The sequence below is a fragment of the Paraburkholderia sp. JHI869 genome (assembly GCF_038900775.1).
GTDB lineage: Bacteria > Pseudomonadota > Gammaproteobacteria > Burkholderiales > Burkholderiaceae > Paraburkholderia.
The window spans coordinates 1-48,317 of sequence record NZ_JAYMSC010000052.1; the positions used below are offsets into that span (position 1 = coordinate 1).

36 protein-coding genes and 1 pseudogene are annotated in these 48,317 nt (G+C 65.0%); 18 read left to right on the plus strand and 19 right to left on the minus strand.

What is annotated here, in order from left to right:
• Positions 1–187: 187 nt before the first annotated feature.
• From VSR72_RS41635 to VSR72_RS41685, 11 genes are all read right to left on the minus strand, one after another.
• Entirely contained in the window at positions 188–523 is a 336-nt protein-coding gene (locus VSR72_RS41635; RefSeq protein WP_342958009.1) for a Rieske 2Fe-2S domain-containing protein, read from the minus strand.
• A gap of 3 nt (positions 524–526) precedes the next feature.
• The gene (locus VSR72_RS41640; protein WP_342958010.1) at positions 527–847 is read right to left on the minus strand and encodes a YciI family protein; all 321 of its coding nucleotides are present in this window, start codon (positions 845–847) and stop codon (positions 527–529) included.
• On the minus strand, positions 844–1,716 hold the full coding sequence (locus VSR72_RS41645) for an intradiol ring-cleavage dioxygenase (protein WP_342958011.1): 873 nt from the start codon (positions 1,714–1,716) through the stop codon (positions 844–846). The genes VSR72_RS41640 and VSR72_RS41645 overlap by 4 nt, the downstream gene beginning before the upstream one ends.
• A gap of 45 nt (positions 1,717–1,761) precedes the next feature.
• Entirely contained in the window at positions 1,762–2,829 is a 1,068-nt protein-coding gene (locus tag VSR72_RS41650) for a maleylacetate reductase (protein WP_342958012.1), read from the minus strand.
• A gap of 7 nt (positions 2,830–2,836) precedes the next feature.
• Complete coding sequence (locus VSR72_RS41655; RefSeq protein ID WP_342958013.1) at positions 2,837–4,303, minus strand: aldehyde dehydrogenase family protein; 1,467 nt, start codon at positions 4,301–4,303, stop codon at positions 2,837–2,839.
• A gap of 51 nt (positions 4,304–4,354) precedes the next feature.
• Positions 4,355–5,374 carry a hydroxyquinol 1,2-dioxygenase gene (locus tag VSR72_RS41660; protein WP_342958014.1) on the minus strand — a complete coding sequence of 340 codons (1,020 nt, stop codon included), beginning with the start codon at positions 5,372–5,374 and terminating at the stop codon, positions 4,355–4,357.
• A gap of 41 nt (positions 5,375–5,415) precedes the next feature.
• Positions 5,416–5,910: a hydroxyquinol 1,2-dioxygenase gene (locus VSR72_RS41665; protein ID WP_342958015.1), complete on the minus strand. Its 495-nt coding sequence runs from the start codon at positions 5,908–5,910 to the stop codon at positions 5,416–5,418.
• Between the two features lie 119 nt (positions 5,911–6,029).
• Positions 6,030–6,959 carry a LysR family transcriptional regulator gene (locus VSR72_RS41670; RefSeq protein ID WP_342958016.1) on the minus strand — a complete coding sequence of 310 codons (930 nt, stop codon included), beginning with the start codon at positions 6,957–6,959 and terminating at the stop codon, positions 6,030–6,032.
• Between the two features lie 91 nt (positions 6,960–7,050).
• Positions 7,051–8,328 (minus strand): MFS transporter, encoded by a 1,278-nt coding sequence (locus tag VSR72_RS41675; protein ID WP_342958017.1) that lies wholly within the window; start codon positions 8,326–8,328, stop codon positions 7,051–7,053.
• A gap of 373 nt (positions 8,329–8,701) precedes the next feature.
• Positions 8,702–9,787, minus strand: coding sequence for an FUSC family protein (locus tag VSR72_RS41680; protein ID WP_342958018.1), 1,086 nt, complete (start codon positions 9,785–9,787; stop codon positions 8,702–8,704).
• 65 nt (positions 9,788–9,852) lie between these two features.
• On the minus strand, positions 9,853–10,026 hold the full coding sequence (locus VSR72_RS41685; protein WP_342958019.1) for a hypothetical protein: 174 nt from the start codon (positions 10,024–10,026) through the stop codon (positions 9,853–9,855).
• An 86-nt stretch (positions 10,027–10,112) separates the two neighbouring features.
• On the opposite strand from VSR72_RS41685, the gene VSR72_RS41690 reads away from it, so the two are divergent.
• The gene (locus tag VSR72_RS41690) at positions 10,113–11,123 is read left to right on the plus strand and encodes a glycosyltransferase family 2 protein (RefSeq protein WP_342958020.1); all 1,011 of its coding nucleotides are present in this window, start codon (positions 10,113–10,115) and stop codon (positions 11,121–11,123) included.
• Positions 11,124–11,131: 8 nt separating this feature from the next.
• On the opposite strand, the gene VSR72_RS41695 is transcribed toward VSR72_RS41690, so the two are convergent.
• The 4 genes from VSR72_RS41695 to VSR72_RS41710 form a co-directional block, all read right to left on the minus strand.
• Positions 11,132–12,550 carry an MmgE/PrpD family protein gene (locus tag VSR72_RS41695; RefSeq protein ID WP_342958021.1) on the minus strand — a complete coding sequence of 473 codons (1,419 nt, stop codon included), beginning with the start codon at positions 12,548–12,550 and terminating at the stop codon, positions 11,132–11,134.
• A gap of 107 nt (positions 12,551–12,657) precedes the next feature.
• Positions 12,658–13,341 (minus strand): MmgE/PrpD family protein, encoded by a 684-nt coding sequence (locus VSR72_RS41700; protein ID WP_342958022.1) that lies wholly within the window; start codon positions 13,339–13,341, stop codon positions 12,658–12,660.
• A complete protein-coding gene (locus VSR72_RS41705; protein ID WP_342958023.1) occupies positions 13,334–14,692 on the minus strand; it encodes an MmgE/PrpD family protein in 1,359 nt (452 codons plus the stop codon). The genes VSR72_RS41700 and VSR72_RS41705 overlap by 8 nt, the downstream gene beginning before the upstream one ends.
• Positions 14,689–16,101: an MFS transporter gene (locus VSR72_RS41710; RefSeq protein WP_342958024.1), complete on the minus strand. Its 1,413-nt coding sequence runs from the start codon at positions 16,099–16,101 to the stop codon at positions 14,689–14,691. The genes VSR72_RS41705 and VSR72_RS41710 overlap by 4 nt, the downstream gene beginning before the upstream one ends.
• Positions 16,102–16,314: 213 nt before the next feature.
• On the opposite strand from VSR72_RS41710, the gene VSR72_RS41715 reads away from it, so the two are divergent.
• Both VSR72_RS41715 and argG read left to right on the plus strand, forming a co-directional pair.
• On the plus strand, positions 16,315–16,998 hold the full coding sequence (locus VSR72_RS41715) for a GntR family transcriptional regulator (protein ID WP_342958025.1): 684 nt from the start codon (positions 16,315–16,317) through the stop codon (positions 16,996–16,998).
• 163 nt (positions 16,999–17,161) lie between these two features.
• A complete protein-coding gene (argG, locus tag VSR72_RS41720; RefSeq protein WP_342958026.1) occupies positions 17,162–18,496 on the plus strand; it encodes an argininosuccinate synthase in 1,335 nt (444 codons plus the stop codon).
• A gap of 256 nt (positions 18,497–18,752) precedes the next feature.
• Here argG and VSR72_RS41725 read toward each other — a convergent pair whose 3' ends face one another.
• Positions 18,753–20,135, minus strand: a complete 1,383-nt coding sequence (locus tag VSR72_RS41725) for a replication initiation protein (protein WP_342958027.1) — start codon at positions 20,133–20,135, stop codon at positions 18,753–18,755.
• A gap of 1,354 nt (positions 20,136–21,489) precedes the next feature.
• Here VSR72_RS41725 and VSR72_RS41730 point away from each other — a divergent pair.
• The 6 genes from VSR72_RS41730 to VSR72_RS41755 all read left to right on the plus strand — a co-directional run bounded on the left by VSR72_RS41730 (position 21,490) and on the right by VSR72_RS41755 (position 33,022).
• The gene (locus tag VSR72_RS41730; protein WP_342958028.1) at positions 21,490–22,698 is read left to right on the plus strand and encodes an AAA family ATPase; all 1,209 of its coding nucleotides are present in this window, start codon (positions 21,490–21,492) and stop codon (positions 22,696–22,698) included.
• Positions 22,695–23,690, plus strand: a complete 996-nt coding sequence (locus tag VSR72_RS41735; RefSeq protein ID WP_342958029.1) for a ParB/RepB/Spo0J family partition protein — start codon at positions 22,695–22,697, stop codon at positions 23,688–23,690. Before VSR72_RS41730 ends, VSR72_RS41735 begins: the two co-directional genes overlap by 4 nt.
• A 2,905-nt stretch (positions 23,691–26,595) precedes the next feature.
• Positions 26,596–27,846 (plus strand): DNA repair exonuclease, encoded by a 1,251-nt coding sequence (locus VSR72_RS41740; protein WP_342958030.1) that lies wholly within the window; start codon positions 26,596–26,598, stop codon positions 27,844–27,846.
• 3 nt (positions 27,847–27,849) lie between these two features.
• Positions 27,850–31,320, plus strand: coding sequence for an AAA family ATPase (locus VSR72_RS41745; protein WP_342958031.1), 3,471 nt, complete (start codon positions 27,850–27,852; stop codon positions 31,318–31,320).
• Positions 31,321–31,553: 233 nt separating this feature from the next.
• Entirely contained in the window at positions 31,554–32,075 is a 522-nt protein-coding gene (locus VSR72_RS41750; protein ID WP_342958032.1) for an H-NS histone family protein, read from the plus strand.
• 149 nt (positions 32,076–32,224) lie between these two features.
• The gene (locus VSR72_RS41755; RefSeq protein WP_342958033.1) at positions 32,225–33,022 is read left to right on the plus strand and encodes a sulfite exporter TauE/SafE family protein; all 798 of its coding nucleotides are present in this window, start codon (positions 32,225–32,227) and stop codon (positions 33,020–33,022) included.
• Between the two features lie 12 nt (positions 33,023–33,034).
• Here VSR72_RS41755 and VSR72_RS41760 read toward each other — a convergent pair whose 3' ends face one another.
• Positions 33,035–34,360, minus strand: coding sequence for an MFS transporter (locus VSR72_RS41760; protein ID WP_342958044.1), 1,326 nt, complete (start codon positions 34,358–34,360; stop codon positions 33,035–33,037).
• 64 nt (positions 34,361–34,424) lie between these two features.
• On the opposite strand from VSR72_RS41760, the gene VSR72_RS41765 reads away from it, so the two are divergent.
• Positions 34,425–34,619, plus strand: coding sequence for a hypothetical protein (locus VSR72_RS41765; protein WP_342958034.1), 195 nt, complete (start codon positions 34,425–34,427; stop codon positions 34,617–34,619).
• Positions 34,620–34,666: 47 nt separating this feature from the next.
• Here VSR72_RS41765 and VSR72_RS41770 read toward each other — a convergent pair whose 3' ends face one another.
• Positions 34,667–36,070, minus strand: a complete 1,404-nt coding sequence (locus VSR72_RS41770; RefSeq protein ID WP_342958035.1) for a GGDEF domain-containing protein — start codon at positions 36,068–36,070, stop codon at positions 34,667–34,669.
• 267 nt (positions 36,071–36,337) lie between these two features.
• Between VSR72_RS41770 and VSR72_RS41775 the strand changes: the two genes are divergently transcribed.
• Genes VSR72_RS41775 through VSR72_RS41790 form a run of 4 tightly spaced genes read left to right on the plus strand, consistent with a single transcriptional unit; the run spans position 36,338 to position 42,335 of the window.
• The gene (locus tag VSR72_RS41775; protein ID WP_342958036.1) at positions 36,338–38,233 is read left to right on the plus strand and encodes an SPFH domain-containing protein; all 1,896 of its coding nucleotides are present in this window, start codon (positions 36,338–36,340) and stop codon (positions 38,231–38,233) included.
• Between the two features lie 39 nt (positions 38,234–38,272).
• On the plus strand, positions 38,273–39,331 hold the full coding sequence (locus VSR72_RS41780; RefSeq protein WP_342958037.1) for a protease modulator HflC: 1,059 nt from the start codon (positions 38,273–38,275) through the stop codon (positions 39,329–39,331).
• Positions 39,328–40,362: a protease modulator HflK gene (locus VSR72_RS41785; protein ID WP_342958038.1), complete on the plus strand. Its 1,035-nt coding sequence runs from the start codon at positions 39,328–39,330 to the stop codon at positions 40,360–40,362. Before VSR72_RS41780 ends, VSR72_RS41785 begins: the two co-directional genes overlap by 4 nt.
• Positions 40,359–42,335, plus strand: coding sequence for a cation-translocating P-type ATPase (locus tag VSR72_RS41790; RefSeq protein ID WP_342958039.1), 1,977 nt, complete (start codon positions 40,359–40,361; stop codon positions 42,333–42,335). The genes VSR72_RS41785 and VSR72_RS41790 overlap by 4 nt, the downstream gene beginning before the upstream one ends.
• A gap of 9 nt (positions 42,336–42,344) precedes the next feature.
• Here VSR72_RS41790 and VSR72_RS41795 read toward each other — a convergent pair whose 3' ends face one another.
• Complete coding sequence (locus VSR72_RS41795) at positions 42,345–43,253, minus strand: LysR family transcriptional regulator (RefSeq protein ID WP_342958040.1); 909 nt, start codon at positions 43,251–43,253, stop codon at positions 42,345–42,347.
• 106 nt (positions 43,254–43,359) lie between these two features.
• On the opposite strand from VSR72_RS41795, the gene mdlC reads away from it, so the two are divergent.
• From mdlC to VSR72_RS41815, 4 genes and pseudogenes are all read left to right on the plus strand, one after another.
• Positions 43,360–45,009: a benzoylformate decarboxylase gene (gene mdlC / locus VSR72_RS41800; protein ID WP_342958041.1), complete on the plus strand. Its 1,650-nt coding sequence runs from the start codon at positions 43,360–43,362 to the stop codon at positions 45,007–45,009.
• Positions 45,010–45,071: 62 nt separating this feature from the next.
• A complete protein-coding gene (locus VSR72_RS41805) occupies positions 45,072–46,523 on the plus strand; it encodes an aldehyde dehydrogenase (RefSeq protein ID WP_342958042.1) in 1,452 nt (483 codons plus the stop codon).
• Between the two features lie 9 nt (positions 46,524–46,532).
• Positions 46,533–47,456, plus strand: coding sequence for a 2-dehydropantoate 2-reductase (locus tag VSR72_RS41810; protein WP_342958043.1), 924 nt, complete (start codon positions 46,533–46,535; stop codon positions 47,454–47,456).
• Positions 47,457–47,530: 74 nt separating this feature from the next.
• Positions 47,531–48,196: pseudogene (locus tag VSR72_RS41815) on the plus strand (MFS transporter); the annotation flags it as partial.
• Positions 48,197–48,317: the final 121 nt, after the last annotated feature.

Genomic DNA, 48,317 nt, shown 5'->3' on the forward strand with positions numbered 1-48,317 from the left:
TGGCCTCCGTGTCGGAAATCGCCGGGTGCGGCCCTGTCCGCACCGTGCGGCTCTGGCAGACATGCTAACCCGCGTTTGATGCCGCGCGGCAGGCCAGCCTCTACCTCACGGGAGTCATACTGACTTACGCAACTCGGGCTCATCAAGCGGGTCTGATTGCGCGGCTAACCGGGCGTAAAGGAGCGCCTCACGCGCAATGCGCCACGACGTTGGACTGAGCGTCGAGCCACACGGGAATCGCATCGAGCTTCGCGCCTGCGCACGGGCCTTCGATGCACTGCCCGTCCTCGAAGCGAAACAATGCGCTGTGGTGCGCGCACATGATCACTTGCGCGCGATACGTCGGCACACGGCCCGGCTCGTAGTCGAGCGGCACCGAGAAGTGCGGGCAGCGGTTTGCGTACGCCCATACTTCGCCGGCACGCCGCACGACGACGACCGGCCGCCCTGCCAGCGCGGCGTCGATCACGCGTGCGCCGCCGTCGGGCACATCGTCGAGGCAACACAGGCTAACAGTCTGCATGGCTCACACCCTTTGCTCAGGATTGCCAAGATTCCAGTCCCATGGACGGATCTCGACGCGTTCGAACAAGCCTGCCAGCGTATAAGGATCGTCGCGCATGAAGCGCATCACGTCGTCGTATCCTTCCGCCTCGATCACGAGCAGCGTGCCGTTGAGCGCGTCGCAATGCGGCGCGAGCGTCGAACCGCCCAGCCGCACGAACACCCCGTGCTGCGCGGCCGAGCGCAGATACGTGCGATGCACCGCGCGCACGCGCTCGCGCACATCGCGCATGCCGGGCTTGTCGGTGGCGAATACGGCGTAGTAGCGCGTGTGCGGTCTCATGCGCGCTCCAGCACGAAGTCGTAGCGCGCCTCGCGAAAGTCGCCCTCGAAGCCGAACTGCTGCGCGGCCGCATCGCCTGTCGCATGCTCGCGATAATCCACGAGCAGCGAGGGCTTCACGCCGAACACCGCGTCCGAATCCAGATACGGGTCGTTCTGATTGAACAGATGCGTCACGAGCGCGCTATGGCCCGGCGCGGTGATCATGAAGTGCAGATGCGCGGGCCGCCACGGATGCCGCCCCGTAGCGTTGAGCATACGGCCCACCGGGCCGTCGGTTGGAATCAGATAGCACACGGGCACGATGGTGCGGATCGCGTAGCGGCCTTCGGCGTCGGTGCGGTAGCGCCCGCGCAGGTTGCCATGCGGCTGTTCAGTGTCCTGCCCCGAGTACATGCCGTTGTCCGCCGTCTGCCACACGTCGAGCAGCGCGTTCTCCACGGGCTTGCCGTCGGTCGTCAGCACGCGGCCATGCACGAGCGCGGGCGTGCCCGGCGTGAACGCCATGTTCTCGCCGTAGGCGCGCTCGGGCATGCCTTCGATATAGAACGGGCCGAACACGGTCGTATCGGTCGCGCCTGAAGCGTAGCGGTGATTGATCGCATCGACGAGCATCGACACGCCCAGCGTATCGGAAAGCAGGATGAATTCCTGGCGCACGACGTCGTCGCACATCTGGCCCGTCTCGGTCAGGAAGCGGATCGCGGCAAACCACTCCGCCTCGGTAGGCTCGACTTCGCGAACGTAGGCGTGCAAATGCCGCACGAGGCTTTGCATCAGCGTGCGCAGGCGCGCGTCGGGTGTGTTCGCGAAGCGCCCCACCACCTGTTCGGTCAAGGCGCGTTCGGCCTCGATGCCATGCATCGACATGGTTGTCTCCTTTCCTATGTTTTGTGCGCCACGCACGCGGCGTGGCTAGCGCGGCGGCGCGCCTTCCCACGCCCGTTGCAGCAATGCGCGAATCGCCGCGCGCTCCAACGGTCGCGGATTCGGATACGCATTCGTGCACGCGAGATCGGCCGCTTCGTCGAGGCCCGCTTCGGACATGCCGATTGCCTTGAGCGAAAGCTCAATGCCAAGCGACTCGTTCAACGCGTAAAGCCGTGGCCCGGCTTCATGCGCATGCGCGCCGCCGAGCGCACGCGCCACGCGCTCGAGCGCTTGCGGCGCAGCGGCGTGGTTGTAGTGCGCCGTATGCGGGAGCATGACCGCATGCGTTTGCGCATGCGGCAGGTTGAAGGTGCCGCCGAGCGTGTGGCAGAGCTTGTGATGCAGCGCCATGCCCACGGCGCCGAGGCAACTGCCCGCGAGCCACGCGCCGTAGAGTGCACGGCTGCGCATCGCCGCGTCGTCCGGGCGGCGCACGACAACCGGTAGCGCTTCGCCCAACGCGCGAATCGATTCTTCAGCCATGAGGCTGATCACCGGGTTCGCGTCTTCGGCGTAGAGCGCCTCCACCGCATGCGCCATGGCGTTCACGCCCGAAGCCGCGGAAATGCCGGCGGGCAGCGAGACGGTAAGCGACGGGTCGTAGACCACGGTGCGCGGCAGCACGCGCTGGTCGCGCCCGGTCTTCTTCAGGCGCCCTTCGGTGAGACCGTAGATGGGCGTCATCTCCGAGCCCGCATAGGTCGTGGGCACGGCGACGATGGGCAGCGACGATTCGAGCGCGATGGCCTTGCCAAGGCCGATGGTCGAGCCGCCGCCCACGGCCACGCAGCACTGCGCGTCCAGCGCCGCGGCCTTCGCGCGCGCGGCCCGCGCGACTTCCACTGGCACGTGCATGACCGCTTCGGCGTGGATACCCGCCGCGCGCTCGCCGAGCAGACGCGCGACTTCTTCCGCGAGCGGACGCTGCTCGGGCGTCGAGAGGATCAGCGCGCGGCGCGCGCCTAGCCGGTCAACTTCCTCGGGCAACCGGGCGAGGTTGCCCCAGCCGAACACCACGCGCGACGGCAAGCCCTGATAAACGAAGCGATCCATACGTGCCTCAACGCTTGAAGTGCGGCGGGACCTGGGCGTCCACGTTGACCCACACCGAGCGGGCCTCCGTGTAGTCGTGCATCGCCTCGAAGCCCATTTCGCGGCCGTAGCCCGATTGACCGACGCCGCCGAACGGGCTGCCCGGATTCACGCGCTTGTAGCAGTTCACCCAGCACATGCCCGCGTGAATCTTGCCCGCGATGTTGTGCGCACGCGAGAGGTCGCGCGTCCACAGGCCGCTGCCGAGACCGTAGTCGGTGCCGTTGGCAATGGCGAGCGCCTCTTCGTCGGACTTGAAACGCAGCACGGTCACGAACGGGCCGAACACTTCTTCCTGCGCGATGCGATCGTCCGGCGTCTTCGCTTCGATCACCGTGGGGCGCACGTAGTAGCCGTTGGCGAGCGTGGGGTCCTGCGGCGCTGTGCCGCCCGCGAGCACACGCCCGCCCTGCTCGCGCGCGACGTCCACAAAAGCCTTCACGCGCTCCAGATGTTGCAGCGAGGTGAGCGGCCCCATTTCTGTTTCGGGGTCCAAAGGATTGCCGACACGAATCGAAGCAGCGAGGCTGACGAAGCGTTCGAGAAATTCGTCGGCGATGCGCTCGTGCAGCACCAGACGCGAACCCGCGATGCACGCCTGCCCCTGGTTATGGAAGATGGCCCAGGCCGCGCCGTTGATCGCGGCATCGAGATTGGCGTCGTCGAACACGATATTGGCGCCCTTGCCGCCCAGTTCGAGCTGCACGCGCTTGAGGTTGCCCTTCGAGGCTTCGACGATGCGCCGCCCGGTAGCCGTCGACCCGGTGAAGGCGATCTTTCCCACGCCCTCGTGCTCCGCAAGCCGCTGCCCCGCCGTATGGCCATAGCCCGGCACGATATTGACCACGCCCGCGGGAAAGCCCACTTCCGCCATCAGCTCGACGATGCGCAGCGTAGAAAGCGGCGTGATTTCCGAAGGCTTCAGCACGACCGTGTTGCCGGCCGCGAGCGCCGGGCCCATCTTCCAGCTCGTGAACATGAGCGGGAAATTCCACGGCACGATCTGCCCGACTACGCCAATGGGCGCGCGCTGCACGTAGTTGAGAAAGCCGGTTTCGACGGGAATGACCGAGCCTTGCAGCTTGTCGGCCATGCCGCCGAAGTAGCGGAAGCACGCAGCCGTGCGCGGCACGTCGAGTGCACGCGAATCGCGGATCGGGTGTCCAGTGTCGAGCGATTCCAGTTGCGCGAGTTCTTCGCCGTTCGCTTCGATGGCGTCGGCCAGACGCAGCAGCAGGCGGCCGCGCTCGGCGGCCGGCATCGCGGCCCACTGCGGGAAGGCGCGCGTGGCGGCGGCCACGGCCAGATCGATGTCGGCGGCGGTGGCGGCGGCGATCTTCGTGATCAGCGAGCCGTCGTGCGGATTGAGCACGTCGATGGTGCCGCCCTCGACGGCGTCAACGAAGCGGCCGTCGATGAACAATTGCGTTTGCATGAGTAAATCCTCGATTAATGCTTAGGCATGCTGCATAACTGCAAATCTCGCTCAGAACTCGACCGGATACGGCTTGAGTTCGCCGCTCTCGTAGCGCTTGGGCAAGCCGGCGGTCGCGTTCTCCCACACGAGCAGCATCGAGCGCTTGGTCGAATAGCCCTGGTGGCGGATATCGGCAGGCATCGCGCAGATGTCGCCCGCGCGCATGGTGATGCGTGCGCGCGGCGACCCGGTGTTCTTGTCGCCGATGTCCCAGACGATTTCGTCCGAAAGCTGCAGGAACCATTCCACGCGGTCGTTGCCGTGGAAAACCGGCAGGATGTACTCCTCCGTGGTCGGGCAGAAGAGACTCTGGCCGCACACCGAAGTGACCGAGGGATTCCACGTCACGTCCGAGCGCGAGAGGTACTTGAAGAGGTTGAACGCGTGCAGTTCGCCTTCGAAACCCGGCTCGCAGTGCACTTCGGGACTGTCCTGGGGCACGTCGGTGAAGGCGCGGTTTACCGGCAGGTCGTCGCGCAGCGGCGAGTCGCCTTCGAGGCCCGGCATGCGGCGCGTGGCGATACGCGTGCGCTCGATCGCAGCGTCGTTCTCGCCATGCTTGCGGCCGAATGCGGTGCCAGTTTCCTCGGGCGCGGCGAACGGGTCGAAGCCTTCGTTGGTCCAGTCGTGCAGGATCGCCTTGAAGGTTGCCATGATGGTCGGCGTCTCGAAGGTCTCGATATAGTCCACGCCGGCGTCCTTCATGATGCCGTTGAACGAGCCTGCATACACATCGACCTTGCCGTAGTGATTGCGCGTGCCGAACACGTGATCGAAATTCACCCAGCCGTAGAAGAAGCCCCAGGCCACGTCGCGCATCATCGCGCGCAGGAAGGCGTCGGCGGGAATGGCGTGCGTGCGGGTCTGCCCCTTCGCGGGCCACAGCACTTTCACGAAGTATTCGTCGCGCGTGAATTCAAAGGCGCCGAGCGTGTAGCGGCGATAGCCGGTCACGGCGTCGGGCTCGCTCGCGCGTACGGTGTCGGCGGCAAAGCCTGCGGAGTGATCGAGGGATTCGAGGGTGGCCATTTGGTGTCTCCAGTAGTCGGGTATCGGGTTAGCGTGTGCGTTCAGTGCAGGCAGATATCGGCCCACTTCTGCACGGACAGCTCACCGGCCATGGTCTGCACGAGCGCCACGCCAGCCTTCTGTGCGCTGAAGCGGTACGCGCAGCCTGCCGGCAGCAGCGCTTGATGCCCGCGGCGCAGCACCACGTGGCCCATCTTGCGGCCTGCGGGTTGCTCGCCCGCGTCGACCGTACCTGTACCGCCCTTGAGCGGCGTATCGAGCTTGATGAAGTCGATGCGCACATCGCCATCCATCAGGATCACGAACTCATCGTGTGCGCAGGCGAACCAGCGCGACTGCCCTTCCGTGCGCAGCACTTCGATCACGTATTCGAGGTTCTTGCCGACCACGACCTTCTCGTAGGGCGCCGAGTTTGCGGCGACTTCGAAGACGTTCGAGAAAACATAGTGGCGGGCGTCGCCGCTCGTGATTTCGATCTCGCCCTTGCGATACTGCTCGAGCGAGCCGAAGACGGTGTGAAACGACGAATCGGTCATGGCGTGTCTCCTGTTTTGGAAGGTGTCGTTGGAATCAACTTTAGGAGCGCTGCGCACGCGCCACAACCGGCGGCCTGGCGACTACGGTATTCGCGTTTCGCAAATAATCGCGGCAGGCGCTAGCGCACCCAGCCACGCTCGATCAGCGGCACGTCCCACGCAGGCTCGGGGCCCAGATACTCAGCCAGAAACTCCACGAGCGCCTTCACTTTCAAGGCCTGGCGCTGCGTGGAGGGATACACGGCAGCAAAGCTCAGCGCCGAGAGGTGATAGTCGGTGAGGATCGGCACGAGCGAGCCGTTGAGGAGCGCCTCGCTCGCCACGAGCGTAGGCAGGCACACCACGCCGCCGCCCGTGAGCGCGTAGTCGCGCAGCAAATGCACCGAGTTCGAGCGGATCATGCCGGGCAACTCCATCTCCACAACTTCGTCGCCGCGTGTCATCGTCCAGCGATTGCGCGAGGGATAGCCCGAATAGAGCGCCGTGGTGTGCTGCAGCAATTCGCGTGGATGTTGCGGCGCGCCATGCTCTTGCACATAGGCGGGCGTGGCGACAAAGAGCCGCCGCACCGAAAAGAGCCGCCGCTCGATCAGCGAATCGGAAATAGGCGGGAATATCTGGAAGGCAACGTCGAAGCCCTCTTCGATCGGATCGACCACGCGGTCGTTGACGATCACATCGAGCTGGATGCCGGGATAGCGGCGGTTGAACTCGGCGAGCGGCGCGCCGAAATGGCCCAGCGCGAAGCCCGGCAAGATCTGGATGCGCAGCCTGCCCGTGGGCGTGGCACGCAGTTCGCGCATCTGGTCGGTCAGCTCGTTCACGCGCCCCACCACCTCCGCGCATTCACGATAAAACGCCTCCCCGACTTCGGAGAGGCGCACGTGCCGCGTGCTGCGATGAAAGAGCGGTGCGTTGACGAACTTCTCCAGTTGCTGGATGCGGTTCGTCACGACCGAACTGGTCACGCCGAGTTGCCGGGCCGCTTCTGCGAAACTGCTCGTTTCCGCCACGCGCACGAAGGCTTCGATGCTCAGGAATCGGTCCATGCTGCTCTCTTATTCACGGGTTCGGGCCATCCAAGTATAGGGCCCGGCACCCGTCGCCCGCGCCGCTCCTTCACGCAGCGGCACGCGCAGGCTACTCGGCCTGCCCCGCTGCAGGCAGGGGCGCGGCCGCGGCGACCGCCTCGCTGCGCCGCAGCTTCGCAGGCGCGGTTTCCTTGAGGAAGAGGCTCACTAGCACGCCGAGGAAAACGGCACCAATCGGCAGCCACAAAATGTTCTGGATACCGAAATGCGCCGCAACGAATCCCGCGAGCGCGGGCGCCACGCCGCCGCCGAAGATTTCGCCCGCGCCCACCACGAGCCCGATCGAAGTCGAGACCATGCCAACTGGCGCGGCCTCAGTGGCAACCGGTCCCGAGAGCAGCGAAACGAGGCCCAGCGTGAAGAACGAAGCTGCGAAAAGCACCGCGAAAAGTTCGAGCGGCTGCGCGCCGAGACCGCGAAACACGATCAGCATGACAGCGGTGCCCACGAAACCGAGGACGCTCGCCACGCGCCGGCCCAGCAGATCCGAAAGCCCCGGCAAGCCGAACTGTCCGACGAAACCGCCAAAGCCGATGGCCGAGGCCACCACGCCCATGCGCTGCGTGTCGAGAGAAAGGTACTGCGTGAGATAGAGCGGCAGCATGGCGCCGAGCACGAACACGCCCGTCATGGCGCAGAAGAGCGCGACCATCGCGACGGGAATGTTGCGGCTGCGGAGCACGTCGCGCCAGTGGCCGCTTTCGGCCTTTGCCGAGGCGGCGGCACCCGCTTCACGCGTAAGCGCGCCTTGCGGCTCCCGGATCACGCGGTACATCAGCAGGCCGAGAATAAGGCCCGGCACCGAGACGAGTGCGAACACCCATCGCCAGGTCATCACGCCCAGCAACTGCGTGGCGATGATCGGCGCAAGCGCAAGCCCGAACAGCGCGAAGCCGCTCTGTTGCAGCCCGAGATTGAAGCCGCGGCGCTTGGGGTGCGAGGCATCGGCCGTGGCGGCAAAGCTGGTCGGGCAGAACGAGCCTTCGGCCACGCCCATCAGCGCGCGCACAGCCAGCAGGCTCGCAAAACCGCCCGCGAGGCCCGAGAAGCCCGAGAGCAACGAGAACGCGATGATCGCCGGAATCAGCACCTTGCGCCGCCCCACCTTGTCGGACAGGCCGCCCATGACCGCCGCGAACACGCCCCACGAAAGGCCGAGTATGCCGATGCAGTTGCCGACATCCTGCGCATTGAGGTTGAGGTCTTTCATGATCGACGGGAATAGCGGCGCGATCAGCCAGCGGTCGAGGCCCACGAGGCCGAAGCCCAGCGCCAGCAGCGTCACGGCCTTCCATTCGTAGGCCGTGTCCCATGTGTTCGGTTTCATCTCTGTCTCCTTGGGCCGGCCGGGTGCCGCGCCACACGCTCATGTTCGAAAATGGTGTGCGACGCGATGTGCACCACTGCTCGCCTGCAGGACGCCATCGACATCGACGAGGCAAAGATAGTCGCAAGCGTGGCGTAATCAGTACCGGATAACGCCCGAATACGTCATTCGCGGATCGCGAATAATCGGGCGCACAAGGCCGGGGGGCACGGCAGTTGGGACGCTGCGAAGGGTGAGCGCAGCACGGGGTGGTGCGATGCACTCACCCCAGGATAATTACGGGTAGACGCGCGCATCTGCGCCGGGCGGTATGCCGGCGCGTGCGGTCAATCCATCGGCGGCGTGTGTGCGCTCACGGCGCCGCGCGCAGCGCTCACGCCTTGCGCAGGTGCTCGGTATGCATGTCGCTCAACCGCCTCAGCAGGATGCCGTAGCCGGTCAGGTGCCCGAGATAGACGCTCGTGAACACGCCTGTAGCAGGCAGCGCTTCGACAAGCGCATGCAGTTCCTCGCGAGTCAGCGGCTCCACGAGAAGACCGGGGCGTTCCACGCGAAGGTCGGCCTGCGAGGCCAGTTGCCGGTGCACGTCCACGAGGCGAGCGAGTCCGCTCCGATAGGCTTCTTTCCACTGGGCGTCCAGCGCCTCGTATTGCGCGTTGAACGTGTCGAGCGTTTCCAGGAAACCGACGATCGAATCGAATAGCTCGTGGTAGCACGAAAAGAGCGGCAGGCGGTCGCGGTTGCGCTTCAAATGCGCCGACACCCACGACTGCTCCAGGTCCGACTTGAGGAGATCGTACGCCTGCTTGAGGTTGCTGCTCGACACCCGCAGCGCGGCAGTCGCCGATTTCAGCTTCGCGCGGTCCAGTGTTTTCGTGGCGACCTCGGTCAGCAAGGCTTCGGCCTGAGCGTTGCCCTCGTTCACGAGCGTATTCGCCCAGAAACCGTGATCGGGCGGAAACGCGATTTGCTGGATGATGAAACCGAGCAGCATGCCGAGCACCACGCCGATCAACCGTTGCTCGAGCAACGGAATGTGCACGCCCGTGAAGAGCACGAGCGTCATCGGCACCGTGATGCTCGTCATCTGGAACACCGAAGGCCTGATGCGCACGATGGTGAAGATCACCAGCGGCAGCAGGATCACGCCCAGCCACAAATGCGGCGCGGTGAACCAGATCAGCAGCGTGCCGATCGGCATTGCCACGAGGTTCGACATCACGCGCTTGTAGAAGTACCCGCGCGCCGCCGAGATCGAGCTGCCGAGCGCGAGCGTGAGCATGGCCGAGCCGGAGAGCGCGACCGCCGCTTCGGGATACCCCAACGCGTACGGAACGCCGAAGCCGATCCACATACCGAGCGTGAGCTTCGTGTATTTCGCGAGTTCGGAGAGGGAAAAGCGCGCGAGCGCACGGCGAAACGGCGTGAGCGGTTTGTGGGCGTAGGAGATGGAAGCCATGGTTGCCGTCGGTCGTTTCAGGCGGAGCGCCAATGTTAACGCGATTACCGTGACTGTTCCGGCACTCAGCCCATCCTCGATGCATTGCCGATTATTTTGCCGCCCGGATTTTCTTTCCGAATGATCAGATCAAAGATTGGCACTTTGTGCGGATGCCCGCCGCAGCGGGCTTTGCGAGCCGCCATGCGCAAGGTGCGTGCCTTGCGAATTATTTTCAATTTCTTTCGCGTTTTTTTCATTTACCGTCATGTCCAACGGATGAAGTTCGCATTACGAACCCGTTTTTGCGAACGCCTCCGCATCCCTCAAGCACTGGGGTCTGCCCATGACGACAACAACGAAGGTCTCCATTTGCCTGCCGACGTACAACCGGCCTGAACTGCTCGTTCGCTGCATCGAATCGTGCCTCATGCAAACGCATGCGAACATCGAGATCGTGATCGGCGACGACTCGAGCGACGATCGCACGGCGCAACTGGTCGCCTCGCGTTATGGCGACGACCCGCGCATCGACTACCGCCGCAACGTGCCCGCGCTCGGCCAGGCGCCCAATGTGGCCAGCCTCTTCGAGCGCGCGAGCGGAGACAAGATCCTCCTGATCCACGACGACGATTACCTGCTCGTGCACTGCATCGAGAAGCTACTCGCACAGTGGGAGCGTTATCCGGACCTGGAAGTCGCGTTCGGCGATCAATACGAAACCGATCATGACGGCAGCATCATGCACGCCGCTAGCGAACGCATGAACATCGGGTATCACCGCACGGCCAGCGCGGCGGGGCTGCAAAGCCCGCCCGGCCGCGTGGGCATCGTGCAGATGTTCCCCAACAACGGCTGGCTCGCGAATGCGGCGCTCGTCAAACGCATTGGCTACCCCGACCACTACGGCACCTGCTGCGATTACGTGTTCGGAACGCTCCTTTGTCTCGCGGCAAAGCGAGTGTGCTACGTGAACGAATACGTCTCGTGCTACCGCATAACGGACGTTTCGGTATCCCAGGCAACGCGCACGAGCATCAATGCCTCGTCGATTTCGGCGTGGCGCTTTCTCAAGGGCCTCGCGCTGCCGGCCGAACTCGAACCGGCGCGCAAGCTCGCCATGCGCCGGCTCGTGCCCATCGTGGTCTCGCTGCTCGCGCGCAATCGCGAGGCGCGCGCCGGGCTGCAACTCGCGCTCGGCAATCTCTACGCGTACCGGTTCGGCTTTAGCCCACGCCTCTACTACCATCTGCTGATGATCTGGAAAGCCACGCGGCGCGCCGGCACGGAATCGGTCGCCCTGTTGGCCATGAAGGACGAGCAAGGCGTGGATACTTCCCGAGCGCGCATGCCGTAGCGAGCGCATTACGTCGTGAACAGCGGCCGCAGGTCGGCCACGTTCGCGACGTGCTCCAGCGCGTTGATCCGCTCGATCAACTGCGCGGTCTTTTGCTGGCCGAGCACGGGCGCCATGAGATCGCGCGCCTTCTCGTTCACCTGGGCGACGCTCAGCGGATTCTCTTTCGTGCCGGGCGGAAAACGCGTGTAGTGGCTCACCGTGCGCCCGTCCACCATCGTGACTTCGACGATGCCGCCGCGCGGCGCAGCCGGGTCGCTCAGCTTCGGGTCGGCAACGACCGTCACTTTCCCGCGCTGCGCCTGAATCTGCGGATCGCGCATGAGCGAAACGTCATGGCTGTCCGCGAACGACACCGCGCCCTTCACGAGGGCCAGCGCGACCATGTGGGCGCAGTTGACGTCGGGCATCGCACTGTCACCGACGATGCCGATGGCGTCGGGCGGCACCTTCACGACCACCGTGCGAACGTTGTCCGGCGTAAGCTGGTATTGCCGCCGCAGCGTGAGCAGCGCGTCGAGCGGCGATTGAATCGGATAGCCCACCGAATACGTCTTGATCGCCGTTTCCGTCACGAAAAAGCGGCTGCCGAGCTGGTCGATCATGGCTTGCGGCTGTGGCTTCGTGGATAGCGCGATGAAGAGATTGTGCGTGCCGTCGAGCACATCGGCCACGCCGGTCATGCCGGACTGCACCATGGTCGCCGCCATCACGCCGTTGCGCGCGCCCATGCCCGCGAAATCGAACGCCTTTTCGATGTGGTCGCGGTCCTTCACCCAGCTCCACAGTCCCGACACCTGTTGCGCCGCGTACGAGATCGCATAGCGCGTCTGGCTTTCATCGAGCCGCGCGAGCGCAGCGGCCGCGCCGAGCGCGCCGAACGTCGAGGCCGTGCCTTCCGCGCTGCGATGCGAGGCGCGCACGAGGTCGGGGCCGAGCGCCATGAGGAGCCGGCAGGCGGTGTCATAGCCCAGCGCGACAGCGCGCACGAGCGCCGCGCCCGATGCGCCCTGCGCTTCGCCTAGCGCGAGCGCGGCGGGCACCGTCGAGCAGCCGGGGTGGGCTTTGGTCACGGGCTCGAAGTCGTCGGTCTCGTCGGAATGCGCGCACATGGCGTTGGCGAGCGCGGCGTTCACCGTGCTCGTGTGCAGGTCAGAGCCGACTACCGAGGCCTGCGGTGCGCCGCCGAGCGAGCGCACGTATTGCGTCGCCAGCATGCCGGGACGCATGCGAGAACCCGACACCATCGCGCCGAGCGTATCGAGTATGTGGTTCTTGCATTCGACCAACACGGCGTCGGGCAACGGCTTGTCGCGCGCGGCGACGATGTAGCGCGCAAGCTCGGCGGTGATGCCGGTGTCGTCCGGCGATGACGCGGGTGATGCGTCTGCGGCAAGCGCATGCTTTGCACCAGCGACAGGCAACAAGCTGCACGCCGCGACGCACTGAAGGATGCGACGGCGCGAAGGCGAAGGTGTTATTGGCATCTTTATCAGTTCGGAATCCGTATTTAAATCGTTCTACCCGGCGTGGGTCATGCGGTAATCGCTCCCGCGTCGAAACGATAGGCCATCAGCGCGGCCAGCCCGCGCCGACCGTCTATCGAAGCCGCTGCGCTCGTGAAGCCGTGCTTCGCGAGCAAGGCCGCTTCGATGGCGTCGGCGGCCGCCTTGCCGGTTTCCAGCGCACCCATGGCTTCGCCCACGTTGCGCGCAAGTCCTGCGGCCTGTGTTGCGGCAATGCCGAGTGCGTGGCGCGTGCGCGGCGCGTCTAGCCCGAGAAGACGCGCTGCCGCTAGCGTCGCTCCCACGATCCCGAGCGACGAAGCCACGTTCCAGCGCGCGCGAAACGCTTCGTCGTCCACGGCGGCCCCGAGGCGTGCCGAAGCGCGCGTGCCGACCGCTACGGCGGCGGCAATGTCCTCTTCGGCGGCTTCGAGTGACTCACCTAGCGCAACCGCTGCCGCGACGGCGGGCACGGCGGTCGACCCGGCATCCAGCGTGGCAAGCGCGGTGCCGAGCTGCCATGCGCACGAACGCGCATCGGCGGCCTGCCCGAGCATTTCGCCGAGCGCGCTGGCATCGCGTGGCTGCGCGGCGCAGCGGCGCGCGTTCGCCACGGCGCTGCTGGCGGCTTCGAGTTCGCGTGCGCCCGGCGTCGCTGCGGCAAGCGCCACGAACGCATCGGAAACGGCGGAATGAGCGGGGGCGTTATGCATGAACCAGATCCTCGTTCGGCGTGCACAGGGCGAAGAGCGCGTCGAGACTCGCAGCACGCTCCACGTTTGCGACGGCAGCGGCAATACGATCCGCCGCGCCCGCGCCAAGGCGCGGGTCGATCAGCAGACGCACCTTGTCGAGCAGTTCGTCGTCGGTCAGGGGCCGCGCGAGACTGCCGCGTGCATGTTCGACGTGATGCGCAACGACGCTGCCATCGTGAAGCCGCGCCTCGATATACACCTCGTCGCGGTTCACGGCGGCGTCGGGCGCGAGCGTTGTCTTCGCGCGCAGCGCCTTCACGTCGTCGCGCGTCACGCGGCTGTCGTCGTACTGCGCGAGACCCACCTGGCCATCGCACAGCGCGGCGGCCACGCCGTGTATCGCGCTGAAACGCGCCTGCAGACCGTCTTGAGGCTGCGGGTTGCCCATCAGCTCCGGCACGAGCGGATGGCAGCGCAGCACGATCGCGTCGATCGAACCGGCATCCGTTATGCGGTCTGCAATCGCGAGCCCCGCGTCGATGGCCGGATGCGCGACGATTCCGCATGGATACGGCTTGTAGGTGTTGAACAGCAGCTCCCAGCGTTCGCCGAATTCGCCGTTCATGCGCTCGAAGTCGACCTTCGTCGAGAGCGATCGCGCGTAGCCGCCCGGCGCTTCGAAAATGTCCTCTGCGGCGCGCTGCCCGTGCAGGGCGAGCCGCGCGGCGTCGATGCCATTGGCCGCCGCCTTCCCGGGATGAAAAGGCTTGGTCATGGTGCCGAAGGCCTCGCGCTGTCCGACGAACATCGACGCGGCAATCGATACGGCTTCCTTAGTTTTGGTTGCATCGAGGCCGAGCAGCAGCGCGGCCGTGACCGCGCAGCCAACCACGCCACAGGTGCCCGTAATATGCCAGCCCCGATCGTAATGCTCGGGCGAGATCGCCACGCCCACGCGCAATTGCGCCTCGCAGCCCAGCGCGAACGCCGTGAGCGCCTGCGCGCCGGCGGGCCTCGTTTGCGGCGCGAGTGCGGTCAGCACCGCGAGCGTGGACGCGGCAGGATGGATCACGGTGGCGAGATGCGTATCGTCGAAATCGTCGAGGTGGCCGGCGAAACCGTTCGCCAGCGCGGCGAAATGCACGTCAGTGCGTGTCGTACGGCCCAGCACACTCGCCTCATGCGCGGCGCCAAGGTCGCGCGCGGTGGCGAGTATCGCGTCCACGCCTGGATGCGTGCACGCGCCAATCGTTGTGCCAACAACGTTGATGAACGAACGCTTCGCTTCCTTCAGCACATCAGCGGGCAACGGACGCTGTGCCAGCGCATACAAGCCCTGCGCGAACGTGGCGGCGATGGAACCACTCATTGCGACAACTCCTCTAGACGTACACCGTTGGTTTTCGGCCCCCACACGCCAACCGCCACGACGATCACGACCATGGCCGACGAAATCAGCAGGAACACGGCGGGCACGCCGTAGTGCTTGAGCAGTGCCGCCACCCAGAAGCCGACGAAGATGGAACTCACGCGGCTCCAACTAAAGACGAAGCCCACGGCGCGCGCGCGGATGCGCGTGGGATACAGCTCGGCCTGATAGGTGTGGAAGATGCCGATGAGCCAGTTGTTCGCGATCGTCACCGCGCTGCCAAAGAGCAGAATCGGCACGGGGTCGCGCACCTGGCCGAACATCACGCCCGCCACGGCCACGACGATGGCGCAACCCACCAGCTGCCACTTGCGCTGGAAGCGCTCCGCGCACGCCATGGCGCCAATCGCGCCGAGCGGCGTCGTAATGGCGATCACCATGGTGTAGAGCAGCGAATGCGTGATCGTGATGCCCTTCGAGTACAGCAGCACCGGCACCCACGCCCCGAAACCGTACACGCCGAAGGTCTGGCAGAAGTTGAAGAGCGAGAGCATTACCGTGCGCTTGAAGTAGCGGCCCTGCCACATCTCGATCCATTTGCCGCGCGCTTCCAGCTGGCTAGCGTCGGGGCCTTCGGGCGGCTCGGCGAGCGGCTTGCCGGTTTCGGCGACCACCTTGCGCTCGATCTCATCGACGATCTCGCGCGCCTCGTTCACCCGCCCCTTGCTCTCAAGCCAGCGCGGCGACTCCGGCAAGCCGTGGCGAATAAACCAGATGAACACCGCGCCAGCCGCGCCGATGATCATCACCCAGCGCCAGCCTTCCATGCCGAGGAAGGTGCGCGGCACGAGCGCATAGGAGATGACCGCGACCACGGGCACCGAAGTGAGAATGACGAGAATGCTGAACGCGGTGTAGCGCCCGCGCGCATCGCGCGGCGTGAGCTCGGAGATATAAGTGTCGACAGTGATCAGCTGCATGCCGATGCCCACGCCCGCCACGAAGCGCCAGGCGTCCATGCCCAGCGGCGAATGCTGGAAGGCGGCGATGAAGCTCGCCACCGAGTACGTCAGCATGGCGAAGGTGAACACGATGCGCCGCCCAAAGCGGTCGGTGATACCGCTCAGCGCCACCGTGCCGACGAACATGCCCGCGAAGAACGAGCCGAGAAAGCTGGCGAAACCGTTCACGTCGAAGAGCCCGGCGGTGGTGGCGCGGTACAGGCCGCTGTGGATGAGGCCCAGTGAGATATAGGCCGCCATGAACATCTCGTAGAACTCGAACCAGCCGCCCACCGCGATGCGGGCAACCAGCCCGCGGAAGTACCGCGTGGGCGGCAGCCGGTCGAGCCGCGCCGAGACGCTCGCCTCGACGTGCGTTGACCCGGCGATCTCAGTTCCCATGTACATGGCGTCTCCTTGCCTGACGGCTAGCCGATTGGATTATGTTTTAGTGTCGACAGTCAGAACCAGTATATGGCGATTTTTCGCGATTTACTGAGAATTTTTGCTCATAGTGTATACACTTAAACAATCAACCTGCGACTTCGAGAGCGAAGCCGACACGGGATTTGTTACAATCGGCGGCGCTGCGGCCGGTCGCGGCGCCTCGGGGGAAAGCGCATGGATGAAGATGTCGGCGTAATGGCCGCCCCGGAAGCGGGCGAGCAGTCGAGCGTGGCCGAGATCGTCGACTGGGTGGCGCGCGGCATCATCGAAGGCCGGCTGCGTCCCGGCGACGACCTGAATTCAGTCGATCTCGCCAAACGCTTCGGCGTGAGCCGCACGCCGGTGCGCGAGGCGCTTTTCGCGCTCACGCGCGAGGGGCTTGTCGACTGGTCGCCGCGCCGCCGCCCTCGCGTGGCCGCCGTGCAGCTCAAGGAAGTGCGCGAGATCTACCAGTTGCGCGCCCTGCTTTACGCTCAGGTGTCGCTGGCGATCGTCGAGCACGCCACAGATGAAGACATCGCGGCGCTCTGGCGCGCGCACGGCAAACTGGCCGAAGTCGCGGCCAAGGGCGACGTGGACGGCTACTTCTGGGCCAACGTCGCGTTTCGCGACGAGGAACTGCGCGTGAGCCGCAACGGCATCTTCAAGGAGGTGCTGGACTCCATGCGCATGCGCACGAACCGCCTGCGCCACCTGAGCACCTCGCTGCCGGGCCGTTTGCAGCGCTCGTGCACCGATCACCAGCGGCTGTGCGAGGCGTATGCCGAGCGCGACGGCGTGCTGGCCGCGGCGCTGAACCGCTCGATCGTCATGGGCGCACTGCACGCGATCGAAGCCGCCTGGGACAGCCTGCGCTGAGCACGCGCCCACGCTACGCCCCTTTTTTATCAACGCGGATGCCACGTCGAACGGGGCCTGAATGCCCTCCCCGCCAGGCTTGCCGAAAGGCCGGGGATACAACATACTTGACGATTCGACCGAATTCCCTCCGCATTCTCGTTCTACCGGGTTCTTTCTCATCATGAGCACAATTCTTGAAAGCCTTCCGACCGGCCAAAAGGTCGGTATCGCCTTCTCCGGCGGCCTCGACACCAGCGCCGCGCTGCACTGGATGAAGCTCAAGGGCGCCGTGCCTTACGCCTATACGGCGAACCTGGGCCAGCCCGACGAAGACGACTACGATTCGATCCCGCGCCGCGCGACCGAATACGGCGCCGCTGGCGCCCGCCTGATCGACTGCCGCGCGCAGCTCGTGGCCGAAGGCATCGCCGCCCTGCAATGCGGCGCGTTCCACATCTCGACGGCCGGCGTCACGTACTTCAACACGACGCCGATCGGCCGCGCCGTGACGGGCACGATGCTCGTCGCCGCGATGAAGGAAGACGGCGTCAACATCTGGGGCGACGGTTCGACCTACAAGGGCAACGACATCGAGCGCTTCTACCGCTATGGCCTGCTCGTCAATCCGGACCTGAAGATCTACAAGCCGTGGCTCGACCAGCAGTTCATCGACGAACTGGGCGGCCGCTCGGAAATGTCGGAGTTCATGCGCCAGTCGGGCTTCGCGTACAAGATGTCGGCTGAAAAGGCCTACTCGACCGACTCGAACCTGCTCGGCGCCACGCACGAAGCGAAGGACCTCGAAAGCCTCGAAAGCGGCATCAAGATCGTGAACCCGATCATGGGCGTGGCGTTCTGGCGCGACGACGTCAAGGTCGACCGCGAAGAAGTGACGGTCCGATTCGAGGAAGGCCAGCCGGTCGCGCTGAACGGCCAGACCTTCCCGAACGCCGTAGAGCTGCTGCTCGAGGCGAACCGCATCGGCGGCCGTCACGGCCTGGGCATGAGCGACCAGATCGAGAACCGCATCATCGAGGCGAAGAGCCGCGGCATCTACGAAGCCCCGGGTCTGGCGCTGCTCCATATCGCGTATGAGCGCCTCGTGACGGGCATCCACAACGAAGACACCATCGAGCAGTACCGCGAGAACGGCCGCCGTCTGGGCCGCCTGCTGTACCAGGGCCGCTGGTTTGACCCGCAGGCCATCATGCTGCGTGAAACCGCCCAGCGCTGGGTGGCGCGCGCCATCACCGGCGAAGTGAAGGTCGAGCTGCGCCGCGGCAACGACTACTCGATCCTGAGCACGAAGTCGGACAACCTCACGTATCAGCCGGAGCGCCTGTCGATGGAGAAGGTCGCCTCGACGTTCTCGCCGAAGGACCGTATCGGCCAGCTGACGATGCGCAACCTCGACATCGCCGACACGCGCGAGAAGCTGCGTGTGTACTCGAAGGTCGGTCTGCTCACGCCGGGCGCCGCCTATACGCTGCCGCAACTGAACGACGAGAAGAAATAAGGCGTCGTCGCTCGATGAAGAAAGGGAAGGCACTGCGCCTTCCCTTTTTTTATGGCTGCGCGGGTTTGGGCCCTGCGTTCGAAGTTACCCACAGATTGCGTTGACAAGCTTGTGGAGAACGCCTGGGACGAGTGTCCTAACCCGTTGATCGACTGGATGTTTTCCGCGGCGTGAACGCGGGAGGCAGTGACGGGCTGCGGGGCGCATGTCTCAATACACCTACCGGCATATCAGCCGTCAAGCGTATTGAAGACGCTCACTGCACGGCAAGCTGCTTCATCTTCCCGTAGACGAATTGCCCGAAATACCACGACAGATCGGAGTGGTTGAGGATGTTCACGTCGGAGAGCGCGCCCGCCTCGAGCTTCAGGCGCCGCAGCATGAGCTTGCCGGCCTGCGAGGCGATATAGAGCCGCACCAGCTCCTTACGGGTCTTCTCGTCGGCCGATTCGAAGTGCTCGCGGCCCTGCTTGACCTCCTCGTTACGCTGCGACCTAGCCTCTTCGTCGCGCGCCGCGATGCTCTGCTTCACCGCCGTGGTCGCGACCGTCCTGGCGGTCTCCTGAGCGGTCGCAGCCACGGCCAGCTCGCCCTGGATCGCCACCATCTTGCGCTCGGCCTCAGAGACCTGCCAGTTGTGGCTCAGCGCCTTCATCAGATAGCCCGCAGGGCTCTTGGTCACCTTGCCCTGATTGAGCCGGAAACGCGTGTATTCGATCGCCTGCTGAATGCGCTCGTCGGTCCAGCTCATGCGATGCTCCGCGATCACGTCGAACTGCTTGTTGCTAAGGCCGAATTCCTCCTTGAGCGTGAGCAGCAGGTCGTGCGCGTCGGGCTGCCGGGAGAGGAGCGCGGCGACCGTGTCCTTGCGCTTCATCCGGAAGCGGATCTTGTTGATTTTGCGCGAGGTTTCCGAGTCGGCCCGGGTTTCGTAGCTCAGGTCGATGTCGGACAGCTCGTTGATCTGGCGCACCGCCGGGTCGAGGTACTTGGGCCGGAAATGCTTGAACTCCGACGCGCTCGTACCGAGTTTGCCGGGCCAGCGCCGCATGACGTCGAGCTCGATCCAGTCGGTCAAACCGGCCGCCACGAAGGGCAGCACGTAGTCGTAGATCGCGCGCGCAAAGGTCTGCGAGAAGGCCGCCGTGATGCACAGGTTCAGCCAGTGATGCTTGTCGGGCCCGGTGATGTGGCGCAGCATGAGCGGCGGAATGCGGAACTGGATGCGCCCCTTGCCGATCTTGACGCTGCCCATCAACTGCTCGGAAATCCACTGGTCGTCTTCGTTGGGCGCGCGGTCGGGCGGCGTGTCGGTCACCTCGATCAGCACGCGCTGCGCTTCCTTGATGACGCTCTGCAAATGGCGCACGTTGCGGCTCTCATAGCGCATGAGCCACTTGAAGTAGTTCAGGTCGACGTCGTAGGTATCGCGCGGCGCGGGCTCCTGGGCGGCAATGAAATAGGCGGCGTCGATGAAACGGCGCGACGACAGCCCAAGCCCGTTGATGGCGACGAACACGTTGTTGCGCTGGAAGCCGATCTCGCGCGTGCTTTCATTGATCGGCTGGCCGGACATCTCCTCAAAGAGACCCAGCGACATCTGCAGTGTTGTAGTCCTTCGCCCGCTCTCCTCCGACATACGCACGCTCTCCCCGTCGACATTGGCGGGCACTCTATCACTACGCAAACACAAGTCAACACAATAAACGTTACCTCAAACAGGCACCCGATTTGGCTCACGCACAAAAAACGTACCTGATCGCACAAATATCTCTACAACGACAGCACATAAAACGGCACCTGCCAGCACATAAAACGGTGCAGCGAGCACAGAGAACGGTACTTTTCGAGAACAAGTCGTTGAAATCAAAGGATATGGGTGCGTACGTTAGTTGGTTGGTGGGTTTTTATCTTTAAGTAAACAAACAAACCGCTCGCCAAAAAAGATGCTCACCGCGAACTTTGACGTGTTGTGTCTCGCGATACGCACAGAAAATTCGACGTGGATTTGCCGCAAAGCCCCGTGTTTAAAGGAGCGCAGCGGTGAGACATCTGGACGCGATGCGCCTTCGACCCAGCAAAACCCATTGTCGGGTAACGATTTCTGTGCAGACCGGGAGGGCCATGGAAGTGGTTTATGTGCAGAACGTCTAGTTGTGTGCCGAGATCGAGTTGAATCCGGCGACGGTGGTCGATGCATCGCGTCTCGTCCGTGACTTTTCGACGGGAGAAGCCGAAGGCAACGGATTTTGTGCGCCGGTGAGATACCACGTGAGAGCAACGTTTTTTGTGCATGCCTCGGACGGCGTTGCGAGAGGTAACGTTTATTGTGCGGCCGCATGCGGTGGTTCCGTCGCTCGCCATTTGTGCGGGGTAACGGAATTTGTGCAGCTATGGCGTAGAGGTGCCTTTTGGTGGAATTGGGTCGCCGAGCGCTAGCGGAACCGCGGACATCATGGGCGCAGGGGGGAATCGGGTAACGATTTTTGTGCAATGCGATGGCAGGGCGCGCGCGGCCAAGCTTGCTTTGCTGCGTACGGTAACGGTTTTTGTGCAGTTCGTGCGGCGGGGCTAGGTCACAGAAGTCTGGAAGCACAAAAATCGTTACCCGGCCGCTCAATGGCGGAGTGACGGCTGAGCAACCGGCGGAACTGCACAAAAACCGTGACTGCGCGGGGCACATGCGAGCGATGAAGGCTGCACCGCGAGGTCCGCAGCCGCATTTGCACAAAAACCTTGACCGGAGCCATCGTCGCGAAGTGCTCTGACCCCGCTGGGTTGCACAAAAAACAGGCAAATCGGAGGAAAACGGCCTATAGCGGCTTTGGTGGCTTTGCGGGTTTCGTTGGTACTTTGGCCTTGGGAATGTCTCGCGAGGGCAATACAGGCCGTTTTGAAGGGTCATTTTTTTTCATATCGCCCTCAATTAGTGTGTTTTCATACGCTTTTGCTGTATTCTACGCTTTATCCAAATTCTGATAAAAAGCGTATTAATGGCGAAGACTATCGAATTGCCGTCGATCGATCGACGTGTGGATCTTTCCGCGATCACTGAATTTGCCGAAGAGGCCGGCCGTCTATCTGAAGAGCTTCGGGAGATGATGCTGGCGCCGCGGCCGCGAAAGATGGCGCCCACATTCACGTCCGCTCAGGTCGCAGAGATGTGCGGCATTGATCGCATCAAGCTGAACAACTTGCTCGCCACCCGAGAGGGTCTCCCGCAAGGCGTGGCGCAAGGGTCCGGACGAAGCCGGGTCTTCACATTGCCGGAAGCGAGAACCTGGGTCCAGCAGGTTTCCGATATCTACCAGACACCGCTCCATACTGGCGTGCGCGACGCCGACGGCAAAGTGATCCTCGTCGCCAACTTCAAAGGCGGCTCGACGAAAACGACCACAACCATGTGTCTCGCCCAAGGCCTGACCTTGCGCGGCCGCAGGGTTCTGCTGATCGACCTCGATCCGCAAGCGTCGCTGACGGAGCTCTGTGGTCTGTACGCCGAAAAGGAAGTGACCGAGGATAGCACGGTCCTGCCGTTCATCTACGACCCGCATATGGAAGGCGGTCTGCTGAATTTCGTGCAGGAAACCTACTGGGACGGCCTCGACGTCATTCCCGCGCACCCCACGCTCTTTTCGGCGGAGTTCCATATCCCGGGTACTGTGATCAAGAACCCGGGGTTCAAGTTCTGGGACTTGCTGCGCCAGGGCGTGGAAGTGCTGCGCAAGCAATACGACTACATCATTCTGGATACGGCGCCGTCGCTGTCCTATCTCACGATCAATGCGCTCATGGCCGCCGACGCGATGGTCATGCCGCTCGTGCCCGAGAGTCTGGATTTCATCAGCTCGGTGTCGTTCTGGAGCCTCTTTTCAGACCTCGCGCACACGATCATGGAACGCGGCGACGAGAAGACGTACGACTTCGTGTCCGTCCTGCTTTCGAAGGTCGACTACGGCAAGACGTCGTCGGCACCGGTCGTGCGCTCCTGGGTGCAGCGGACTTACAAGGATTGGGTGAACGCGCTCGAGGTGCCGGCCAGTTCAGCGATGAGCAACGGCGCGCTGGCTATGGCTACCGTGTTCGACATCAGCAAGGGCGATCTCGCTGACAAGACGGTGGCGCGCGTGCGTCAGCCGCTGACTGATTACGTACAGTGGATCGACGATCTTTACGTAGAACAATGGAGGGCCGGCAAGTGAGTTCATTCCGCGACAAGATGGCGGCGAAGACCGCTGAGCTCGGCTCGTCTTCGGAGCGGCCTGCTGCCGAACGGCCGGCTGCCGTTGCCCCGGCCGAGCCGCGCCGTAGCAGCGCGTTCAAAACCGGACCGGGCATGCTCGGCGCGTTGGCGGTGGCGCAGCAGCGCATCCAGGAACTGGAGAACACGAGCGACAAGCTCATGCTTCCGGTGAACGCGATTCAGCCGAACCCGTGGCAGCCGCGCAAGATTTTCAGCGACGAGGGTTTGGCATCCCTGGCCGAATCGATCCGCGAAGTCGGGCTCGTCGAGCCGGTTGTCGTTCGCCGCGCGGAGAACGGCTACCAGTTGATCGCCGGCGAGCGGCGTTTGCGCGCACATGCCCTCATTCAAGCGCAAGACATTCGCGCCTCCGTGATCGAGTGTTCCGATCAGGACATGGCGGTGCTGGCGCTGGTGGAAAACGTCGGGCGCGAGGACCTCACTGATTATGAGATTGGGCAATCGCTACGCCGTGCGGAGCGGGAATTCCCGACTCGCAAGCGTATGGCCGAGGCGCTGGGTATGTCGCGCAAAGGCTTGTACCGATTCCTGGCCTTTGAGAATTTGCCGGATTTCATTCGACGCGATCTTGATTTGAATCCCCGGCTGCTCGGCGGGTCGGCCGCTGATGAAGTTGTCTCGGCGATCAAGAAGTACGGCTCGGCGGGTCTTGCTGCGGCGCGCGACTTGTGGCCGGCCGTAGTCGGCCGGACGCTGGATCAAGGCAAGTTCGCGGCGGCGATCGGTGCACAAGCGGACCGGGGTGAGTCGACCGAGAGCGTATCTGAGCGCAGCATCGAGAAGATCTTTTCGGGCAAGAGCCACGCTGGCAGCATTACCAAGGACACCAACAGCTTTACGGTGAAGCTCAAGACAGGCGTGTTGTCGGATGCACAGGAAACGCAAATTCGCGAGCTGATTAGCCAGCTGTTCAATGTGAAGCCTGGCTGATTGAACATTGTGGTTGTTGGTGTAGATGGGAGCCCGCTTCGGCGGGCTTTTTCTTTTTGGGGACCAGATAGTGTGTCGAGTTGACACACCGATAGCCGTCAGGCGAGAGCGGGGTGCCGGGGGCGGTTGTGTGTCGAGTCGACACACAAGGGTGCTGTGGGCGTTTCGCCCGCGTCGCGCCACGTTAGGCGAACGTCAAAAATGGATGTGCTCAGTCTGAGGAGCGGTCGTGTGTCGACTCGACACACAGCGATCGGGCGGCTCGGAAGACGAAGAATATTGCGGCATCGACTGCTGTGTGGGGAGGCACGATTGCTAGCTGGTGCTGTCCTTCGGCGCGAGCGTGAACTTCGAACGGTGGGCCCCAAATCCATTGGCTTGGTCCGCGTGTGTCGAGTCGACACACGCGGACCAAGGACACAAACCGAGAGAACAAGTCCCCGGTCGCCTCGTTGTGTTATGCGCGAGAGAATGACTCGTCGCGCATGTGGACTTGTAGGCCGAGAGAGTGTGTCGAGTCGACACACCCGCGATCGGCGCCGCCAGGCCGTGGCAGCTTGGGGTGGATTGCAAGCGGCAACTTGCCTTGTCAGCGGTCGCCCAGCCGCACCATCGTGCGGTGTCCGAGAGGATGACTGTTGCTTGCATGTTGACCTGTTGAGCGAGGCGGTGTGTCGAGTCGACACACCGCCTCGGCCGACTCTCCGTGGCGGTGTGAGTGGATCGGGAGCAGGACATTGGCGACACAGGTGGCAGATACGGGCCTTGAGGCAACGTATGCAGCGGGGACGGTTGGTGAGCACTCTCCGTGCAACACGGTAATCGACGCCTGCTGACGTACCTGTTGTCGGCTGCAGCGCGTGGATCTGGCGTGGCCCGCATGTGGGCTGTAGCGTGCGGGCCTGTGTGTCGAGTCGACACACAGCGTCGGCCGACCCGCCGTGGCGGTTGGAGTGGATTGGGAGCAGGACATTCGCCACATAGGTGGCAGATACGGGCCTTGAGAAACGTATGCAGTCGGGACGTCTGGCGACCACTCTCCGTGCAACTCGAAAGTCAACGCGTGCTGACGTACCTGTTGTCGCCCGCAGCGCGTGGATCTGGCGTGGCCCGCGTGTGGGCTGTATCGTGCGTGCCGGTGTGTCGAGTCGACACACCGCTGTCGTATCCAATCTCCCAGTTCGCTTCAAATAGGGAGTACCTGTTCGCCAGTGGAAAACAAGGACGTCTCCGTAGTTGGCCCCGAGATCAGACCGCGCGTCATGCATCCCTTAGTTGCCATAGCGCAAGTGCTGGCGCCAATCGCGTATGCCCATCACGGCGCGTCATGGGGCGCGCACGACGCATCGTCTCCAGCCATCATTTGCGGTCGCGGGGCGCAGTATGCGCGGACTGCACGTTGCGGAGACCTCCATCGCTTGGTCCTCGAACCGCCCAGGCGATTCGTCCATGCGGCCTGAAGGCATGACTCCCGCACATCTCCGACGTTCATTTCTCGCAACCGCATGACCAGCGATGAGCGCCACCGACCGCACGCCACGTCAAATTTCACGCCGTGCGCTCGCGCCAACTTGTCCAAGCAAACAGTGTACGAGCGCTGCCCATTCCTGCCGACGACGCCTTGGTGGCGACAACCTAGCATCGCGCACTCGCGCCCCTCATTCGCACGCCGCGCTGAAATTCCACTGCTAGTTGCCACCAGCCGAGCCGAACGACGATACCCAGTAACTCCCTCCCTACGCTTGTCATGAGGGCAGACGAACTGGCGGGCAAGCGAGCGGCAGTTCGGATCAGATAGCCTGCCTAACAGACTAGTGCCAGGTATTTGCCGTGTCGGCGCAGGACAGGGCAGGGCAGTCTGCCACGGCAATGCGCCACCGCGTTTGATCTCCTCGTTCTTGCGTTCAAAGTTGCTTGGCGCCCGTCGCTCAACCCGCAAACGACGACGAAGCATTACCACTCGGCGCCGGGCAGCCCGCCTTTGCCCAGTCAATCATCGAAAATAAACGCAACTAACTGACAAATTCAGTCACGACCGCAGAGCACGCAGTCGTCAATCTACGGCACGCACGCCAACCCTTGGCCACCACCATCGAGAGATCAAAGGAGCGATTAGTTAGTGCGCCTCCCGCGAAGAGATACAAAATGAGTGGACCGGGTCCGATAAGCGAGCAGCCTCACATTGCCCTCCGCGGCGAGACCCGCAGTCGCAAACCTGATTGCTGAGCATTTCACGCGCTGATTCGGCCTCAAAACGCTTTCAATCGCGCGTGAAACATTTCGCTCCAAATCACCAAATCGGTGAAATCGTTGCCCCGTGGGAGTTTCAGGCTCGAAACAATCCAAATTCTAGTACTTGTTTCACGGTCATAACGACTCTCCGACCCCGAAACACGGCCGGAAAGGCCACTGCAAGCTAAAACCCGCCCAACCGGTGTCAATCGTACATTTCAATACGTATTTTGTAGTTTTTGCAGAAAGGCGCTACACGGCCCAAAAACGACCAATCAGCGAGGAGTTTCCACGCGCTGCGCGTTCGGCGGTACGAGCAACCTACTCGTTTGCGTCCACCGCCGACATACGTAACGACGGCGTCGCCGCAATCATCGCTGCGACGTGTTCCGCGACACGTTCGATTACCGCAGATGCGCGAGCACCGCTTCATTTACGCCGCGCGTGCCGACACAAGCACTGTGCTTTGCCATGCCACGTTTGCCAAAGCAGACCGATGCGTGTCGATTAAAATTGGGCCGCATTGTTGAGCCATATTGCAAGGCTTCTGCCCGGGCTCATAGTCGTGCTCAAATCGCCAGCGCGCTTCACACACATGAGGCGCCGCTCGCGCGACACAGCAGCATTCGCCCTTTCTCCATTCAGCGCCCGCAAACACAATAGAGGACACGTCGTGAAGTTCATCCACGCGGCAGACCTACACCTCGACAGCCCGCTACATGGCCTGAGCGCTTATCCCGACGCGCCGGCCAGCCAATTGCGCAATGCCACGCGCGAGGCGCTGCGCTTGCTCGTCGATCGCGCCATCGAAGAAGAGGTCGCGTTCGTCGTCATTGCCGGCGATCTCTATGACGGTGACTGGAAAGACCACAACACCGGCATCTTCTTCGGCCAGCAGATGGGACGCCTGCGCAAGGCCGGCATTCGCGTCTTCGCCCTGTGGGGCAACCACGACGCGGAAAGCGAAATGACGAAGAAGCTCACATTGCCCGACAACGTCGTGGTCTTCAGTCACCGCAAGCCCGAAACGCATGTGCTGGACGACATCAAGGTCGCGCTGCACGGCCAGAGCTTCAAGGACAAGGCCGTGACCGAAAATCTCGCCGTGGGCTACCCGTCGCCGGTTTCCGGTTACTACAACATCGGCGTGCTCCACACCGCGCTCGAAGGCTATGCCGCGCATGCGAGCTACGCGCCGTGCACGCGTTCCGAATTGCATGCGAAGGGCTACGACTACTGGGCGCTCGGTCACGTGCACGAATTTCAGCAGTGGTCGGAAGAGTCGACCATCGTATTCCCCGGCAATCTACAAGGGCGGCATATCCGCGAAACGGGACGCCGCGGCGCCGTGCTCGTGAGCGTCGAGGGCGGACGCACGGAGGTCGAGCGTCTCTATCTCGACGTGCTGCGCTGGGAATCGGTGCAAGTCGATGCGAGCGACTGCGAAAGCGTCGCGGATCTGTCGCGCAAGATTGGCGCTGCGCTCGAAGCGCTGCTGAGCGTCGACGCGCATGTGCCGCGCGCGGTGCGCGTGAAGGTGACAGGCAAGTCTCCGGCGCACGGACTGTTTTTCGGGCGCGCCACACAATTGCGCGCCGAAGTGCTCAATCAGATCGGCATTATCGGCAATGACAAGCTGTGGCTGGAAAAGGTCAAGCTCGAAACGAGCGCGGCCGATGCCGCTGCCGCGCAAAACGAGCCGATCGAGGCGCTCGCGGATCTCAAACAGATACTCGATGCCGCCACGCAAGACCCCGAATTCCTTGCACTGCTCGAACGCGATTTGCGCGCCTTCGTCGGCAAGGTGCGCAGCGAAGTGAAAGAAGACGCGCCGCTGCTCGAACTCGCCCGCGACGGCGAACTCGCCGCGCTGGTGGAGCAGGTCGGTCCCGCGCTGCTTGCGCGTCTTTCCACGGGAGAATGACCAGTGCGCTTGAAGCAACTCGATTTGATCAAATACGGCAAGTTCACCGATACGACTTTGCCGTTCCCCCACGCTGCGCACGATTTCCACGTCATCGTGGGGCCGAACGAAGCGGGCAAGTCCACGGTGCGCACTGCCGTTTCGGAACTGTTGTTCGGCATGCGCTTGCAAACGCCACTCGATTTTCTGCATGGCACGCCGGAATTGCGCATTGGCGGCGTGCTGGAAAACGGTGCGGCCGAACAACGTTTTCATCGCGCGCGCGGCCGCAACTCGCTGCGCACGCCGCAGGACGACAAACTGCCCGACGACTTTCTCACTGCATTTCTGGATGGCGCGAGCAAGGAGTTCTTCGAGCAGATGTTCGGCCTCGATCATGCGCGGCTCGTTGAAGGCGGGCGCAGCATTCTCGACGCCTCGGACAAGCTCGGCCAGGTGCTGTTCGAATCGGCAGCGGGCGTGGGGAGCCTCGGGCCCGTGCGCGAGGAACTGGAAAATCGCGCGGCCGAACTCTGGGCCCCGCGACGCAGTGGCAGTGCGTATGCACAGGCGGAGACGTCGTTCGCCGAGGCAACGGGCGAACTGAAGGCCGCGCAGGTGCGCACGCGCGACTGGGTCGAGAAAAAGGATGCGCTTGAAGCGGTCGAGCAGGCTATCGAGCGTTTGCGCGCCGAGCAGCGCAGTTTCGAATCGCAGCGCTCGAAGCTCGAACGCGTGCGCCGCCTCGCGCCCTATATAGAAGAGCTTGCGCTCAAGCAGAACGCGCTGGCCGCATTGGGTGAGGTCGTCGATTTGCCGCCCACCGCTTATGCGGATCTGTTGAAGGCGCAAGGCGACATCGCCGCTGAGCGCAAAGTGCAGGAAGCGCGTCAGGCCGATCTCGTGGGCAAGCAAGCATCACGCGACGCAATCGAGCCCGATCGCGCGGCACTGGAGCTAGCCGCCGAAATCGACGCGCTCGACACGCTGCGCGGCGAATGCGTCAATCACCCGCGCGAGTTGCTGGTGCGCGAAACAGAGATCCGCAATCATCTTGACGCCGCGTTCGCGGCTGCCGCCCAGCTTGGCTGGCCGAGCGACGAAGCCGCATTGCGCGCGGCGCTGCCCGGCGCGCTCGCGCTGAAGACGGTGACGAACCTGCTACGCGATCACGGTCTTCGTGAGCAGTCGCTCACGACGGCGCGAGAGGCGCACAGCGAACAACAGCGCAAGCTCGCGCAATTGCAGGAACAGTTGGCGCGCTTGCCCGGTTTCGACGTACCTCACGCATTGCACGCGGCACTCGACGATGCGCGCGAATTCCGCAACAGCGCGGCGAAGGAGAGCGCACTCGAACGCGACCTGGCGGATGCGCAGCGCACGGTTGAAGAGAAACGCCAACTGCTGGGCCAATGGAGCAAGCCGGTGCAAGCGCTGCGCGCACTGAACCTGCCTTCGGCCACGCGTCTGGCTGCGCTGCAAAAGGAAGAAAGCGAGCGTGTGAGCGCGGTGGCCGCTGCGCGAGAAGCGGCCGCGGCCGCGCGCGAGGATATCGAGCGCTTCGAATTGCAGGAGAAGCAATTCACGCAGGGCAACAAGGTTGTCACGACTGCCGAAGTGCAGGCGGCGCGCACGCGCCGCGACAGCGCGTGGGACGAAGTCAAGAAGGCGCGCATCAGTCTCGCGGATGGCGCCCCCGCCGTGGACGACGCGATGCGCCTCGCCGACGAACTCGTCGACGCGCAGCTCGGCACTTCGCAGGCAGCGGCTACATTGCAGAATCTGCGCCAGCAAGTCGAAACGGCGCGCGCGAATGCGCAGCGCAAACTAGCGGCTTTGAGCGAACGTGAGAGCGAACTCGAAGCTTTTCGCAATGGCTGGGCGCAAATTGCGAATGACGCGCAACTGCCTGGCATGCCGCTTGCGGATATGGGCGCCTGGCTCGCAAATCGCGAAGCAGCGCTAAATGCGCAGAGCGAAAGCGACCGCCGCGCAAGTGAACTTGAAGCGCGTCGAATGTCGCGAAACACCGCGCATGCGGCGCTGCTCGAAGCGTTGCGCCCAGTGGCGCAGACAAACGACAACGACGCGCTGACGACATTGATTGGCGTGGCGGAAACAGTCGTGCAGTCGGCGCAAAAGAGCGCCGTGCAGCGCGAAGGTCTGGAAACGCAGATTCGCGACGTTGAACGCGCGAGTGAATCGGCGCAATCCCGATTGACGATTGAACAGGATGCCTACGCAAAATGGCAGGCGCAATGGCGCGAAGCGCTTGCGCAAGCGAATCTCGGCGCGCGCGCTGCGACGCTCGCAGCCGCGGAAGGCGCAGTCGATCTCGCCAATGTCATTGCGGCCGCCTTTTCGGACGCCGAAGCACCCCGAAACCGTATTCGCACGATTCGAACGCAACTGGAGACGCTGGAAGCCGACGCGCGGCGCCTCGCCCAGGCGCTCGCGCCCGAATCTCATGCGTCGAGCGATGGAATCGACGTGGCGCGCCAACTCGCGGCGCGGCTCGCAACCGCGCGCGAAATGGCGAAATCCCTCGCCCAGACCGATGCCGATTTGCAGGTCGCCCGTACGCGCGTGGCCGATGCCGCAGCGGCGGTGGCGGGCGCACAGGCGCGCATCGAGCCCATCCTGAAGCTCGCGGGCGTGAGCGCAATCGATGCGGCATTGCCGCTCGCCGAGCGCTCCGACACTCGCCGCGCGTTGTCGAATGCGATTTCGGCGGCGCGGGACACGCTCGTGCGCGAGGGTGACGGACTCGCACAGGAAGCCATCGCAGCGGAGATCGCGCAGCAGCCCATCGCCGAGGTGCCCGCGCTTCTCGCGGCGGTGAACCAGCAACGCGAAGCGGGCGATCTCGCATTGAGTGAGTGCCTGCAGCAACAGGTGAGCGCCGCGCAGGCGTTCGACGCGATCAACGGCCAGGCCAATGCCGCGCTCGCGGAGGCGAAACGCCAGGAAGCGCTGAGCGCCATGGGTGAAGCGGCGGAGCAATATCTCGAAGCGGCGACTGCGAGCCGCCTGCTCAAATGGGCAACGGATCGTTATCGCGACCAGAAGCAGGGGCCGATGTTGCGTCGCGCGGGCGAAATATTCAATGGGCTCACGCTCGGTGAATTCGCGCGGCTCGTAGTGGATAACGAGCGCAATCCGCCCGCATTGCATGCACGGCGCAGCAACGGCAAAACCGTGGAAGTGGGTGGAATGAGCGAAGGCACGCGCGACCAGCTATTTCTCGCGCTGCGCATTGCGGCGCTCGAATTGCAGCTGGCGAGCAAGGCGGCGCTGCCCTTCGTTGCCGACGACCTCTTCATTAATTTCGACGACGAGCGCGCAAAAGCCGGGTTCGCGGCATTGCGGAATCTCTCCGCGAAAACCCAGGTATTGTTTCTCACGCACCACGATCACCTTTTGCCGATGATTCGCGAGATATTCGGTGCGCAGGTCAATGTTGTCGAATTGCAGCGCGCACCTCTCGTTGCGTAGCGGTGCGAATGTTTCTCAATGAAAACTCATGGGCACTTTGTTTGCGAAACGATCAATAGTCTGATCAAGAAACATGTTTTTCACTACAAAACATTCGTTTAAATTTGCCAGCCTGCGCGATTTGACTTCATAATCACCCTGTCTTTCGCGACGCCCCGGCCGACAAGATCGCAATTCGATCGGCCAGTGATGTTTGAAGGGTGTCCGTAAAAACCGTGAATAAGGAGGCGTGAATGGTCACCCTGGATGCAATTCAATCGAAGATCGCCAAGCTGCAAAAGCAGGCCGAAACGATCGTGCAAAAACAAACGTCGGTTGGTCTCACGAAAATTCGCGATCTGATGGCCAAACACGGCCTGAGCGTGGCCGACATCGATCGCTTCGTTGGCAAGAAGCGTGGCCGCAAGCCTGGCAAACCTGGCATGGGCGTCAAGGCAGCAGGTGCGAAGCGCACCGTTGCGCCTAAATACGCCGATCCGAAAACGGGCGCAACGTGGACCGGCCGTGGCCGCGCGCCGGCATGGATTCGCGACGTGAAAGACCGCTCGAAATTCCTGATCGACGGCGGCACGGCGAAGCCCGCTGCCAAGGCCGCCCGGAAACCGCGCGCGAATGCGGCGGCAGTCAGAAAGACCGTGGCGAAACGCGCCAAGGCCGCGCCCGCGAAGAAAGCCGCTCCCGCAAAACGCGCGGGGCGTAAAACGGCAGGCCGCAAAGCCGCCGCAGCGCCGGCACAAGCCGCAGCGGCTGCTTAATAGAGCTGCTCAGAAAAGCGCATAAGCGAATCGCTTTGCGAACCGGTGGCCGCGCCGGCGTTTCGACGCCCGCGGCCACTTTCACATGAGCGGCGCGAAACGACGCGCGCCTGGTGCACTCGCTGCCCTCGTTACTCTTCTTGTCACCCATGTCCGGCCTTACTTTTTCCTCGGGCCTTCTCGCCCCCTATCTGCAGTCGCTCGACGCACTTCAATTGCTCGGCATTACGGTTGCGCTCGTGCTGGGCGGAATGGTGAAGGGCGTGACGGGCATTGGTGTGCCGCTCGTGGCCATGCCCATCGTCACGCATTTTTTGCCGGTCAAGGAAGCGGTGCTGCTGCTGTCCATGCCGATCATTCTCGGCAATATTCCGCAGGCGCTGGAGGGCGGCGAAATGCTGCCTACCGTGCGCAATATCGCGGCGCCGCTAATTGGCACCGTGATCGGCAATGTGATTGGGGTGTCGGTGCTGATCGCGCTGGAGCCGCATCACGCCCAGGCGGCGTCGGGCGTGGCGTTGATCGTGGCTGCCGTGCTTTTGCTCGTCTCGCCGCGCTTCAAGCTCGCGCCCGCGCTCGCGAGGCCGGTGGGTTTCGTGCTCGGTTTCGGAGCGGCGCTCATGGAGAGCATTGCCGCCGTGCCGGGGCCGTTGCTCGCCATGTATCTGATCGCTTCGGGCGCCACGGGCCGCGCATTCACGAAACAGATTGCGATTATTCTCGTCGTTTCGGTAATTACGCTCATTACGGCGTTTAGCCACGGCGCGCACGCCAATCTCATCGATCTCGCGATTTCGGCGGCGGCCAGCGTGCCCGCCATCGCGGGCATGCTGCTTATTCGACCGTTGCGCGACAACCTGCATCCGCTCGCGTTTCGCGTGGTCGTGCTCGTGTGCGTGCTGGCCGCGGCCGTGCAGATGATCGTCAAATCACACGTGCTGTTTTGACGATCGCGCCGCTCAATGGCTGATCGCTTCGAGCGAGAGCCCGCGCGTAGCTGGCCCAAGCAGAATCATCACGATGCCCACGAGCATCGACGCGCCGATGAACACCGCGACGCCAGGCACACCGTAATGATGGAGCAGGATGCCGATGGCGAGCCCCGCGAACGCGGCGGCAATGCGGCTCCACGAATACACGAAGCCCACGGCGCGCGCGCGGATGCGCGTTGGGTAAAGCTCGGCCTGATAGCCGTGATACGCATAGGACATCACGTTCGAAGCGAGCGTGAAGAGCACGCCCAGCACGATCAGGACCCACGGTTGCGTGGCTTGCGCGAATAGCGTGATGACCACGGCCATAATCAGCAGGCCGCCGACGATCTGCGTCTTGCGCTCCAGCTTGTCGGCGAACCACACGCCAATCAGCGGCCCGAACGGATTGGCGATGGCAATCACAAAGGCATACGCAAGACTTTGCGTGATGTGAACGCCGCGCGCGATCAGCAGTGTCGGCACCCATGCGGCGAAGCCGTAAAAGCCGATCACCTGCGCCATATTGAAAATCGACAGGATCACGGTGCGCCGCAAATACGGTGCGCGCAGCACTTCGCCAAGCGAGCCGCGCCCGGCCTTTTCAAGCGAGATCGCCCCGAGCGGCGGCAAAGCCTTGCCCGTTTCGGCGGTGACGCGGCGCTCGATATCGGCCACGATCCGTTCGGCTTCGTCCTCGCGGCCATTGCGCGCGAGCCAGCGCGGGCTCTCGGGAATGCCCCGGCGCAGGAACCACACCACGACCGCGCCGACCGAGCCGATCAGGATCACCACGCGCCAGTAGTCGAGACCAATCGGATGGGAGTCCTTGAGGATATAGGCGAGAAACGCGACCACGGGCACCACGCTGAAGGTGATGAACTGGTTGACCGCGTAGGCGCGGCCTCGCTCGCCGCTCGGGATCAGCTCGGAAATGTACGTGTCGATGGTCACGAGCTCGATGCCGATGCCGATGCCCGCGATGAAACGCCAGATATTGAGCGCCTGGCCGCTCGTCTGGAACGCCATGATGACCGTGCAGGCGATGTACCAGATCAGCGACCACGTGAAGATAATGCGCCGCCCGAACTTGTCGGCCACCTGGCCGAACGCGAGCGCGCCGACCCACAGCCCGGCGAAAGTCGAGAACACGAAGGTGCCGAAGCCGGCCACTTTGAGCGGCCCGAGCGCGGAAAAGAAGCCGAGCGATTCCGGTGTGAAAAGACCCGAATGCACCATGCCGGGTGCGACATAACCCGTGAAGAAGAGGTCGTAAAACTCGAATACGCCGCCGAGCGACAGCAGAATCACCATCGACCAGACTGTGCGCGACGGCGGCAGCCGGTCGAAGCGGGCGGCAATTTCCGCCGATTTTTCAATGGACATCCCGATTCCTCATTACATTTTGAAAGCGTGTGGGGAGCAAAATGTGCATGCATCGACCGATTTGCATGGGTTGCGCGCGACGTATGCAAATGCCGATACAGGCCATAGCACGCACTTTATTGATGCGGCGGCATGGAAGCACCTGGTTGAAACCCAAATGCGTTGCGCTTATGGCAATGCCTTTTAAGGCGACGCCGCCGATGCCAGCGCAACAGACAGTGCACCGGCCAGGCTTTACGCGATGCTCGCGCCTGCGTGGCTCACGCGGTTGCGGCCGGCGTGTTTGGCGGCATACAACGCAGCATCGGCGGCTTCGATCAGCGCATTGGGGGACCAGGCAACGATCGCGTCGCAGGTGGCGCAGCCCGCGCTCACCGTGACGAGGCCGCCTGCGGCGGGAGAGGGAATGCCGAGTTGCTCGACGGCGGCGCGTGCGCGTTCGGCAAGCGCCGCGGCTTCATCGGCGCCGGTATCGGGCAGCACCAGCGCGAATTCCTCGCCGCCATAGCGCGCGACGAAACCGCGTGGCTGGTGCAGCGTGCTCGCCAGTGTGGTTGCGAGCGCACCTGCTACGGCGCCGAGGCAGGCGTCGCCGTGCAGATGGCCGAAGGCATCGTTGTAGTGCTTGAAGTGATCGACGTCGAGCATCACGAGCGAGAGCGGCTGGCCGCTGCGCGCGGCGCGCTCGAAGGCCTGGCGGAACTGCTCGTCGAAATAGCTGCGGTTGTAGACGCGCGTGAGCGCATCGCGCGCGGAAGCGCGGATCAACGTGGCGTGGTCTTCGGCGAGCTGGCGATAGAGCGCCGTCACTTCCCACACCAGCACGCACACGAGCACGCCCGGCGCGAACATGCTGAATACGCGCGCGACATACCAGCCCAGCGTGAAGCGCTCGATGCTGAGCGTATTGAGCGCGGCGTCGACGAGCGAGGCGAGCAGCGCCACCACGATCCACAAATCGAGCACGAGGCGCAGCCGGCCCTTCACCAGCACGATCGCAATCGCGATCAGGTTGAGCGCGCAGATCACGAGGCCCGCGAGATTGTTCGCCAAGGCCGACGACGGCAAAGGCTCTGGCGCAGCGCTCGCAACGTCGCGGAACGGCGACGCCAGATCGACGTGCGTGACGAGCACGCCCAGCAGGGCGGCGACGGCCGCCGGCCCCGCGATCAGCAGCCAGCCGCGCGCGTCGAGGCGTTCGCGGGCGAACGGCGGGGCGGGCAGGCGCTTCCTCACCAGTTCGGCCACGATGACGAGCGCGGGAAAGCCGCCGTGCCAGAACACCCACATCCAGGCGGCGCTATGCGGGAGCGCGCCGAGCAGCCCCGCGCGCGCGAACACGCCAGGAAACATCAGCAGCTGAAGCGCGACGGTAATGGCCGTAAACGCATAAGCGCCGCCCAGCGCGGCGAGCATGGCCACGCGCGTGGCCGCGAAACGCGCGCCCAGCAGGAACGCCGCGATGCTCGACGTGGTGAACACCGTGAGTGCGCACATCGGCATGAACGGGGCGATGCCGGGCAACGCGTCGCGCGCACGCGGCGCCGCGAGCGCGAGCGTGAGGAGGATTGCAAATGCGCATACGCTGGCGAAGAGCGCCTGCCTGCGTGTTGCCGGTCCGATCAGCAAGCCGTCCATATGATGACTTTTGGGTTGATGCGCAGCTCGAGAATGGTGATCGTGGCGTGACAGCGTGAGGGGCCGCACGCGTGTGCAAAGCAGACAAATTCAGCTGAAGGTATTGTGCTCCGAATCGGCGAATTAGTGGGGCACGGATGCGTGGGCCCAGTTATATTGAGTTTCGGTTTTGAGCGCGCTACATTGGGCGCGCGAAATTCAGCGTCGCGCGATCGGTGGTCGAATCGTGTGAGCCTGTTTCGTGTAATTTGTATGTAAGGATTGCTGATGATGCATCGCGTATCGCGCGACCACCGCGAAGGAGATGGCTGGCTCGGCGGTCGTGCGGGCCAGACGAGGCTCGGCTGGTCCGCGTTGGGGTTGGCTGCCATGTTCGGCGCGCTGGCTTTCGTTCCCGCTGCGCCGCTCGATGCGCGCATGTGCGCCGCGATGTCGAGCGCGTGCCTCAATCTTTTCATCGTCGTCTTCGGCGCGCGGCTGTTGGCGGCGCGTGCGCCGGCGGGCGTTCCGGTCTCGAAGACTTCGGTGCGCTTGTTGCAATTGTTGCGCCTCGCGTTCCAGCGCAATTCGGAGGCCGCCGACATGCGCGGCCTGCTGCAGACGCTTCCGTGGCAACGGTGGGTCGCGCCGCTCGCCGCGCTCGTTTCGCTTGCGTTCGCCATCGCTGCGTGGATGTCTCCCGCGTTTGCCCCAACCGCTTCGCAGCGTGAATCCGCGCCGTTTCTCGTAGCGGGCGCCGCTGCGCTCGTCATTGCTTTTGCTGCGCTCGTGGCCGAGCGTTTTCATGCGCTGCGCGGCGCGCAATCGCGCGAATCCGCCGCGCTCGCGGGGCCGTTGCGTGCGGTGCTCGTCGCTGCGTTGAGCATGGCGGCTTCTGTCGCGGCGCTGGCTTTTGCGGGCGAAACGCTCACGTGGCTCGTGCGTATCGTCGCCCTGCTTTCCGGCGCGATTGCGGTCGAACTCGGTCTGCGCGCGTTGCTCGCCGCGTTGGCGAAGCCCGACGAGGGCCGCTTCCTGCATAGCACCATCGCCGGCGCGCTGAGCGTGCATGCGCGTCCGGTCGCTGCGTTCAATGCCCAATTGCGTATGCGCTATGGCATCGATCTGCGGCAAAACTGGGCGCTGCAAAGCTTCGTTCGTCTCCTGCCGGGGGCGCTCGTCGCCATGGTGGGGGCGGGCTGGCTGCTGGGCGGCGTGACGATACTCGGCCCAGATCAGCGCGCCGTGTACGAGCGCTTTGGCGCACCCGTCGCCGTGTGGCAGCCGGGACTGCATGCTGGCCTGCCCTGGCCCTTCGGGCGCGCGCGCGTGATCGACAACGGCGCCGTCCATCAACTGATCGTCTCGGGCAGCGCGAACGACAGCAGTCGCGCCGCGCCTCCCGTTTCCGCCGATGGCGACACGCCCGCGCAATTGAACCGCCTGTGGGACGTGGCGCATCCCTGGGAGACGACCCAGGTGATAGCGGGCACGAGCGGCGCACAGCAGGCGTTCCAGATCGTGAGCGCGGACGTGCGGCTCGACTATCGCGTCGGTCTTACGGACGCTGCGGCGCGCGCCTCGCTCTACCGCGCGGTAGATATGGACGAAACGGTGCGCTCGATCGCGAACCGCGAGGTGGTGCGCTACCTCGCGTCGCGCACGCTGCCGTCGCTGCTCGACACGCCGCAAACGGCCATGGCCGGCGCGTTGCGCGGCGCCGTGCAGCACGAGCTGGACCGGCTCGCGAGCGGCATCGAGGTCGTGGCGGTGGTAATCGAGAGCGTGCATCCGCCCGCGGGCGCGGCCGCCGCGTATCACGGCGTGCAGGCCGCGCAGATTCGCGCGCAGGCCAGTGTGGTGCAGGCGCACGGCTTCGCAGCGGCGGCGCTCGGGCAAGCGCAGCAACAGGCGATCGAGACCATTGCGCAGGGCAGCGCGAACGCGGCGGACACGCTTGCCGCCGCGCGCGCCCAGCAGATCGGTTTCGACGCCGACGTGATCGCGCAGCAGCTCGGCGGCCCGGCATTCGGATTCGAGTACTACCTGCACAGCCTGCAAAGAGGGCTGAAGAACGCGAGCGTGACGGTGATCGACGACCGGCTCGCGAGCGGCAGCCGCGCGACGATCGATCTGCGCACGCTGAGCCCGGCCACGGCGGCGGGTACGAAAAAGGCGTGGTAACCCGCGACCCATACATATATAGAGCAAGGTGATTCGAACGTGAGCTTTTTGCATACGCACGGCGATGCGCATTCTCATCATCATCACGACCACGGTGCCGGTGGATCCACGCCGGTGAATCCCCGGCGTTTCGCGTTGCGTGTGGCGTTCGCGTTGTTCTGCGTGATCGTCGCGCTCATCGTGGCGAGCGTGGTGCAGGTGCGCGAGGGCGAGGCCACCGTCGTCACGCGCTTTGGCGACCCGGTGCGCGTGCTGTTGCGGCCCGGCCTCGCATGGCGGCTGCCCGCGCCCATCGAGGCCGCGGTGCCGGTGGATCTGCGGCTGCACACGACTTCGAGCGGATTGCAGGATGTCGGCACGCGCGACGGTCTGCGCATCATCGTGCAGGCGTATGTGGCGTGGCGCGTGCCCGCCAACTCGAACGACATTGGCCGCTTCGTGCGCGCGGTGCGCAACGAACCCGACGAAGCCGCACGCCAGATTCGCTCGCTGGTCGGCTCGGCATTGCAGACCACGTCCGCCGGCTTCGATCTCGCCTCGCTCGTGAATACCGATCCGTCGCAGGTCCGCATCGGCGCATTCGAAGAGGCGCTGCGCCGCCAGGTCGATGCGCAGGTCTATGCGGCCTATGGCGTGCACGTCGTGCAGGTGGGGCTGGAGCGCCTCACGCTGCCTGCTGTGACACTGGCGGCGACCGTCGATCGCATGCGCGCCGAGCGCGAGACCGTGGCCGCGCAGCGCACCGCCGAAGGCCTGCGCGAGGCGGCGCAGATCCGCTCGGACGCCGATCGCGACGCCCGCGTGCTGATCGCCGACGCCAACGTGAAAGCCGCCGATATCGAAGCGCAGTCGCGCAAGGACGCGGCGGCCATCTACGGCAAGAGCTACGCCGCCGATCCCCAGCTCTATACGATGCTGCGCTCGCTCGACACGCTCGGCACGGTCGTCAATAGCAACACGAATCTGATCCTGCGCACCGACGCCGCGCCGTTCCGCGCGCTCGTGCGGGGACCGCCTGGGCTCGGCGCCGCCGCGGCGCCTTCGGGCGCAGTCGTTGCGCCCGCAACCAACGCCCATACGCGCGGGCACACGCCATGAGCACGAGCGACGACCTCCCGGCGCTCGGGCCCGGCGCACAGGCGGTGCGCCTGTCGTTCTGGTTCGTGGCGGCGCTGGCCGTGCTCGCGGCGCTCGCGTGGGCCACCTCGAACGTGCGCCGCATTCCCGCGGACAGCAGCGCCGTCGTGATGCGCTTTGGCGCTTACGTGCGCAGCCAGGGCGCGGGGTTGCTCGTCGCGTTGCCGCGGCCGTTCGAAACTGTGTTGCTCGTGCCGGGCAGCGAGCGCGTGCTCGAGCGGCGTATCGTCTCGCTCACGCGCAATCCGGGCGCGCCCGCGCAACTGGGCGACGCAAGCGACGCGCTCGCGGGTTCCGGGTACGTGCTCACGGGCGACAACGGTGTGGTGCAGGTAAGCGCGACGCTGTTCTACCGCGTGAGCGATCCTTACGCGTATGCGTTGCAGCTCGAGCATCTCGATGCCGCCATCGAGCGCGTCGTCTCGGCGGCAGTCGCGCAAACGGCAGCGCAACGCGACCTCGATTCGATCCTCGTCGCACGGCCGGAAATGGTGGCCGCCGATCAGCAAATGGCGGCGCGCCGCGAGCAATTGCGCGGCGATCTCGCGCGCGCGGTCCAGCGCCAGCTCGACGCGTTGACCGCCGCGCATGCGGGGCTCGGCATCGAAGTTTCGCGCATGGATCTGCAGGCGTCGTTTCCGGCCTCGGCCGTCGATGCGTTCAACGCCGTGCTGACGTCGCTGCAGAACGCCGAGCGCGACGTCGCGCAGGCGCGCACGCTCGCGGAAAAAACGCGGCAGCACGCGCAGCAAAGCGCGGACCGCATCGTGCAGGACGCGCAAGCCAGCGCGGCGGAGCGCGTGGCGACGGCGCAGTCGGAAACCTCCACGATCGCGCAGCTCGAAGCGGCGCTCGGCGCGAATCACGATCCGGGGCTGCTTGCGCGCGCGTATCGCGACCGCGTGCAGGCGGTGCTCGCGCACGCCGCGCGCGTGACGACGCTCGACCCCAACGACGCGTCGAGCCTCGTGCTGCCGGGGCGCGCGCCATGACCACGCCATACGAAACGCCGGCGCGACATAGCGTGCGCGGCTCCGCGCAGGAAGATGAAGCGTCACACGCGCCCGGCCACGTGCGCGAGCGGCACGAAGGGCACTCCGTCGCCACGCTCGTCATGTCGGACGCCGAGCGCCGCGCCATCACGCGCCACACGCTGCTGGCGCTTTTCGCGGGCGCGCTGCTGCTGCTCTCGCTGGCGTGGCCGCATCTGTTCAACGGCAACGCCACGCTCGCGCAAGTGCTGGCGGCGGCGGCTTCGCTCGTGGTCGCGCCGCCCGTGTTCGCAGGCGCCTGGCGCAGCCTAAGGACGCCGAGCCTGCACGGCGTGACCGACCGCCTCATCGCGCTCGCCATGCTGGGCGCGTGGGCCGTGGGCGACATGACGACGGCCGCGCTCCTGCCCATCGTGATGACGTTCGGCCACGCGCTCGAAGAGCGCAGCGTGCTCGGCTCGCAGGAAGCGATACGGGCGCTAGGCCGCCTCACTGCCGGCGACGTGCGCCGCGTGAACGCCGCGGGCGTGGTCGAGACGGTGCCTTATGACGCTCTGCGCCCCGGCGACCTGGTCGACGTGCTGCCCGGCTCGCGCGTGCCCGCGGACGGCATCGTGCGGCACGGCCGCTCGGCCATCGACAATGGCCCGATCACGGGCGAATCGCTGCCGCAGGATGCGGGCGAGGGCGCGCGCGTGTTCGGCGGCGCGATGAATCTGGACGGAGCGCTGCGCGTGGAGATCACGCACGTCGGCGAGGCCTCGACGCTCGGCAAGGTCGTCGAGTTGATGCAGCGCGCCGAGGCCGCGAAGCCGCCCATTACGCAGGCGCTCGAGCGTTATATGGATGCCTATCTGGCGCTCGTGCTGCTGATCGCGGCGATCGTGTGGTTCGTGAGCGCGAACGCTTCGGCCATGCTCGCGGTGATCGTGGCCGCATGCCCGTGCGCGCTCGTGCTGGCGGCGCCCTCCACGGCCATCGCGGGCATCGCGGCGGGCGCGCGGCGCGGGATCCTGTTCAGGAATGCTGCCTTTATCGATGCGCTGGCCGAGATCGATACGCTCGTGATCGACAAGACCGGCACGCTCACGCACGGCGAATTGCGCGTGACGACAGTGGTGCTGCAACCAGGCGTGGACGAAGCCAGCGCGCTCGCGCTGGCCGTGCAGCTTGCCCACGTCAGCGCGCATCCTGTGTGTCGCGCGCTCTTGCGCTACGGCGCGCCGGGAACGCCACAAAGCGCGCCGCCTGCACACGCGCGCGAACTGCGCGGCCTCGGCGTGCTCGCGACGATGCCCGAGGGCGAGGCCGTGCTGGGCCGCCATGACCTGCTCGAACAATACGTGAGCGTGCTGCCGCCCACGCCCGCGGAGTTGAATGGCCCGTGCGTGGGCCTCGCGCTGAACGGCCGCCTGCTCGCATGGTTCGGTTTTGCCGACACGGTGCGTGCGGAAGCGCGCGAAGCGCTGGATGCGCTGCGCGCGCTCGGCATCGCGCGCGCGACGCTGCTCACGGGCGACCGCGAGCGCGTGGCGCGCCGCGTCGCCGCCGAAGTGGGTATCGACACCGTGGTGGCGCATGCGCTGCCGCACGACAAGCTCGATTACGTGCTGGGCGAGATTGGCGCGGGGCGTCGTCCGATGGTGGTCGGCGACGGCCTGAACGATGTGCTCGCCATCAAGGCGGGCGCGACGAGCGTGGCAATGGGCGAGCGCGGCATCGATATCGCCGTGGCCGCCGCCGATATCGTGCTGCTCGCCGACGACCTGCGCCGCGTGCCGGACAGCGTGCGGCTCGGCAGGCGCTGCCGGCGCATCGCGACAGCGAACGCCGCGATCGGGCTCGCGTGGACGGTGGCCGTCATCACGCTCGCGGCGCTCGGCGTGTTGAGCGCCGTGGCGAGCGCGGTGCTGCACAATGTGGGCACGTTCGTGGTGATTGCGAACGCGGGGCGCTTGTTGCGCGACGAGTGACGAACGACGTCAGTGCGGCACCGCCGTCAATGCGCGCAGCTGCTCCAGCAACTTCACCGCCGGGCTCGGCAGAATGCCGTGCCGCCGCCGGAAAGCCGTGAGCATGCGCCGGCCCTCTACCCCCGGCATGTCGAGCGTATCGAACACGCCTGCCTTGCTTTCCGTGAGGTACATCGTCGATGCCATCCAGCTCAGGAACCCCGAGCGCGCCACGAGACTCTTGAGCGCCGTGATCGAGCGCGTTTGCACCACCACGTTCGGCAGCCCCAGCCCCTGCGCCGCGAACGCCTGCTCCATGTGCTCGAACGGCGCTGTGCCGCGTGGAGGAATCGCCCATTGCTCGTTGAGCGTATCGGCGAGCGTGAGGTCGGGTTTCGCGCGCAACGGGTGATCGTGCGCCGCCACAACGTAGCTGCAATCCTCCCACCGGCAATCGCCGATGGCCGCGATTTCGTCGGTATCGGGCACGGCCATGCTGAGCGCGAGATCGATCTCGCGTTTGACGAGCGCATCCGCGAGCCGGTCCCAGACGCCTTCGAGAATCTCGACACGCAGCCCCGGCCAGCGCCGCAGCACGCCGCTCACCGCGAGCGGCAACACGAGGCTCGCAATGCTGCCTACCGCCCCCACGCGGATCGTGCCGCGCGCGAGGCCGCGCATGGCGTCGATTTCCTCGCGCGCCTGCTCGGCCTCGCGCTGGAGCAGGATGGCGTGCGGCAGGAGCGCCTCGCCCACGGCGGTGAGGTGCATGCCGCGCGAATGCCGCTCGAAGAGCGGCGCGCCCACCTGCTCCTCGAGCCGGCGGATCGCGCGCGAAAGCGCGGGCTGGGTCACGTGCAGCGTTTCCGCCGCGCGCCCGAGACTGCCCGCGGAGACGATGGTGGCGAACGCCTGGAGTTGCTGGAGGTTGTAAGTCATGCCCAAAGGTAATGGCTTTTACCGAATTCCGCAATTTTCGGTTACCCGTAGCGTCGCGATAATGATCCTCCATTGAACGACGCGCTTTTTCGACAGGAGGCCTTGGATGACTGGCAGCGCGCCTCAGCAGAACCCGCAAAAGCAGGACACCACGGCGGCCGACGGTGCATGGACCGTGCGCGACGCGGTCATCGACTTCGCACGCCGCGTGGGCATGACCTCGATCTTCGCGAACCCCGGCTCGACCGAGCTGCCCATGTTCCGCGACTTTCCCGCCGACTTCCGCTACGTGCTCGGCCTCCAGGAGGCGGTCGTGGTCGGCATGGCCGACGGCTATGCGCAGGCCACCGGCAACGCGGCGCTCGTGAACCTGCATTCGGCGGCGGGCGTGGGCAACGCCATGGGCAACATCTTCACGGCGTTTCGCAACCGCACGCCGCTCGTCGTCACGGCGGGCCAGCAGGCGCGTTCGATCCTGCCGTTCGACCCCTTTCTCGCGGCCACACAGGCCACCGAGCTGCCCAAGCCCTACGTGAAGTGGAGCATCGAGCCGGCGCGCGCGCAGGACGTGCCGCTCGCCATTGCGCGCGCTTACGCGATCGCCATGCAGGAGCCGCGCGGCCCGGTGTTCGTGTCGATTCCCGTGGACGACTGGGACCAGCCGGCCGAACGCGTGCCGGATCGCGCGCTCGCGCACACCACGCGCCCCGAGCCCGCGATGCTCGCGAAGATCGGCGCAGCGCTCGACGCCTGCGCGCGCCCGGCCTTCGTGGTGGGCGGCGCTGTGGATCGCGCGCTCGCGGCAGACGATGTGGTGCGCCTGGCGGAGCGTCATCGTGCGCGCGTGTTCGTCGCGCCCATGACGGGCCGTTGCAGCTTTCCTGAAAAGCATCCGCTGTTCGCGGGCTTCCTTCCAGCTATGCGCGAGCGCATTGTCGAACTGCTGGGCGGGCACGACCTCGTATTCGCGATCGGCGCGCCGGCATTCACCTATCACGTGGAGGGCCACGGGCCCCATGTGCCGCCGGGCGCCGCGCTGTGCCAGCTGATCGACGATCCCAACACCGCCGCCTGGACGCCCGAGGGCATGGCCGCAGTGGGCAACGTGCGCCTGGGCGTGCTCGATCTGCTGGAGCGCCCCGTTTCTGCCGCTGCGCGTGAGCGTGCGATGCCCGCGCCGCGCGCCGTGCCGCCGCGCGCCATGCCGCCCGCTGAGCCGGGCGAGCGCATGTCGGTCGCCTACGCGTTGCAAACGCTCGCCGAAGTGCGCGACGCGGGCACGACCGTCGTGGAAGAAGCGCCCAGCTCGCGCCCGGTGATGCAGACGTATCTGCCCTACGAGCGCCCCGGCACCTTCCTCACGATGGACAGCGGCGGCCTGGGCTACGGCATGCCCGCCGCCGTGGGCGTGGCGCTCGCAAAACCTGGCGAGCGCGTGATCGCGCTGATCGGCGACGGCTCCAGCATGTATTCGATCCAGGCGATCTGGAGCGCGGTGCAGCTCGAGCTGCCGATTACCTTCGTCATCCTGAACAACACGCGCTACGCCGCGTTGCAGGACTTCGCGCCGGTATTCGGCTTCGCGCCGACCGACCCCGTGCAGGGCACCGACCTGCCAGGGCTCGATTTCGTCACGCTGGCCGCGGGCATGGGTTGCTCCGGCGTGCGCGTGAGCGACGCCGCGCAGTTGCGCGATACGCTTGGCCGCGCGCTGCAAGGGCAGGGCCCGGTGCTGGTCGAAACGCTCGTGGCCTGAAAAACGGTGCGCGCACAACCAATAGAATTCACGCAATTTCTTGTTGAGCGAGGAAAAAGGACATGCAAACCGTAACGATGCTGATCGACGGCGAAGCGGTGCAGGCACGCAACGGCGCGACGTTCGAGCGCCGCAATCCGCTCGACGGCACGGTGGCGAGCCGCGCCCCCGCAGCCACGGTTGAAGATGCCGTGGCCGCTGTCGATGCCGCCGCCGCCGCCTTCCCGGTGTGGTCGGCGATGGGCCCGAGCGAGCGCCGCGCGCTGCTCACGAAAGCCGCACACGCGCTCGAAGCGAAAGCAGAAGCGTTCGCCGCCGCGATGGCCGCGGAAACCGGCGCATCGGGCATCTGGGCGGGCTTCAACGTGCATCTTGCGGCAGCGGGCCTGATCGAGGCCGCCGCGCTCACCACGCAGATCGGCGGCGAGCTGATCCCATCCGACGTGCCCGGCAGCCTCGCCATGGGCGTGCGCCAGCCGGCGGGCGTCGTGCTCGGCCTGGCTCCGTGGAATGCGCCCGTGATCCTCGCGGTGCGCGCCATCGCGCTGCCGCTCGCGTGCGGCAATACCGTCGTGCTCAAGGGCTCGGAGATCTGCCCGGCCACGCACGGTCTCATCATCGCGGCGATGCAGGAGGCGGGCCTGCCGCGCGGCACCGTCAACTTCGTGACGAACGCGCCTGCCGACGCCGCGCGCGTGGTCGAAGCCATGATCGCGCACCCGAAAGTGCGCCGCGTGAACTTCACGGGCTCCACGCGCGTGGGCCGCATCATCGCCGAAACCTGCGCGCGCCATTTGAAGCCTTCGGTGCTCGAACTGGGCGGTAAGGCGCCGCTCGTCGTGCTCGACGACGCCGATATCGAAGCGGCGGCGCACGCGGCCGCGTTCGGCGCGTTCGCCAATTCCGGGCAGATCTGCATGTCGACGGAGCGCATCATCGTCGACGAAAGCATTGCCGACGCCTTCGTCGCGCGTCTGGGCGAGCGCGCGCGTGCGCTGCCGCTCGGCGATCCGCGCAAGGGCCCGGTCGTGCTCGGCTCGGTGGTGGACATGAGCACCGTGGAGCGCTGCAACGCGCTGATCGACGACGCGCTCGCCAAAGGCGCGACGCTCGTATGCGGCGGCAAGGCCGACAGCACGCTCATGCCCGCCACGCTGCTCGACCATGTGACGCCCGCAATGCGCATCTATCACGACGAATCGTTCGGCCCCGTGAAGGGCATCGTGCGCGTGCGCGGCGAGGACGCCGCGATTGCCTGCGCGAACGACAACGCGTACGGGCTTTCGTCGGCGGTCTTCAGTCGCGACACGGCGCGGGCGTGGGGCGTCGCGCAGCGCATCGAGTCGGGCATCTGCCATATCAACGGGCCGACGGTGCACGACGAAGCGCAGATGCCGTTCGGCGGCGTGAAGGAGAGCGGCTTCGGGCGCTTCGGCGGCAAGGCGGGGATTGCCGAATTCACCGAACTGCGCTGGATCACGATGCAGACCGCGCCGCGCCACTATCCGTTCTAAGGGCGCGCCATGCATATCGCCATACTCGGCGCGGGCGCGATGGGCTCGCTGTTCGGCGCTTTGCTCGCCGTTGCAGGCCATCGCGTGACGCTGCTCGACGTCGACGAAGCTCACCTGAACGCGATCAACGAAGCCGGTCTGCGGCTCACGACCGATGCAGGGGAGCGCACCGTCACGAATCTCGAAGCGATGCGGCCGGAGGCGGCGACCACGCCCGCCGATCTGCTGATCGTCTTCACCAAGACGCTGCACACGCAGGCGGCGCTTGGCGCGGCGCATGCCGTGCTCGGGCCGCAAACCGGGTTGCTCTCGCTGCAGAACGGCCTCGGCAACGCCGAGCGTCTCGCAAGTTTCGCGGACCCGGCGCGCGTGATGATAGGCGTGACGACCTGGCCTGCCGACAAGAACGGCCCCGGCCGTGTGAGTTCGCACGGCGCGGGTGCGATCCGCTTGATGAGCGCGGACGGCTCGAACTCGCCGATGCTGACCCGCACGGTCCAAGCGCTCAATGACGCGGGCCTCGCCTGCACCGCGGACGCCGATGTCTGGGCCGCGATCTGGGAGAAAGTCGCGTTCAACGCGGCGCTCAACAGTCTGTGCGCGGTGACGGGCTGTACCGTCGGCGAACTCACGAACGTGCCGGACGGCGAAACGCTCGCGCTGAAGATCGTCGCGGAAGTCGCGGCGGTCGCGCACGCGCACGGCGTGGCGGTGAACGAGGCGCATGTGGCGGACAACGTGCGGCACGCGCTCGCGCATCACCGCGCGCATCGGCCTTCGATGCTTCAGGACGTGCTCGCCGGACGCAAGACCGAGATCGAGGCCATCAACGGCGCGGTGGTCCAGGCCGCGCGCATGCGCGCTGTGGCCGTGCCGAACACGGAAGCGCTGCTGCATCTCGTGCGCCTCGTCGATGCAAAGGAATCCGTATGAAATAGGCAATACACGTCGCGCCACCATGACAAACGAATGACTGCGCGCTCACAGCGCAGCAAAGGAGACAATTCATGACATATGCCACGCCCGCTCCCGCTTCGGGGGCGACGCCGCACGAGAGTGCCGCCATCGCCGGCGGCACGGTCGATATCGGCCGCACACTCGACGAAGGCGCGTATTCCACGCTGCAGAAAATCGCCGTCGTGCTGGCGGCCTTGTCGATCGTCGTCGATGGCTTCGACAGCCAGTTGATCGGTTTCGCGATTCCGGTGCTGATCAAGGAGTGGGGCATCACGCGCAATGCGTTCGCACCCGTCGTGGCGGCGGGGCTGATCGGCATGGGCTTCGGCAGCGCGTTCGCAGGCCTGTTCGCGGATCGCTTCGGACGCCGCTGGGCCGTGGTGGGCAGCGTGCTCGTGTTCGGCACGGCGACGTGCGCGATCGGCCTCGCGCCGAACGTGGCGGCCATCGCCGCGTTGCGCTTCATTGCCGGGTTTGGCATCGGCGGCGCGCTGCCGAGTTCGACGACGATGACAGCTGAATTCACTCCCGCGCGCTTTCGCACGTTCGCGGTGACGGCAACCATCGTGTGCGTGCCGCTCGGCGGCATGCTGGCGGGCATTTTCGCGGCGCAAGTGCTGCCGGCGTACGGCTGGCGCGGGCTCTTTTTCGCAGGCGGCGTGCTGCCCCTCGTGCTCGCGATCGTGTTGCTCGCGGCGCTGCCCGAATCGCCGCGCTGATATGACTCCCGGTGTCAATCGGAATCGGTTTTCAAGATCTAGTCCATGGTTAGAGTAAATTTCCTGAGGGCGGCGTAGCAGTAAATCTCGACGGTGGATCAAGCTGATATTCGCGGGT

Coding starts and splice junctions, on each gene's coding strand:
- VSR72_RS41645 (WP_342958011.1), bottom strand. CDS start 1,716: ATGTCGATGCATGGCATCGAGGCCGAACGCGCCTTGACCGAACAGGTG.
- VSR72_RS41765 (WP_342958034.1), top strand. CDS start 34,425: ATGGACATCCCGATTCCTCATTACATTTTGAAAGCGTGTGGGGAGCAA.
- VSR72_RS41725 (WP_342958027.1), bottom strand. CDS start 20,135: ATGTCGGAGGAGAGCGGGCGAAGGACTACAACACTGCAGATGTCGCTG.
- VSR72_RS41790 (WP_342958039.1), top strand. CDS start 40,359: ATGACCACGCCATACGAAACGCCGGCGCGACATAGCGTGCGCGGCTCC.
- VSR72_RS41685 (WP_342958019.1), bottom strand. CDS start 10,026: ATGAAAAAAACGCGAAAGAAATTGAAAATAATTCGCAAGGCACGCACC.
- VSR72_RS41635 (WP_342958009.1), bottom strand. CDS start 523: ATGCAGACTGTTAGCCTGTGTTGCCTCGACGATGTGCCCGACGGCGGC.
- VSR72_RS41730 (WP_342958028.1), top strand. CDS start 21,490: ATGGCGAAGACTATCGAATTGCCGTCGATCGATCGACGTGTGGATCTT.
- VSR72_RS41760 (WP_342958044.1), bottom strand. CDS start 34,360: ATGGTGATTCTGCTGTCGCTCGGCGGCGTATTCGAGTTTTACGACCTC.
- VSR72_RS41655 (WP_342958013.1), bottom strand. CDS start 4,303: ATGCAAACGCAATTGTTCATCGACGGCCGCTTCGTTGACGCCGTCGAG.
- VSR72_RS41670 (WP_342958016.1), bottom strand. CDS start 6,959: ATGGACCGATTCCTGAGCATCGAAGCCTTCGTGCGCGTGGCGGAAACG.
- VSR72_RS41700 (WP_342958022.1), bottom strand. CDS start 13,341: ATGCATAACGCCCCCGCTCATTCCGCCGTTTCCGATGCGTTCGTGGCG.
- VSR72_RS41785 (WP_342958038.1), top strand. CDS start 39,328: ATGAGCACGAGCGACGACCTCCCGGCGCTCGGGCCCGGCGCACAGGCG.
- VSR72_RS41660 (WP_342958014.1), bottom strand. CDS start 5,374: ATGGCCACCCTCGAATCCCTCGATCACTCCGCAGGCTTTGCCGCCGAC.
- VSR72_RS41705 (WP_342958023.1), bottom strand. CDS start 14,692: ATGAGTGGTTCCATCGCCGCCACGTTCGCGCAGGGCTTGTATGCGCTG.
- VSR72_RS41680 (WP_342958018.1), bottom strand. CDS start 9,787: ATGGCTTCCATCTCCTACGCCCACAAACCGCTCACGCCGTTTCGCCGT.
- VSR72_RS41770 (WP_342958035.1), bottom strand. CDS start 36,070: ATGGACGGCTTGCTGATCGGACCGGCAACACGCAGGCAGGCGCTCTTC.
- VSR72_RS41665 (WP_342958015.1), bottom strand. CDS start 5,910: ATGACCGATTCGTCGTTTCACACCGTCTTCGGCTCGCTCGAGCAGTAT.
- VSR72_RS41715 (WP_342958025.1), top strand. CDS start 16,315: ATGGATGAAGATGTCGGCGTAATGGCCGCCCCGGAAGCGGGCGAGCAG.
- VSR72_RS41710 (WP_342958024.1), bottom strand. CDS start 16,101: ATGTACATGGGAACTGAGATCGCCGGGTCAACGCACGTCGAGGCGAGC.
- mdlC (WP_342958041.1), top strand. CDS start 43,360: ATGACTGGCAGCGCGCCTCAGCAGAACCCGCAAAAGCAGGACACCACG.
- argG (WP_342958026.1), top strand. CDS start 17,162: ATGAGCACAATTCTTGAAAGCCTTCCGACCGGCCAAAAGGTCGGTATC.
- VSR72_RS41755 (WP_342958033.1), top strand. CDS start 32,225: ATGTCCGGCCTTACTTTTTCCTCGGGCCTTCTCGCCCCCTATCTGCAG.
- VSR72_RS41805 (WP_342958042.1), top strand. CDS start 45,072: ATGCAAACCGTAACGATGCTGATCGACGGCGAAGCGGTGCAGGCACGC.
- VSR72_RS41810 (WP_342958043.1), top strand. CDS start 46,533: ATGCATATCGCCATACTCGGCGCGGGCGCGATGGGCTCGCTGTTCGGC.
- VSR72_RS41640 (WP_342958010.1), bottom strand. CDS start 847: ATGAGACCGCACACGCGCTACTACGCCGTATTCGCCACCGACAAGCCC.
- VSR72_RS41675 (WP_342958017.1), bottom strand. CDS start 8,328: ATGAAACCGAACACATGGGACACGGCCTACGAATGGAAGGCCGTGACG.
- VSR72_RS41750 (WP_342958032.1), top strand. CDS start 31,554: ATGGTCACCCTGGATGCAATTCAATCGAAGATCGCCAAGCTGCAAAAG.
- VSR72_RS41775 (WP_342958036.1), top strand. CDS start 36,338: ATGATGCATCGCGTATCGCGCGACCACCGCGAAGGAGATGGCTGGCTC.
- VSR72_RS41690 (WP_342958020.1), top strand. CDS start 10,113: ATGACGACAACAACGAAGGTCTCCATTTGCCTGCCGACGTACAACCGG.
- VSR72_RS41650 (WP_342958012.1), bottom strand. CDS start 2,829: ATGGATCGCTTCGTTTATCAGGGCTTGCCGTCGCGCGTGGTGTTCGGC.
- VSR72_RS41795 (WP_342958040.1), bottom strand. CDS start 43,253: ATGACTTACAACCTCCAGCAACTCCAGGCGTTCGCCACCATCGTCTCC.